The 57671-nt window shown below is 31.6% G+C and carries 58 protein-coding genes, 1 tRNA gene and 1 pseudogene (1 of these 60 only partly in view); 30 read left to right on the top strand and 30 right to left on the bottom strand.

Going from position 1 to position 57671, the window contains the following annotated elements; translation table 11 throughout:
- A pseudogene (locus HA152_RS00070) lies at positions 1-325 on the top strand (RNA recognition motif domain-containing protein); the annotation flags it as partial.
- On the opposite strand, the gene dusA reads toward HA152_RS00070, so the two are convergent.
- Positions 322-1326: a tRNA dihydrouridine(20/20a) synthase DusA gene (gene dusA / locus HA152_RS00075; protein WP_209132350.1), complete on the bottom strand. Its 1005-nt coding sequence runs from the start codon at positions 1324-1326 to the stop codon at positions 322-324. The pseudogene HA152_RS00070 and the gene dusA sit on opposite strands and share 4 nt — an antisense overlap.
- A gap of 22 nt (positions 1327-1348) precedes the next feature.
- Here dusA and msrB point away from each other — a divergent pair, with 22 nt between their 5' ends.
- The 5 genes from msrB to rsgA all read left to right on the top strand — a co-directional run bounded on the left by msrB (position 1349) and on the right by rsgA (position 4928).
- Complete coding sequence (gene msrB, locus HA152_RS00080; RefSeq protein ID WP_079342540.1) at positions 1349-1843, top strand: peptide-methionine (R)-S-oxide reductase MsrB; 495 nt, start codon at positions 1349-1351, stop codon at positions 1841-1843.
- A 74-nt stretch (positions 1844-1917) separates the two neighbouring features.
- A complete protein-coding gene (gene grpE, locus HA152_RS00085; RefSeq protein ID WP_209132351.1) occupies positions 1918-2637 on the top strand; it encodes a nucleotide exchange factor GrpE in 720 nt (239 codons plus the stop codon).
- A 29-nt stretch (positions 2638-2666) separates the two neighbouring features.
- Positions 2667-3794, top strand: coding sequence for a molecular chaperone DnaJ (dnaJ, locus tag HA152_RS00090; RefSeq protein ID WP_209132352.1), 1128 nt, complete (start codon positions 2667-2669; stop codon positions 3792-3794).
- Positions 3791-4021 carry a sulfurtransferase TusA family protein gene (locus HA152_RS00095; protein WP_209132353.1) on the top strand — a complete coding sequence of 77 codons (231 nt, stop codon included), beginning with the start codon at positions 3791-3793 and terminating at the stop codon, positions 4019-4021. The genes dnaJ and HA152_RS00095 overlap by 4 nt, the downstream gene beginning before the upstream one ends.
- Positions 4011-4928 carry a ribosome small subunit-dependent GTPase A gene (rsgA, locus tag HA152_RS00100; protein ID WP_209132354.1) on the top strand — a complete coding sequence of 306 codons (918 nt, stop codon included), beginning with the start codon at positions 4011-4013 and terminating at the stop codon, positions 4926-4928. The genes HA152_RS00095 and rsgA overlap by 11 nt, the downstream gene beginning before the upstream one ends.
- Here the strand turns inward: rsgA and HA152_RS00105 are convergent.
- From HA152_RS00105 to murC, 3 genes are read right to left on the bottom strand one after another with little or no spacing between them, the layout of a single operon-like run.
- Positions 4894-5244, bottom strand: coding sequence for a YbaB/EbfC family nucleoid-associated protein (locus tag HA152_RS00105; RefSeq protein ID WP_025931188.1), 351 nt, complete (start codon positions 5242-5244; stop codon positions 4894-4896). The genes rsgA and HA152_RS00105 overlap by 35 nt on opposite strands.
- A 17-nt stretch (positions 5245-5261) precedes the next feature.
- Entirely contained in the window at positions 5262-6155 is an 894-nt protein-coding gene (murB, locus tag HA152_RS00110) for a UDP-N-acetylmuramate dehydrogenase (RefSeq protein ID WP_209132355.1), read from the bottom strand.
- 16 nt (positions 6156-6171) lie between these two features.
- Positions 6172-7581 (bottom strand): UDP-N-acetylmuramate--L-alanine ligase, encoded by a 1410-nt coding sequence (murC, locus tag HA152_RS00115; protein ID WP_209132356.1) that lies wholly within the window; start codon positions 7579-7581, stop codon positions 6172-6174.
- A 193-nt stretch (positions 7582-7774) separates the two neighbouring features.
- On the opposite strand from murC, the gene gap reads away from it, so the two are divergent.
- Positions 7775-8797, top strand: a complete 1023-nt coding sequence (gene gap / locus HA152_RS00120; RefSeq protein ID WP_025941106.1) for a type I glyceraldehyde-3-phosphate dehydrogenase — start codon at positions 7775-7777, stop codon at positions 8795-8797.
- Here gap and thiL read toward each other — a convergent pair whose 3' ends face one another.
- Both thiL and HA152_RS00130 read right to left on the bottom strand, forming a co-directional pair.
- Entirely contained in the window at positions 8798-9784 is a 987-nt protein-coding gene (thiL, locus tag HA152_RS00125) for a thiamine-phosphate kinase (RefSeq protein WP_209132357.1), read from the bottom strand. It lies immediately after the preceding gene.
- Positions 9777-10868, bottom strand: a complete 1092-nt coding sequence (locus HA152_RS00130; RefSeq protein WP_209132358.1) for a peptidylprolyl isomerase — start codon at positions 10866-10868, stop codon at positions 9777-9779. The genes thiL and HA152_RS00130 overlap by 8 nt, the downstream gene beginning before the upstream one ends.
- A 43-nt stretch (positions 10869-10911) precedes the next feature.
- Here HA152_RS00130 and efp point away from each other — a divergent pair, with 43 nt between their 5' ends.
- Positions 10912-11472 (top strand): elongation factor P, encoded by a 561-nt coding sequence (gene efp, locus HA152_RS00135; RefSeq protein ID WP_209132359.1) that lies wholly within the window; start codon positions 10912-10914, stop codon positions 11470-11472.
- The gene (gene accB, locus HA152_RS00140) at positions 11472-11978 is read left to right on the top strand and encodes an acetyl-CoA carboxylase biotin carboxyl carrier protein (RefSeq protein WP_209132360.1); all 507 of its coding nucleotides are present in this window, start codon (positions 11472-11474) and stop codon (positions 11976-11978) included. The genes efp and accB overlap by 1 nt, the downstream gene beginning before the upstream one ends.
- On the opposite strand, the gene pdxA is transcribed toward accB, so the two are convergent.
- The 5 genes from pdxA to HA152_RS00165 form a co-directional block, all read right to left on the bottom strand.
- Positions 11955-12989, bottom strand: a complete 1035-nt coding sequence (gene pdxA, locus HA152_RS00145; protein ID WP_209132361.1) for a 4-hydroxythreonine-4-phosphate dehydrogenase PdxA — start codon at positions 12987-12989, stop codon at positions 11955-11957. The genes accB and pdxA overlap by 24 nt on opposite strands.
- A gap of 22 nt (positions 12990-13011) precedes the next feature.
- Positions 13012-13890: an SDR family NAD(P)-dependent oxidoreductase gene (locus HA152_RS00150; RefSeq protein ID WP_209132362.1), complete on the bottom strand. Its 879-nt coding sequence runs from the start codon at positions 13888-13890 to the stop codon at positions 13012-13014.
- A 263-nt stretch (positions 13891-14153) separates the two neighbouring features.
- Entirely contained in the window at positions 14154-14555 is a 402-nt protein-coding gene (locus tag HA152_RS00155; RefSeq protein ID WP_209132363.1) for an HNH endonuclease, read from the bottom strand.
- Between the two features lie 164 nt (positions 14556-14719).
- Entirely contained in the window at positions 14720-15184 is a 465-nt protein-coding gene (locus tag HA152_RS00160; protein ID WP_209132364.1) for a DUF6554 family protein, read from the bottom strand.
- 56 nt (positions 15185-15240) lie between these two features.
- Positions 15241-15753 (bottom strand): AbrB family transcriptional regulator, encoded by a 513-nt coding sequence (locus tag HA152_RS00165; protein ID WP_209132365.1) that lies wholly within the window; start codon positions 15751-15753, stop codon positions 15241-15243.
- A gap of 133 nt (positions 15754-15886) precedes the next feature.
- On the opposite strand from HA152_RS00165, the gene HA152_RS00170 reads away from it, so the two are divergent.
- Complete coding sequence (locus tag HA152_RS00170; RefSeq protein WP_209132366.1) at positions 15887-16084, top strand: hypothetical protein; 198 nt, start codon at positions 15887-15889, stop codon at positions 16082-16084.
- A 1-nt stretch (position 16085) separates the two neighbouring features.
- Here the strand turns inward: HA152_RS00170 and HA152_RS00175 are convergent, their stop codons facing one another.
- Entirely contained in the window at positions 16086-17222 is a 1137-nt protein-coding gene (locus HA152_RS00175) for a pyridoxal-phosphate-dependent aminotransferase family protein (protein ID WP_209133285.1), read from the bottom strand.
- An 87-nt stretch (positions 17223-17309) separates the two neighbouring features.
- Here HA152_RS00175 and cbiD point away from each other — a divergent pair, with 87 nt between their 5' ends.
- From cbiD to mrdA, 6 genes are all read left to right on the top strand, one after another.
- Positions 17310-18422 (top strand): cobalt-precorrin-5B (C(1))-methyltransferase CbiD, encoded by a 1113-nt coding sequence (gene cbiD, locus HA152_RS00180; protein WP_209132367.1) that lies wholly within the window; start codon positions 17310-17312, stop codon positions 18420-18422.
- 54 nt (positions 18423-18476) lie between these two features.
- Positions 18477-20063, top strand: coding sequence for a glutamine-hydrolyzing GMP synthase (guaA, locus tag HA152_RS00185; RefSeq protein ID WP_209132368.1), 1587 nt, complete (start codon positions 18477-18479; stop codon positions 20061-20063).
- Positions 20064-20135: 72 nt separating this feature from the next.
- Positions 20136-20849, top strand: a complete 714-nt coding sequence (locus tag HA152_RS00190; RefSeq protein WP_209132369.1) for a PD-(D/E)XK nuclease family protein — start codon at positions 20136-20138, stop codon at positions 20847-20849.
- Positions 20850-20925: 76 nt separating this feature from the next.
- Positions 20926-21534, top strand: coding sequence for a hypothetical protein (locus HA152_RS00195; protein ID WP_209132370.1), 609 nt, complete (start codon positions 20926-20928; stop codon positions 21532-21534).
- Positions 21535-21646: 112 nt separating this feature from the next.
- Positions 21647-21790 (top strand): hypothetical protein, encoded by a 144-nt coding sequence (locus HA152_RS00200; protein WP_209132371.1) that lies wholly within the window; start codon positions 21647-21649, stop codon positions 21788-21790.
- Between the two features lie 11 nt (positions 21791-21801).
- Entirely contained in the window at positions 21802-23592 is a 1791-nt protein-coding gene (gene mrdA, locus HA152_RS00205) for a penicillin-binding protein 2 (protein WP_209132372.1), read from the top strand.
- A gap of 7 nt (positions 23593-23599) precedes the next feature.
- On the opposite strand, the gene HA152_RS00210 is transcribed toward mrdA, so the two are convergent.
- Genes HA152_RS00210 through HA152_RS00220 form a run of 3 tightly spaced genes read right to left on the bottom strand, consistent with a single transcriptional unit; the run spans position 23600 to position 27736 of the window.
- Positions 23600-24124: an NAD(P)H-dependent oxidoreductase gene (locus HA152_RS00210; RefSeq protein WP_075448329.1), complete on the bottom strand. Its 525-nt coding sequence runs from the start codon at positions 24122-24124 to the stop codon at positions 23600-23602.
- Positions 24125-24141: 17 nt separating this feature from the next.
- Positions 24142-25944, bottom strand: a complete 1803-nt coding sequence (locus tag HA152_RS00215) for a diflavin flavoprotein (RefSeq protein WP_209132373.1) — start codon at positions 25942-25944, stop codon at positions 24142-24144.
- Between the two features lie 16 nt (positions 25945-25960).
- Positions 25961-27736, bottom strand: coding sequence for a diflavin flavoprotein (locus HA152_RS00220; protein WP_209132374.1), 1776 nt, complete (start codon positions 27734-27736; stop codon positions 25961-25963).
- A 120-nt stretch (positions 27737-27856) separates the two neighbouring features.
- On the opposite strand from HA152_RS00220, the gene alaS reads away from it, so the two are divergent.
- Positions 27857-30517, top strand: a complete 2661-nt coding sequence (alaS, locus tag HA152_RS00225; RefSeq protein ID WP_209132375.1) for an alanine--tRNA ligase — start codon at positions 27857-27859, stop codon at positions 30515-30517.
- On the opposite strand, the gene speA is transcribed toward alaS, so the two are convergent.
- Positions 30502-32448, bottom strand: a complete 1947-nt coding sequence (gene speA, locus HA152_RS00230) for a biosynthetic arginine decarboxylase (protein ID WP_209132376.1) — start codon at positions 32446-32448, stop codon at positions 30502-30504. The genes alaS and speA overlap by 16 nt on opposite strands.
- A gap of 122 nt (positions 32449-32570) precedes the next feature.
- Between speA and ndk the strand changes: the two genes are divergently transcribed.
- Positions 32571-33029, top strand: coding sequence for a nucleoside-diphosphate kinase (ndk, locus tag HA152_RS00235; protein WP_209132377.1), 459 nt, complete (start codon positions 32571-32573; stop codon positions 33027-33029).
- 3 nt (positions 33030-33032) lie between these two features.
- Here the strand turns inward: ndk and thiO are convergent, their stop codons facing one another.
- Positions 33033-34142, bottom strand: coding sequence for a glycine oxidase ThiO (gene thiO, locus HA152_RS00240; protein WP_209132378.1), 1110 nt, complete (start codon positions 34140-34142; stop codon positions 33033-33035).
- A 79-nt stretch (positions 34143-34221) separates the two neighbouring features.
- Here thiO and gatB point away from each other — a divergent pair, with 79 nt between their 5' ends.
- Positions 34222-35694: an Asp-tRNA(Asn)/Glu-tRNA(Gln) amidotransferase subunit GatB gene (gene gatB, locus HA152_RS00245; RefSeq protein ID WP_209132379.1), complete on the top strand. Its 1473-nt coding sequence runs from the start codon at positions 34222-34224 to the stop codon at positions 35692-35694.
- 3 nt (positions 35695-35697) lie between these two features.
- Here the strand turns inward: gatB and coaE are convergent, their stop codons facing one another.
- A complete protein-coding gene (gene coaE / locus HA152_RS00250) occupies positions 35698-36315 on the bottom strand; it encodes a dephospho-CoA kinase (RefSeq protein WP_209132380.1) in 618 nt (205 codons plus the stop codon).
- A gap of 76 nt (positions 36316-36391) precedes the next feature.
- Here coaE and argJ point away from each other — a divergent pair, with 76 nt between their 5' ends.
- The gene (argJ, locus tag HA152_RS00255; protein WP_209132381.1) at positions 36392-37630 is read left to right on the top strand and encodes a bifunctional glutamate N-acetyltransferase/amino-acid acetyltransferase ArgJ; all 1239 of its coding nucleotides are present in this window, start codon (positions 36392-36394) and stop codon (positions 37628-37630) included.
- Between the two features lie 168 nt (positions 37631-37798).
- Here the strand turns inward: argJ and HA152_RS00260 are convergent, their stop codons facing one another.
- Entirely contained in the window at positions 37799-38470 is a 672-nt protein-coding gene (locus tag HA152_RS00260) for an AAA family ATPase (protein ID WP_025880073.1), read from the bottom strand.
- A gap of 150 nt (positions 38471-38620) precedes the next feature.
- Here HA152_RS00260 and HA152_RS00265 point away from each other — a divergent pair, with 150 nt between their 5' ends.
- Positions 38621-39583 (top strand): aldo/keto reductase, encoded by a 963-nt coding sequence (locus HA152_RS00265; RefSeq protein ID WP_209132382.1) that lies wholly within the window; start codon positions 38621-38623, stop codon positions 39581-39583.
- 8 nt (positions 39584-39591) lie between these two features.
- On the opposite strand, the gene HA152_RS00270 is transcribed toward HA152_RS00265, so the two are convergent.
- Positions 39592-39729 (bottom strand): hypothetical protein, encoded by a 138-nt coding sequence (locus HA152_RS00270; RefSeq protein ID WP_209132383.1) that lies wholly within the window; start codon positions 39727-39729, stop codon positions 39592-39594.
- Between the two features lie 480 nt (positions 39730-40209).
- On the opposite strand from HA152_RS00270, the gene HA152_RS00280 reads away from it, so the two are divergent.
- Positions 40210-41334: a THUMP domain-containing class I SAM-dependent RNA methyltransferase gene (locus tag HA152_RS00280; protein WP_209132384.1), complete on the top strand. Its 1125-nt coding sequence runs from the start codon at positions 40210-40212 to the stop codon at positions 41332-41334.
- Between the two features lies 1 nt (position 41335).
- On the opposite strand, the gene HA152_RS00285 is transcribed toward HA152_RS00280, so the two are convergent.
- Together HA152_RS00285 and HA152_RS00290 are read right to left on the bottom strand one after the other, a co-directional pair.
- Complete coding sequence (locus HA152_RS00285; protein WP_025880084.1) at positions 41336-41722, bottom strand: phage holin family protein; 387 nt, start codon at positions 41720-41722, stop codon at positions 41336-41338.
- 1 nt (position 41723) lies between these two features.
- On the bottom strand, positions 41724-42185 hold the full coding sequence (locus HA152_RS00290) for a DUF883 C-terminal domain-containing protein (protein WP_209132385.1): 462 nt from the start codon (positions 42183-42185) through the stop codon (positions 41724-41726).
- A 169-nt stretch (positions 42186-42354) separates the two neighbouring features.
- Here HA152_RS00290 and HA152_RS00295 point away from each other — a divergent pair, with 169 nt between their 5' ends.
- From HA152_RS00295 to HA152_RS00310, 4 genes are all read left to right on the top strand, one after another.
- Positions 42355-42510 (top strand): hypothetical protein, encoded by a 156-nt coding sequence (locus HA152_RS00295; RefSeq protein ID WP_011817545.1) that lies wholly within the window; start codon positions 42355-42357, stop codon positions 42508-42510.
- A gap of 83 nt (positions 42511-42593) precedes the next feature.
- Positions 42594-42956, top strand: a complete 363-nt coding sequence (locus tag HA152_RS00300; protein WP_209132386.1) for a hypothetical protein — start codon at positions 42594-42596, stop codon at positions 42954-42956.
- Between the two features lie 76 nt (positions 42957-43032).
- Complete coding sequence (smc, locus tag HA152_RS00305; RefSeq protein WP_209132387.1) at positions 43033-46623, top strand: chromosome segregation protein SMC; 3591 nt, start codon at positions 43033-43035, stop codon at positions 46621-46623.
- A gap of 45 nt (positions 46624-46668) precedes the next feature.
- On the top strand, positions 46669-47736 hold the full coding sequence (locus HA152_RS00310; protein ID WP_209132388.1) for a PRC-barrel domain-containing protein: 1068 nt from the start codon (positions 46669-46671) through the stop codon (positions 47734-47736).
- A gap of 3 nt (positions 47737-47739) precedes the next feature.
- Here HA152_RS00310 and HA152_RS00315 read toward each other — a convergent pair whose 3' ends face one another.
- Positions 47740-49026, bottom strand: coding sequence for a glycosyl transferase (locus HA152_RS00315; protein WP_209132389.1), 1287 nt, complete (start codon positions 49024-49026; stop codon positions 47740-47742).
- Positions 49027-49030: 4 nt separating this feature from the next.
- Positions 49031-49112 (bottom strand) — tRNA-Leu (locus HA152_RS00320).
- A gap of 259 nt (positions 49113-49371) precedes the next feature.
- Between HA152_RS00320 and accC the strand changes: the two genes are divergently transcribed.
- A complete protein-coding gene (gene accC / locus HA152_RS00325; protein WP_209132390.1) occupies positions 49372-50721 on the top strand; it encodes an acetyl-CoA carboxylase biotin carboxylase subunit in 1350 nt (449 codons plus the stop codon).
- Positions 50722-50739: 18 nt separating this feature from the next.
- Here accC and HA152_RS00330 read toward each other — a convergent pair whose 3' ends face one another.
- The gene (locus tag HA152_RS00330) at positions 50740-51045 is read right to left on the bottom strand and encodes a YggT family protein (protein ID WP_209133287.1); all 306 of its coding nucleotides are present in this window, start codon (positions 51043-51045) and stop codon (positions 50740-50742) included.
- 90 nt (positions 51046-51135) lie between these two features.
- On the opposite strand from HA152_RS00330, the gene psbX reads away from it, so the two are divergent.
- The gene (gene psbX, locus HA152_RS00335; protein WP_025893891.1) at positions 51136-51321 is read left to right on the top strand and encodes a photosystem II reaction center X protein; all 186 of its coding nucleotides are present in this window, start codon (positions 51136-51138) and stop codon (positions 51319-51321) included.
- 80 nt (positions 51322-51401) lie between these two features.
- A complete protein-coding gene (locus tag HA152_RS00340; RefSeq protein ID WP_209132391.1) occupies positions 51402-52331 on the top strand; it encodes a Ycf66 family protein in 930 nt (309 codons plus the stop codon).
- Here HA152_RS00340 and HA152_RS00345 read toward each other — a convergent pair whose 3' ends face one another.
- The 5 genes from HA152_RS00345 to def are packed head-to-tail and all read right to left on the bottom strand — an operon-like array spanning position 52332 to position 55917.
- The gene (locus HA152_RS00345; protein ID WP_209132392.1) at positions 52332-52607 is read right to left on the bottom strand and encodes a chlorophyll a/b-binding protein; all 276 of its coding nucleotides are present in this window, start codon (positions 52605-52607) and stop codon (positions 52332-52334) included. It abuts the gene before it with no gap.
- A gap of 8 nt (positions 52608-52615) precedes the next feature.
- Positions 52616-54598, bottom strand: coding sequence for an ABC transporter ATP-binding protein/permease (locus tag HA152_RS00350; RefSeq protein WP_209132393.1), 1983 nt, complete (start codon positions 54596-54598; stop codon positions 52616-52618).
- A gap of 42 nt (positions 54599-54640) precedes the next feature.
- Entirely contained in the window at positions 54641-54919 is a 279-nt protein-coding gene (locus HA152_RS00355; protein WP_209132394.1) for a hypothetical protein, read from the bottom strand.
- Between the two features lie 46 nt (positions 54920-54965).
- Positions 54966-55307, bottom strand: a complete 342-nt coding sequence (locus tag HA152_RS00360; RefSeq protein WP_209132397.1) for a histidine triad nucleotide-binding protein — start codon at positions 55305-55307, stop codon at positions 54966-54968.
- 4 nt (positions 55308-55311) lie between these two features.
- Positions 55312-55917 (bottom strand): peptide deformylase, encoded by a 606-nt coding sequence (gene def / locus HA152_RS00365; RefSeq protein WP_209132398.1) that lies wholly within the window; start codon positions 55915-55917, stop codon positions 55312-55314.
- Positions 55918-55994: 77 nt separating this feature from the next.
- Here def and HA152_RS00370 point away from each other — a divergent pair, with 77 nt between their 5' ends.
- Positions 55995-57671, top strand: partial view of an alpha/beta hydrolase family protein gene (locus HA152_RS00370; protein WP_209132403.1) — the 5' portion only. It continues 249 nt past the right edge of the window; the window shows 1677 of its 1926 coding nt (coding positions 1-1677); the start codon lies at positions 55995-55997; the stop codon falls past the right edge of the window.

Below are 57671 nucleotides of genomic sequence, written 5' to 3' on the forward strand. Positions count from 1 at the left end.
TGGCGGCTACGGCGGTGGCAATAATGGTGGCGGCTACGGCGGTGGCGGCTACGGCGGTGGCAATAATGGTGGCGGCTACGGCGGTGGCGGCTACGGCGGTGGCAATAATGGTGGCGGCTACGGCGGTGGCGGCTACGGTGGTGGCGGCTACGGCGGTGGCAATAATGGATCTAATAGCTCTAACGCTAATAAATCTTCTGGAGCAGAAGGTTGGGAAGACAGAAGTTATGGAAATTCTTCTGATAACTCTGAATATGAAAATGGTAGAAGCAGAAGAAAAAGGGGAGTGTCAAATGGGAGCGATGCTTCAAGCGAGACAAATTAGTAACCCATTTCTTCAAGTGCTGTCGTTAATTTAAATAGATATTCAATATTTAATTCTTTTTTTATAGATTTATTTGAAATATGATTTCTCCAAATTTTAGCTTTTGGTATACCTTCGACTAGATTTATAAGATGTTTACAAATATCCCAAGATTTTCCTCCTTTACTTAAATGCGCTTCTATGTATGGAATTAAGGAGAATATAATATTTGAAGCAGATTTGGGTTTTTTATTAATTCCATAAATCTTTTGATCAATTTCAGACCATCTCAAGGGATGTTTATAAATTGACCGTCCAATCATGACCCCATCAAAATCATTCAAAGCCTTTAATGATTCATCGATATTTGTTAAACCTCCATTGATTTCTATTAATAATTCTGGATTTGATTTTTTCAATTTTTTTACTAAATCATAATTAAGTGGCGGTATTGTTCTATTTTGTTTTGGATTTAGACCTTTTAATATGGCTTTCCTTGCATGAACTGTAAATCTATCTGCACCAGCCTTTGCGACAATTCTTACGAAATTATTTAAATTAACGAAACTATCATCATTATCTACACCGATTCTGTGTTTGATCGTAACTGGTAAGTTGCAATTATTTTTTAAGGATTCTATACATTTTGCTACTTTTTCAGGTTCTTTCATAAGTGAAGCGCCAAAATTTCCAGAACAGACCCTTGGACTAGGACAACCAACATTAAAGTTTATTTCGTCATAACCCCAATCCTGTGCCATTTGGGCTGCCTCTTTAAGGATTTTAGGATCGTCTCCTCCAAACTGAACTGATATCGGGTGTTCTTCATCATTAAAATCTAGAAAATTTTCTTTTTTATTTGTAAAAACTAAACTCTGGGCCACAATCATTTCCGTATACAAAAGAGCTTTAGAACTTATTTTTCTCATTATCATTCTGAAGTGCTTATCAGTACAATCCATCATTGGAGCAATACTTAATTTATGAATATTTTTAATAGAATTAGACTTAGTGAAATCCATTATTTTTTTGTGATTTAAATATATGAATCAATTTCTATCAAGAAGAACTTTTATTCTAATTCCTACCATGTCAATCTTAAAAAAAATCTTTAATCCCATGCAAGTATTAGCATCTTCACTGCCTTCTAAAGAAGAGTGGAATTTATCAAAAGATGAATGGAAGGCTAGGCTTAGTCCAGAATCATATTATATTTTGAGAGAGGAAGGGACTGAAAGAGCTTTTAGCAGCCAATTAAATAATGAGAAGAGGAAAGGGATTTTTCACTGTGCAGGATGCGATTTGCCGCTTTTTTCCTCAGATAAAAAATTTGATAGTGGTACAGGATGGCCAAGTTTTTGGGACTCAATTCAAGGATCAGTAGAAACAAAAGTTGATTTCAAGTTAATTGTTCCTAGAACTGAATATCATTGCTCTAGGTGTGGAGGTCATCAGGGACATGTCTTCAATGATGGGCCACTTCCCACTGGCAAAAGATACTGCAACAATGGATTAGCATTAAGGTTTGTTCCTGAATAAATATTTGTGCGGCCTTCCGCAACTTGTTTTGTGCATCACTTTATTGGACAATAGTTCTATTAAATTTATGAAAAATGATTGAAAATCAATCAGACAATATTGATAATAAAAAAAATGATGATTCTAATCAGGATAATGCTCCTAAAGATAAATCATCTACCCAAAATTCAACTGCCGAAATTGATGAATTATCTTCTCCAAAAACAGAGGAAATAAATACTGAAGAATTAAAAAATACTATCTCAAATAATGATGCAAGATTAGAACAATTAGAAAAAGAACATGAAACACTAAAAAATCAATATGTAAGAATTTCTGCAGATTTTGATAATTTCAGAAAAAGGCAGTCTAGGGATCAGGACGATTTAAAAATCCAACTTGTTTCAAAGACTTTAACTGCAATACTGCCTATTGTTGATAATTTTGAGAGAGCAAGACAACAACTTAAACCAGAAAGTGAAGAAGCTCAAGCTCTACATAGAAGTTATCAAGGATTGTATAAACAACTAGTAGAAGTTTTAAAACAACAGGGAGTTTCACCCATGAGAGTTGTTGGTCAGCAATTTGATCCAAACTTGCATGAAGCTGTATTAAGAGAACCTAGTGAAGAGTTTGAAGAGGATTTTATTATTGAAGAATTACAGCGAGGATATCATCTAGAAGGTAAGGTTTTGAGACATGCATTGGTTAAGGTTTCTATGGGACCTGGCAAACAAAATTCACAACAGGAAGTAGAACAGGATACAGTTGAAGGGGATGTTAATTCAGAGGCAAATACTTCTGAAGATGTATAAATTCCAAATTCTTATTTGAGCATTATCTAATGGCTGATTTTTACCAAATACTTGGAGTTTCAAGAGATGCTGATGCGGATACCTTAAAAAGGGCTTATAGAAAATTAGCACGACAATACCATCCTGATGTTAATAAAGAACCTGGAGCGGAAGATAAATTTAAAGAAATTGGTAAGGCTTACGAAGCATTAGCTGATCCTGAAACTAGAGCAAGATATGACCAATTTGGAGAGGCTGGCCTTGGTGGTGCAGCTGGAATGCCTGATATGGGAGATATGGGTGGCTTTGCAGATTTATTTGAAACTTTTTTCAATGGCTTTGGGGGGCAAAATCCACAAGGAGGAAGAACACAAAGAAGAGGTCCTCAACAAGGAGATGATCTAAGGTATGACCTTAATGTTGACTTTAAAGATGCAATTTTTGGCCAACAAAGAGAAATTAAAATTCCTCATTTGGAGACATGTGAAGTCTGTAGGGGAACAGGTGCAAAACCAGGAACCGGCCCCAAAACTTGTTCAACATGTGGTGGAAGTGGACAAGTTAGAAGGGCTACAAGAACACCTTTTGGTAATTTCACACAAGTAGCTGAATGTCCTTCATGTAATGGTGTTGGCCAAATAATTGCAGATCCATGTGTAACTTGCGGTGGCAATGGCGTAAAGCAAGTCAGAAAAAAATTAAGAATTAATATTCCTGCAGGAGTTGATACTGGCACTAAATTAAGAGTTTCCGGCGAGGGAAATGTTGGTTTGAAAGGAGGCCCACCTGGAGATCTTTATGTTTTTATAAAGGTTAAGAATGATTCAAAACTTAAAAGAGATGGTGTAACTATTTACTCAGAAATATCAGTAAGTTATTTACAGGCTATTTTAGGTGACACTGTAAAAATCACTACAGTTGATGGAGATGTTAATTTAAAAATTCCAAGTGGTACGCAGCCAAATACAACTCTTTCTCTTGAGAATAAAGGAGTACCTAGACTTGGTAATCCGGTTGCGAGAGGAAATCATGAAGTCTTAGTAAAAGTAAAACTACCAACTCGTATAACCGATGCAGAACGAGAGCTTTTAGAGGGTTTAGCTTCTCAATATTCAGATAAAAATATTAATTCTAGTAGTGGACTTTTTAGCAAATTATTTGGTAAAGAATCTTCATGACTTCTTTAAAGCATTTGGATCTTAAATCTGTTCCATGTCCTTTAAATGTCGTCAAAATTAAATTGGCTTTGAAGAAGTTATCTAAAAATGAGCAACTTATTGTTGAACTAGATAAAGGTGAACCAGAAGAAATGGTATTAAATAATTTAAGAGAGATGGGATGGTTCTTTAAAAAAATTAAAGAAAATGAAAAATTTATAAAAATAAAAATATTGAATGAAAATTAATAGTAAATATTTAGGTTTAGTTACAAAAAAATTTAATGATTTTTTTTTAGTTGATTTAAAAAATCAAGAAAACTCTGGAAATAGCGAGAAATTTTTATGTAAGGTTAAGAAATCTATAAATTTCAAGGATCAATTAATTTATGTTGGAGACGAAGTAGCGATTGAAAAAATTGATTTTAAAAGTAAACGCGCAGTGATAACAAGTCTAAAAAAAAGAAAAAATCTTTTAGTTAGACCCTCAGTTGCAAATATTTCTAACATATATGTTACTTTTTCCGTTGAAGAACCAGAATTAAATTTATCTCAAGTTAATAGGTTTTTGATATCAGCAGAATTAATGGGAGTTGAAGTCTCATTAGTTTTGACAAAGTGTGATTTAATTTCTGATAAAAGAAAATCATATCTACTTGATAAATTTGAGAAATGGGGTTACCAAGTAATAACTTTAAATTTACAGAAATCTGATTGTTTTAAAAATTTATTAGCCGAGTTAAAGCAAAAAGAATGTTCAATTTTTATGGGCCCTTCAGGCGTTGGCAAAACTACTTTGCTAAATATGATTATTCCAGGTCTTCAAAATAGTACTTCTCCAGTTTCTAATAAAATTAAAAGAGGAAAAAATACTACTCGAAATGTTGAGTTATTTTCTATGTCGAATCAAAGTTACATTGTGGATACTCCTGGTTTTAATATGCAACCCCTAGAGGTTGATATTAAGTTGTTACCAAATCTTTATTCAGAAATATATAAACAGGTAATCGAAGAAGGAATTAAGTGTAAATTTCGTAACTGCTTACATTTAAATGATGAGGGATGTAATTTAAATAAATCCTTCGAAAGATATTCTTTTTATAAAGAAATGATTGAGTCGTCTAAGAGTCACTATTATCAAAACCAGGAAGATTAAGATTTAATCCACCAGTCAAATCATTCATCCTTTCTTTCATAGTTGTGGTTGATAATTCATGAGCTTTTTGAATAGCTTGTAGAATGTTTTGCTCTATTTTTTCTTTATCTGCATTTAAAATATTTTCTTGTACTTCTACCTTTAAAGGAAGTTGGTTGCCACTTATCCAAACTTTTATCATCTCATCATCACTTTTGCCTTCGATCTCCATATTTTCAAGTTCATCTTGTAATTTTTGAGCATCTTGCTGAATTTGTTTAGCTTTTTTAAAAGCTTCTGTAAGTTGTCCAAAGTTAGGAAGTCCAAAACCCGCCATTTTGTAAAAACGTTTCTTTAGTTAGGATAGTCAAAACCAATCATTCTTACTTCCGGTTGCAAATAAATCCCTTTGTTTTGTAGTACTTTTTGTTGAATTACTGTTATTAATTCATAAATATCTTTTGAACTTGCTGAAGAACTATTAATTATAAAATTTGAATGCATTGTAGAAATTTCAGCACCGCCAATTTTAAATCCTTTTAAACCCATATCATCAATTATTTTTGCAGCATAATTATTTTCAGGATTTTTAAAAACACTACCAAAACTCGGTTGATGATATGGTTGTGTTTCTGTTTTTAATTTAAGGTTATTTTTGGTTGTTTGAATTAATTTTTCTATATTTCCATTAGGTTCAAAATGTAATCTTGCACTAATAATTGATAAATCATTTCTTTGAAAAGAGCTAAATCTATACTCAAAATTGATAGCTTTTTTTTCAATTTCAAGTTTTTCAAGAGTTTTATTATTAATAACTTTTACGGAAATAAGATTTTTTGCTAGCGAAAAATTACCTGTGCCAGCATTCATATAAATTGCTCCTCCTAATGTTCCTGGAATTCCGACAGCCCATTCCCCTCCTTGTAATCCATTTTTAGCAAGAAAATTAGATAATGTTGGGAGCATTACACCTGCTTCCGCTTCAATAATTCCTGAATATGGATCTATCTTTAGTGATTTCAATTTTTTTGTACAAACAACTAAGCCTTTTATGAAAATATTATTTATTAAAAGATTTGAACCTGCGCCAATTATTTGACATCTTTGTTTATTTAAATTAGCCCATTTTATTAGATATGAAAGTTCTTCAACGCTTCTTGGCTCAGCAAAATATTCAGCCACTCCTCCCACTTTTATAGTTGTATAACTACTTAAATTACAGTTTTCAGAAAAAATTTTTTTATTCATAAATTAGTTATTAATTTTAATTATTTTTTTCATTTAAAATTGACCAGAAATTATGACAATCACCAGCTCCCATATTCAAAATTAAATCCCCTTTTTGAGTTAATTCGAAAAAATTCTTTGTAACTTCATAATAATTATTTACGTAACTAACATTTTTATTTTTTTTATAAATCAAATCTGTAATAATTTTCGAAGTAATTTTATCTTCGTTTTCTTCTCCTGCTCCATAAATACTTGTTACATAAATAACATCTGCTTTTGATAATTCTTCAGCGAATTCTTTATTAAATTGCTTTACTCGAGAATATCTATGAGGTTGAAATAAAGCAACTAATCTATTTTTTTGAAATTCATTATTATTTTTTTGCTTAATAAATAATCTTCCTAATTTAATCGTCTCTTTTATTTCGTTTGGGTGATGAGCATAATCATCATATAAACTTCTTTCATCTATTTGGCCTCTAAATTCAAATCTTTTTTTTGGCAGTTTCAAATATTTTAAATTTTTCTTAATTTCTATAAAATCTACTCCTATCATTCTGGAAGCTGCTATTGCTGCGGTGATATTGGATAGATTGTGAAGTCCTGGAATTGGAATATTTAAATTACTGATAAAATTTCCATTTTCATAATATTTTCCAATTGTATACTTTGAATTAATTTCAGTCGGGATTATTGCATATGCTACGTTTTTAGCCGTAGAGTTTGACCACTTACAATTAGAATGAAAATTTTTTCTTGAGGTTTCACAATCAAAATTAAGTAATAATTTTTTAGAGTTTTTAGCGAAACTTTTAAAAGAAGATATGACTTCACTTAAATTAGAAAAGTGATCGCAATGATCAAAATCAATGTTATTGATTATTCCAATATCAGATTTATATTTGTCAATAGTCCCATCAGATTCATCAACTTCAGCGACTAAGTATTTTGTATTTTCTAGATGACAATTAGAGTTGTAAATAGGAATTATTCCTCCAGTTATTGAAGAAGAATTACGCGTGCACAACTCAAGTATCGTAGAAAGAAATGTACTAGTTGATGTTTTTCCGTGGCTGCCTGCTATTGCTAATGCAGTATAAGTGCGCATTAGCATTGCAAGTATCTCTGAACGATGTTTTATTGATAAATTTTTTTCTTTGCAATACGAAAATTCTTCATTTTCTGGCTTGATCGCGGAGCTTACAACAAAATTAATCAATCTGTTGGTAAATTTTGAAGTAACAAATTCAATATTTTGTCGAACTTGAGAAGTAAAGATTACTGCACCTAGTTTCTCCAATTTATTAGTTTCATCGTTTTTAACTAAATCAGATCCTGAAACTGAACAACCTTTTTTAAGTAAACCCATTGCTAATGCTGACATGCCAATACCTCCGATCCCAATAAAATGAAAATGACTTTTCAAAAGTAATTTTTTATCCAATGTTTATCTTTTACTTAAATCAAAATAACTTCTAAGTAAAATTTTGCTATTTTTTCTTAAAAAAAATGTTTTTATTTTCTTGAATTAATACAAAACTAGACGTATTTGCTTAATAAATCAAAAAAACCTTACGTTATTGCACAAAATTCAGTATGATCAGCAACTTAGGTTAATCATTTAGAAATTATTAGTTATGACTTTGCGTGTTGCAATTAACGGCTTTGGCAGAATTGGTCGAAACTTTATGCGTTGTTGGCTTAGTAGAGGGGCTTACACCAATATTGAAGTTGTCGGAATTAACGTTACATCAGATCCTAAGACTAATGCTCATTTATTAAAATACGACTCAGTCCTTGGTCAACTTGATGGTGTTGATATTCAATATACTGATGATACTTTTGTAATTAATAACAAAACAATTAAATGTTTCTCAGATAGAAACCCAATGAATCTCCCTTGGAAAGACTGGGGTGTAGATTTGGTTATTGAATCTACTGGAGTATTTAATACAGACGTAGGAGCAAGTAAGCACTTAGAGGTAGGAGCAAAAAAAGTTATCTTAACTGCACCTGGTAAAGGGGATGGCGTTGGTACTTATGTAGTTGGAGTTAATGCTGATACATATAAACATAAAGATTACGATATTTTGAGTAATGCTAGTTGTACAACAAACTGTTTAGCTCCAGTAGTCAAAGTTTTAGATCAAACTTTTGGGATTAATAAAGGTTTGATGACTACAATTCATAGTTATACAGGTGATCAAAGAATTTTAGATAATAGTCATAGAGATCTAAGAAGGGCTAGAGCCGCTGCTACAAACATAGTTCCTACTTCTACAGGAGCTGCAAAAGCAGTCGCTCTTGTATACCCAGAAATGAAAGGCAAATTAACTGGAATTGCAATGAGAGTTCCAACTCCTAACGTTTCAGCAGTAGATTTTGTTTTTGAATCTTCTAAATCTGTCACAGCTGAAGAAGTCAATAATGCCCTCAAGGAAGCATCTCTAAGTTCAATGAAGGGCATTATTAAGTATGGAGATGAACCATTAGTGTCAAGCGATTATGCAGGTACAAATGAATCATCAATTGTAGATAGTGATCTTACTATGTGTATCGGAGATAACCTTGTAAAGGTGCTTGCATGGTACGACAATGAGTGGGGTTATAGTCAGAGAGTTGTAGATTTAGCAGAGATTGTTGCTAAAAATTGGGAGTAATTAAAAGTGTTTGAAAGGTGTGTTGTTAATTAATTTGTTTTTTTTATAATCTTTGAATTCTATTGATGGTTCACCATCAGTAAAAAAACCAATCTTATTAATATTTTTATCAAGTTTAGATAAATTTTCTGCCCATTCTTTGGGCAATGAGAAAACTAATTCATAATCTTCTCCTCCAAAAAAATAGTATTCGTCCCATTTATCTCCTTTAGGCCAATCCTTATCTTTAGGTATTTTTTCATAGTTTATGATCGCTTTGCAGTTGCTAGCTATTGCTAAATCTTGTAAGGCTTGAAATAGGCCATCACTGCTATCAGTACATCCTATTCTCGTTATATTTTTATTGGAGCGAGTTTTGAGGAGATTATTTAGAAAATTTGGGTAAACTCTAGGGCGACAAAAATGTTCAATAGACTTAATGATTAATCTTTCATTAAGAGAAAATTCATTATCGAAATTAATTTTATTTTGTATCAAAAATCCCAGTTTGCTAAGACCATGAATTCCTGTAGTTAAGATTATATCTCCTGGTTTACAAGCGTTTCTTCGTAATTCAAGTTCACCTTGAATACCAAAGGCCGTAATTGAAATTATTTTTTCATTTCCCTTTGAGCAATCTCCCCCTAGAATCAACCCGCCATATTCTTTTAGTGCTTTATTTATTCCTTTGTATAATTCTTCAACCCAAATCCACTCAGTTCTAGCAGGTAGAACTAGGCTAATTGTAATACCTATAGTTTGCTTGCTTCCACTTGATAATAAGTCAGAGATGTTGCTAACAACTGCTTTCCACCCAAGGTCCCTAGGACAAATAGTAATGTCATTGAAATGAACATTCTCCACCAAAGAATCAGTATTAACAAGTAAATTTTCATTTTTAGTTTTGATTAAAGCGCAATCATCTGAAATTTGGTTTTTAGGCATAAATTTCCCTAGCCTATTTATTAATTCTTTTTCTCCTATATCTTTTAATAGTTCTTTATGCATTTAATTTGAGGTTTTCAATCCCTTCAAAAACATCAATTGAAATTATTGTGTCATCTTTAGTTAGCTCTTCTAATACATCAAATCCATCTATAACATAACCAAAGGCAGCATTTCTCCCGTCAATTAAATTGCGACCTGCTGGATTTAATTCTGCTTCATATAAAAAGAAGAAAAATTGCGATGAGCCATCATCAACTGAGGTATTTGAATGGGACCATCCTAGAGTTCCAAGTGTTGCAAAAGGTAATGTTGGTGTCTCTGTGTAAAGACCTAAATCTTCAAAAGTTTGATTATAAAAAGTTTCTTTTTCATCAGGAATTCTAATTTCTAAGGGAACATGACGTTCTTCTTTTGTTTCAGGATCTACGTAACCAATATCTTCACCAATTGGATCACCTGTTTGCAGTACAAAAAATTCTTCTGCTCTGTTTATAGGTAAATCTTTGTAGAAGTTTTTTGAAGATAAATCTATAAATGCTCCTGCTGTAAGTGGGGCGTTAAATCCATCCACGATTGCTTGCATATCTCCTTTGGAGGTCTTTATATTGACTTTTGCTCTGCCCAGTAATCTTGGTAAATTATCAAATTCTTTGGGAATAGAGTATGGAAATTCATTTGGTAGAAAATATTCTTCTAATCCACCTATTTTGTCTAAAGAATCTCTTCGGGTCGCTATAAATGAGTATTTATCTTTTGATTTAGAGTAATCTTGAAGACTATCAAAATTTTCTTTGAGTTCTAAAAATGTTTTCTCAGCAATTTTCTTTTTATCGTTTGGTAATTCTTGAATAATTTTACTCTGGTATTTTTTTAGTAAAGATTGACATTTTGTAACAGTTTTCGTAAGAGCGGGCCATCTTCCTCCCCTGATAAGGTCACTAGTATCTTCCAGTTTATGTTGAAGTTCTTGTAACTCAACTTGCTTGATAGGGAGTGCGTTTCTGAGGATTGCACTAGGGTCTTTTACAGCATTTCCAGTAGGTAAATCAGCTAGTACTTGAATCGGTTTTAAGAAAAAAACCTGTAAAATTACAATCGATAAAATTAAAAAAAGTTTGTTCTGATTTGATAAGAATTTTTGCATAGCACTCTTGCAGGTTTATGATCCTTGGGGATGTAATACAGGAATGATTTCCAGTAACGATTTTCGCACAGGTACTACCATCGAATTGGATGGACAAGTTTGGCGTGTTGTAGAATTTCTACATGTCAAGCCTGGCAAGGGTTCTGCTTTCGTGCGAACAAAATTAAAATCAGTTCAAAGCGGCAACGTAGTTGAAAAAACTTTTCGAGCCGGAGAATCAGTACAGCAGGCTATCCTTGAGAAGTCTAACCTGCAGCATACTTATGTGGAGTCTGGTGATTATGTTTTTATGGATATGACAAGTTTTGAGGAGACAAGACTCACCTCTGAACAAATAGGTAAAGGTTCAAAGTATTTGAAAGAGGGAATGGAGGTTAATGTAATTTTTCATAATGGTAAAGTTTTAGAAGTAGAACTTCCAATATCTATTACTTTGAAAGTTACAGAGACTGATCCAGGAGTTAAAGGTGATACTGCTAGTGGGGGCACGAAACCAGCTATTCTAGAAACAGGTGCTCAAGTTATGGTTCCTTTATTTATTTCTGAGGGAGAGATGATTAAAGTTGATACTCGTAATGACAGTTATCTTGGACGTGAAAATTAATGGCTATGAAATTAGATCATGATGACTTAAATCGCTTAATAGAGAAAATCTCTAAAAGTGATATACAAGAGTTCTCACTAGAGGGAGAAGATTTTAAACTCGAAATAAAAAGGAATGTATTTGATCAGAACCAAGTTTTTAATAATTTAGTCTCAAATACTTCATTTGATAAGCAAACAATTGTTGATCAAAAAACTAATAATGGCAATATACCAATTGTCAGTGAATCCGAAGCACCTCAGGTGGCGCCCCCAGGGCGTTCTGATCTAACTGAAATTACTTCTCCTATGGTTGGGACATTCTATAGGGCTGCAGCGCCTGGTGAGGAGCCATTCGTCGAAGTGGGGAATAACGTTAAGGTCGGTCAAACTATTTGTATTTTGGAAGCAATGAAGTTAATGAATGAAATTGAATCTGAATTTAATGCTGAAATAGTAGAGATTCTCGTTGAAAATGGAACACCAGTAGAATTTGGTCAAGTTTTAATGCGTGTTAAGCAGTCTTGAATTGTTAGTCATTTCTACGGCAGTCTTAATAGCCTCAATCATGCTCTGAGATTGAGCAATTCCTTTGCCGGCAATATCAAATCCCGTTCCATGATCCGGAGATGTTCTTATAAAAGGTAACCCGATTGTGGTATTGACTGAGTAATTTAGAGCTATCAATTTCATTGGTATTAAACCTTGATCATGATACATAGCAAGAATGCCATTGTGCGTATCAGCATTATTGTCACTCCAAGCTTTTACGGAAGAATTCCAGCAACTATCTGGAGATAAAGGGCCTAATAATCTAATACCTCTATTTTTCTCATTCCATGTGATTAATGCATCATTGAGCCAATCTTTTTCTTCATTACCTAAAATACCCTCTTCGCCGGCATGAGGGTTTAATCCTGCTACTTTTAAAGTAGGTTTATCAGTATAGGTATTACAAAAATCTTTGAAAAGATCCAATTTAGAATGGATTAATTCTTTAGTTAATTTATTGGGAACCTCAGAAAGGGCAATGTGGGTTGTAGCTAGTAAAGTATTAAATCTCCAACCTGTTATTGGAGATTTTGCTGTAAATAACATTCCAACGTTTTTTACTCCACATGATTTTGCTAGTACTTCAGTTTGACCAGAGAAGTGATGACCTGCAAGAGACCATGATTTCTTGCAAATTGGTCCAGTTACAAGTGCCGAATTGGGAGATTGTTTTACAATATCTATTGCTTTTGTTAAATATTGGAAACTTGAATTACCATAACTTGATTTAGGGCCATTATCTGATGCAGCAATTTCTAGATCATGTATTTTGAAATTTTTAGGATTCGCAAGGTTTTCTAATCCTAATGACCTGAGATATTTATATGTATTTTGTAGATTTTTTTTTGATCCAACTAATATATATTCAATATTTTTGGGTATCTGACTAGAACAAAGTGCTTTTAAGATTGTTTCAGGTCCAATCCCTGACTCATCTCCCACGCTTAATACTACCTTTAATATTTCATTTGCATTTTGAAAATTCATAAAAAGCTTTTAATTTATTTTTTTAACTGTTCAGATAACAATTTTTTAAGCCTAATTTATAGTTTTTATAAATTAGTTTATATCCGAGTGTTTTGCATAAAAGTTTGTTTGAAACTCTTCTATTTTCCATCCAAAAAGATTGAGCGATAGGTGATAATGCATCTTTTACATCCTCAAATAATATGGGCTTTGGCATTGTTAAACCAAGTAAATCGTAGCAATATTGAATAACTTCTATCTGAGAACAGGGTTCATCATCTGCAATATTTATAATTTGATGAAACTTTAAACAATCTTTATTCTGTAATAAAAAAATAATCGCATGCGTAATATCAGCAACATGAACTCTTGAAAATACTTGAGATTTTTTTAAGATAACTCGAATTTTTTGATTTTTGATTGCATCAAACGTGGATCTTCCAGGTCCATAGATACCAGGTAATCTAAAAATTTGAACGGGCAAACTAGATTCAATCCATTTTTTTTCGCAATTTAATCTATTATGACTTCTTTTTTGAAAAGGATTAGGCTGATCTATCTCAGAAACCCAACCACCTTCAGTGTTTCCATATACTCCTGTGGTTGATAAATATCCAACCCATTCAAGGGGTAAATCTTGCAGTTTACTTTGTAGGCTTTCTAGTACGGGATCATTACCATTTTTGTCAGGAGGTATGCAACTAAGAATATGTGTTACTCCATCAAAAATTTCTTCGTCGGGAACTACGCCGTTTTCACTGTTGAAAATAAAACTATTTGGATCTTTGCTTGCAGATCTTGAGCTTGTTAAAACATTGCAACCGAATTTTCTAATTGTTTTTGCAAAAAAACTACCGCTGAAACCACATCCCAAAATTAAAAATTTATTTTTATTTCCGAGTAAACTTGCAGGTTTCTTCATGCTGGTTTAAAGTAGTACATATGTATTAAATAATGATGAAGACAGCTTTTGAGCCCTATTTAAAATCAAAAACTTTCCGTATTAGTAAAAGTTACCTCCTTCTTGTAGAGAAAGAAGTAAGTTTAGTTAGTTTTAAATTCTACCAAAAGTTATTAGTCTTTCTCATTGCATTTTCGACATTTTTAATATTCCCAGATTCTCCAAAAGAATTAGAAAATATATGTGAGAGTTATAACTCTAGAGAAATATGTAATGTTTTGTAATCAAGCTGCTTTATATTCTGATTCATCATTTATGTAATTTTTATTTTTTACCTTAAAATGAGGATTGGCCCATTGTAGTAATCTAATAGCTAATCTTAAATCTCCCTCTAACCAAGCTCTTATAGCCATTGCTCTTCGGGGATCATAAAATTTTTGCCTTCTATACCAATATAAAGCATTTTTATCTGATTTATCTCCATTACATGAAAGACATGCAGGGACGCAGTTTTCTGTTGTACTTAATCCTCCTTGGCTTCGTGGTATTACATGATCAATAGATTCAGATGGGTTTCCGCAATATATACAACTTTTTCCAGTAAAATTATGAATAGATTTTCGCCATTGTCTTAATCTGAACTTAGGACATAAATCCTCTAAAAACACCGCATCATTAATATGCATTCAGAATATTTAGTTAAATAAATAATCCCTTGAATATATTAAAAGTCAACATTTATTTATGCTTCTCAGCCTAAATTTCTTAGTAAAAATATGATTTAGTGTGTTTAGATACAAAATATTATTAAATTGATTTAGAAAAAATTATTATCTTTCTGAAATCTAAATTAATAACTATATCTATCAAGTGTTTCATCAGAAAAATTTTCAGAAATTTCCTCATTAGCTTCTTCTAATTCTTTTTCTAATTTTTTTCTTTTCTTTTCTCTATCTATTGCTTCTTTTTCTTTTCTTTCTTCTTCTTTTTCTAAATCTCGTATTAGTTTTCTATTTGGATGAAGATTATCTAAATATTCAATGCAATAACTAAATTTTTCTCTTTCTCTGATAACTGTTTCAGTAATTTGCGCTGCTGCATTTTTAGGTGAAACTTTGAAGAATCCTCCTTTTTGTTTTTTTATATATGTGTAAGCTGCATCCCAACTACTTTCATGGTCATTTCCGCCATCTCTCATAGTACAAAAAATTTCTGCTCCAAATGCACTTGCATTTACTCTTGGTGTAGTAAGGGTTAGAGGAGCAAAAATTCCTAACGCTAATGGTATTAGTTTTTTCTTTTTTAATCTTTGCATTTGGCTTTTATCTTCTATTTAAAAATATCTTTTATTGTCAATATGTCTATAGAAATTTAAGATTTAATCACTCCAAATATATTCAAGCATTTCACAACTAAAGGAAGAATTAAAAGTACAGTAATCAATCTTACAGCGTGTAAAGTTGCTACCGCAGGCCCCACTCCGTATTCAGACCCTACAAGACTCATTCCGCTAATTCCTCCTGGTGCAGCACCTAGAATTGTTGTAATGATATCTATATTAAGTAATCTGCTTGTCCATAATCCAATTGCTAATCCAGTAATAACTAAAGTAAAAGTTATTAATATAGCTGGCCTCCATAAATTTTGAATATCTACTAATGAGTCTTTTGTTAATGACGTACCAATGACTGTTCCAATTCCAATTTCTAAAATTGTTCTTGTTCCTATTGGCCACTCTGCGATGTCGACTTTGCCACTTATGCTAAGTATGCTTGCGCCTATTAAAGCACCCGCTAGGGGAGCCGCAGGAATACCTGTTTTTAGAGCTAAAGCTCCAAAAAGACAACCTGCAAAAAGATAATAGATTAGATTTATGTTAGGCATAAATTTCAAGGATGTTTGAACATAATATTAGAAAAATTTTTTTTTGTTTAAGTTTATAGTCAAATAATATTTTTAGTTTTCTCTCGTAATGTCCCATTTTGTTGGCATAATATTAACTAAAGCATGATTTATTATGTCTTCACAAATTTCTTACAAAGATAATAAAAGCCGCATAAAGAAAAAATTATCTTTTTTTGAGGGTGGCCACCAGCTCGAAAAATTAGAGTTTGCTCTTGCAATAGCTCAAACCAAAGGTGATGAAAAAAAATCAATCGTTCTTAGAAAAAAGATTGTTGAATTAGGTGGAAATGTTGAAGAGCCAGGTACTTAAGTCAATCTCTTTCTAGGTATTTTGATGCCATAACTAATGCTTCACCAGCTTGTTGGGCTGTAATTTTACCGAGGTTGAGAAGTGTATTACTCATAGCTGAAACTACCGTAATAATATCTCTATCATTTACATAACCTAAATGTCCCACTCTGAATATTTTCCCCTTTAGATGATCTTGACCACCGGCAAGTAAAATATCAAAATTATTTTTTATTGTTTTTCTAAATTCTTCTGCATCAATTCCTTCAGTTTTTATTGCAGTAATTGAAGGACTTAAATATTTTTCATCAGCAAATAATTTTAGATTTAAAGCCTTTACTGCATTGCTCATCGCTAATTTGTGTTTATTGTGTCTTTGGAAAATGTTATCTAAGCCTTCTTCTCTCATCATTTTTAAAGCTTCATCTAAAGCAAAAACTAAATTAACTGCTGGGGTGTATGGATTACTGTTAGTTAAAAGACTTTTTCTGTAGGATTTTAAATTTAAATAAAATTTTGGTAAATTAGATTTTTCTGTAGCTTCCCATGCTTTTTGGCTCATTGCTATAAAGCTAAGCCCTGGAGGTATCATATATCCTTTTTGTGATCCTGAAGCAACGATATCTAATTTCCATTCATCTACTGGTACATTGCAAGCTCCAAGACTTGTAACGCAGTCAATAATTGATAATGCTGTGTTGTGTGCACGAATATATGAACTAATAGTTTCTAAATCATTAATTACACCTGTTGAGGTTTCAGAATGAGTCAAAATAACCGCCTTTATTTCTTTTTGTTTATCTTCCTCTAATACCTTTTTGAATTCTTCTGGATCAAGTGGAGTTCCCCATTCGGAATAAATTTTTATTACTTCCAGACCAAATTCTTTAGCAACTTTTACCCATCTTTCACCAAATTTTCCATTTTCTCCACAAATTACTTTATCTCCTCTACTTAAGGTATTTATTATTCCAGCTTCCATTGCGGCAGTCCCACTACCAGTGATTGTTAGAACATCATTTTGAGTTTGATGAAGCCACTGTAAGTTTTTAGTTGTACTCTCTACGAGATCTTGAAATTCTTTACTGCGATGGCCTATTGGATGCTTACTTAATGCTTGTAAAACTTTTTCTGGAACTGGTGTGGGTCCAGGAATCATCAATGATAATTTTTGTTGTATGGCCACTTTTTATTAAATAGGTCATTCTTAGATTAGTTCTCATTATATATTTTTCAATTACTTGATTTGAAAAAAGGATTTTCTTTACCTTTGTGGGTTGCTGGAGCTGCTAGGTCAGCATTAAATAAACTAGTAGGATTACCATTTAAGAATTATGAACTAATAAAAATTCCTAATGAAAAAAAAGAAATAAAAATTGAGATTCATTCTGTTGGTTTACTTAAAAATGGCTCGCATGCATTAGGAATTACCTTTGCAAAGTCTGGCTTAGATCTTGATATTACACAAAACTTAGAGATATGGACAATAGCCTCTTTAGAAAAAATTTCTTTTAATAATCCTGTTCAAGAAATTCCAATAAATATTATTGCAGGATCTGGTGTAGGCATAAAAGAAGATACATCAGAGATATGCATTTCTAATTTTGCCAAAGAAGTTTTATATGAAAATTTATTAGATAGTGTTCCTGCCGGCTTTAATTTGAAATTAGAAATTATTTTCCCAAATGGCGAGTTTTTAGCAGAAAGAACTAGTAATAAGTCATTTGGTATTGTTAATGGATTATCTATTATTGGTACTTCTGCTGAGACTTATTCTAGTGCTTCACCTGATCAATTAGAAGAGGCTAAAAATAATCTAGCAAAGTTAATTCAAAATGATTTTAAAGGGGAAGTTATATTTGTTATTGGTGAAAATGGGTTAAATTTGGCCAAAAATTATAATGTTAATTTGCCAATTATCAAAATTGGAAATTGGATAGGACCCTTATTAGTTGATGCAGCAATAAAAAAAGTTAAAACTGTAATTCTTTTTGGTTATCACGGGAAATTAATTAAATTAGCAGGCGGTATTTTTCATACACATAATCATTTGGCTGATGCAAGAATTGAGATTCTTGTTTATTTAGCTGTTCAAGAAAAGTTACCGCCTGAAATAATAGTTGAATTATCTCATTTAGATAATCTTGAGAATGCATTACAACTTCTTGAGAGATTTAATAAATCTTTAGCTGATAAATTATTCATGAATTTATCAAATACAATCGAAAAGCGTACTTTTACTTATGTAAATAGGTATTTAAAAACTGATATGGAAATCGCATCAATCATTTTTGATAGAAAAAGGAAAATTAGGTGGGCTGGAACTAACGGCAATAATTATATTTCTTATTTTCAATGAGATTAATTTCTGATTCATTATGCTTTTGTAAATAAATTGAGTTAACTTTTATACATGAGTCAAATAATTTTAAAAAAAGAACGAGATCCTTCAATATTAATTTTGGATTTCGGATCTCAATATTCTGAATTGATTGCAAGAAGAATTAGAGAAACTAATGTTTTTTCTCTTGTAGTAAGTAATTACATTTCAATTGAGGAAATTAAAAATATTAATCCTAAAGGGATTATTTTGAGTGGTGGTCCAAATTCTGTATATGAACAAAATGCGCCTAAGTGTGATGAAAAAATTTTTAATTTAGGAATTCCTATTCTTGGCATATGCTATGGAATGCAATTAATGGTTAAAGAATTAGGAGGATCTGTTATTTCAGCAACCAAAAGAGCTGAATATGGTAGAGCACCAATAAACATAGACCAAGAATCTGACCTCCTTTCTGATGTAGAAGATAAATCTACTATGTGGATGAGTCATGGCGATTCTATTAATTGTTTGCCTGATGGATTTAATAAAATTGCTCATACCGAGAACACACTTCATGCAGCAATTTCAAATGATGTAAAGAAATTATTTGGCGTACAATTTCATCCTGAAGTTATTCATTCAGAGTTTGGGATGACGGTAATTAGAAATTTTGTTTATAAAATTTCTTGTTGTGCGGCTGATTGGACAACCGAAACCTATATAGAGGAAACTATCCCTAGGATAAGAGAGCAAGTTGGTAATAAAAAAGTTTTGCTTGCCTTATCTGGAGGAGTTGATTCCTCAACTCTTGCTTTTCTTCTCAATAAAGCTATTGGAAATCAGCTTACATGCATGTTTATAGACCAAGGGTTCATGAGAAAAGGAGAACCAGAATTTTTAATGAATTTTTTTGATAAGAAATTTCATATAAAAGTAGAATATATTAATGCAAGGGAAAGGTTTATTGCCAAATTAAAAGGTATTACTGATCCAGAACAAAAAAGAAAAATTATAGGTGAAGAATTTATTAGGGTATTCGAGGAAGAAAGTAATAGATTGGGACCTTTTCAGTATCTAGCCCAAGGTACTCTGTATCCTGATGTTATTGAAAGTGCTGGGACTAATATTGATCCTAAGACTGGTGAAAGAATAGCTGTAAAAATAAAGAGTCATCATAATGTGGGTGGATTGCCAAAAGATTTACAATTTAAATTAGTTGAGCCACTAAGAAAACTTTTTAAGGATGAAGTCCGAAAAGTCGGAGCTGCTTTAGGTTTGCCGGATGAAATTATAAAAAGGCATCCATTCCCAGGACCAGGATTAGCTATAAGAATTTTGGGAGAGGTGAATAATGAAAAACTTGATTGTTTAAGAGATGCAGACTGGATAGTAAGAGATGAAATTAAAAAAGCAGATCTTTACAATGATATTTGGCAAGCTTTTGCAGTATTGCTACCTGTAAAAACTGTAGGAGTTATGGGTGATAAAAGGACTTATGCATGGCCAATAGTTTTACGTTGTGTATCTAGTGAAGATGGTATGACAGCCGATTGGTCAAAAATTCCTTTTCAGATTTTGGAGAGGATTGCAAATAGAATCGTAAACGAAGTAAGTTCAGTTAATAGAGTTGTTTATGATATTACAAGCAAACCTCCTGGAACTATAGAGTGGGAGTAAGTCTTCAAATTTTTAAAAATTTTAAAGTTTTTTTATTTAAGCAAGAAATCTTTAAATGAGATTTAAAATGTAATGCCCGATATTGTTAAGTTAAGTCGATCTACAGTTGAGAAATATCTTAGTTGTCCAAGATGTTGTGTTCTGGACAAAAAATATCAAATAAAACCGCCATCATTACCATTTACCTTAAATATAGCTGTAGATAATTTATGTAAAAATGAATTTGATTACTATAGAAAAATACAGGAGCCACATCCTTTATTTATTAAATATGGAATAGATGCTGTGCCTTTTAAACACAAAGATTTAGAACGTTGGAGAAGTAATTTTCAAGGAATAAGATATAAGTCAATTGAACATAACTATGATTTTGGTGGAGCTGTAGATGATATTTGGCAGAAAAAAAATGGTCATCTTATTATCGTTGATGTAAAAGCAACATCTAGAAATAATTTTGATTGGGTTGCGACTTTTAATAAATACGAATATGCAAAAGCTTATAAAAGACAGTTAGAAATGTATCAGTGGTTGTTTAAAAAAAACGGTTTTCAAGTGGCTAAAGAAGCTTATCTTTTATATTTCAATGGCAAGAAAAATGAAGAGTTTTTTAATAATCAATTAAATTTTGACGTACATCTAATTAAATTAGATTGCTCTACTTCATGGGTAGAAAATAAGATAATTGATACGGTCAATTTATTACGTTCAGATAATTTCCCAAAACCTTCCTTAAATTGTGAATACTGTAATTATTTAAAGAAGCGTTGGCAGCTGTCGATAACTTAATTTTAATAGGATAATTTTATATCTGGAAAAATAGTGAATAAAAGATAATCTTTAATTAGATTATTAATTTAGACTTTTGATAAAATTGAAAAATTCTGAAAGGAAGATAACTAATCATCTGCAACAAGATGTAGTCAAAGTATCTGGCAAAACAATTTTTATTAATCCTTTTTTATATTGGCGGAGATTCGACGAAAATACTAATAGATGGCTTAGAGAACCTGGTCAAATGTCAGAGGATCAAATCTCACCAAACAGGAACCGTTTTTATCCAGAAATAGAGTGGGCTGATTTAAGTCATGAGCAAAAGCTCATAAAAGATGCAACTGTTGAGATGTTTTTAAAAACTCTTGAATTGATAAGTACATTTCATCCTTATCTTAGTTCCGGACAATTATTAGAAGTGGAGAGAAAAATGGCGATTATAAAAAAGATTCCTTTCGAAAAGTGGGTAACAAAATCTTTCGCCAAAAAAGCGAGATTGCTAGAAAATGAAAAAAGAAAATTTCAAAGACAAAGATTTTATAGTAGCTGGAGTGAATGGTTCAGTCTAGTAAATACTCAACAAGCCATTTTGCCGCTAATCGTCACAATATTTATTTCTTCATTTATTGGATGGTCTATAGGGATATCAAAGAATAGTTGTAATCCTTATTTTGAACAAAATATAGAACAATTAAACTAATTAATTTCTTTTTGATCTTTTTTAAGTATCTAAGTTAATTAAATTTTGAAAAATTAAATTTATTATTTAGAATTCTATTAATTGAAATCATTGCTTTAAAAGTATAAGTTTTATGAGTGAAAATTTAAATTCAAATAATATTGAATATGATGAGTCTAATCCTATCAATGCAGACAGTGATTATAAAGGTTTAATCACTAGACTTAATGAGATAAAATCAACTATTGCTTTATTAGAAAAAACAGTATTTAAATAAATTTTATATTTTTGATAAAAATAACTCCCAATAAAAAACTTATTTCATTAAAGAGACAACCTTTAGTCTTACTTATTTTTTCTTCCATATCATTTTTATTGATTCTGTGTAGGTTAATTTTTTTACAACTTTTAAATTATGAATCTTTTAAGAAGATGTCAGATGAGAATAGGATCAGACTTATTGCTGCACAGCCAATACGTGGAAGAATACTAGACAAAAATGGTTATGTATTAGCAGATAGTAGAGTTAAATATTCTTTAATAATAAAGCCTCAATCTGTTAATAAAAGCTATTGGGAAAAACATAAATCAAGCATTTCTAACTTGTTAAATATTGATAGTAATGTCATTCAAAAAAAATACTTTAATGGCCTAAAAAATCAAAAACTTTCAGTAATTATTCTTGATGATTTAAATGTAGATCAATTAATAAAATTTAATGAGAATGAAGGTAATTTAAGTAGTTTTGAAATAGCTACCAAATTAATTAGAAATTATCCTTATAAATCCCTTGCTGCCCATGTAATTGGTTATACTCAGCCAATTACTGAATTAGAATATAAATTCTTATCTAAGAATGGTTATAAATTAAATGACTTAATCGGTAGAACTGGAATCGAATATGTTTACGAAGATTTTATAAGAGGTGAATGGGGTGGAGAAATGGTTGAAGTAAATTCATTAGGAAAATTTCAAAGATCATTGGGTATAAGAGCTCCAGTAAAAGGTAATGATATTGAACTAACAATTGACCTTAATCTGCAATTAGTTGCTGAGGAAGTTCTTAAAGATAAAAAAGCTGGAGCCATAATAGTTATGGATCCAAGAGATGGGGCAATAAGAGCAATGTCAAGTAAACCTACATTTGATTTAAATTTTTTTTCAAAGGATTTCAAACCTGAGAAAGAATATAATAAACTTTTTAATTCTCCTGAAAAACCCTTATTTAATAGAGCATTAAATGCCTATGATCCAGGAAGCGTTTGGAAAATTGTAACGGCTTTAGCTGGCTTAGAAAGCGGAAAATTCCCTAGAGAAACTATGTTAGATACGAAACCATGTATAACTTATGGGAGCCAATGTTTTAGAGAGCATAATGATTTAGGCTTTGGGGTCATAGGTTATGAAGATGCTTTAAGAGTTTCAAGTAATACATTTTTTTATCAAGTAGGTTATGGAGTAGGAGTTGATGAAATTCATAAGGTCTCACAAAAGCTTGGTTTTAATTCTTTATCTGGAATTGAAATTTCTGAACAAGAAAATATAGGATTAGTAGCTAGTAGTGAATGGGCTAAAGAAGGCAGAGGATGGGGGCAACCCGGAAGAACCCCTTGGGTCCCAGAAGATATTGCGAGTATGTCTATTGGACAATTTGTTGTACAAGTTACCCCTATTCAAATAGCTAGAGCATATGCTGCAATTGCAAATGGAGGTTATCTAGTTACTCCATATTTAGTTAAAAAAGATGAAGAAAATCTTTCAGATAAAAAACTTATTAAAATCGATGTTGATTCAAATAATATTCAGTTGATAAAAAGTGGTCTCAGGAAAGTAGTAGAGTCTGGTACAGGAGTATCAATTAATTATGGAGTTTCAAATTTACCTCCAGTTTCAGGGAAAACTGGAACTGCCGAAGACGGTGAAGGTGGATTAGATCACGCTTGGTTCGTTTGCTTTACTCCCTCTGAAAAAAGCGAATTACTTGTAGTTGCTTTTGCACAAAATACTCCTGGTGGAGGATCTGTTCATGCACTACCTATGGCTAGAGAAATTTTGAAAGTTTGGAATGAAAAAAAATGAAATTTTATTAGGTTTTTAACTTTTTCATTTGTAAAAGTCTTTGAATAATATCTTCAATAGTTTTTGTATCTATAGGTTTACTATATGAGGACAAAAGTTGCCTCCCTAATACTTGACTTCCTAAATGAACTAATTGAATGCGTAAAGAGGTCAGCAGTTCTAAACCTATGCCACCAGAAAATGTTGCAATTGCAATCGGTTGACCATTAAATAAATTCCTAAAGTCATCTCCCGAAATAGAAAGCCATGCTATGAAGTTGGAGAGAATGGGAGGTATAGATCCATTATATTCAGGCGCACAAATAACCCACCTTTCAATCTTGAAAAGCTTTTTTTTTAATTCTTTTATTTCATTTGGAATATTTTCTTTGCTGTGAATTCTTGGATTAAATAATGGAATATCAAGAGTGGTAAGATCTAAAATTTCAGAACTTATTTTAAGTTCATTACTTTTTTCAAGAAATTTTTCAGAAAGTTCTAGATTTTTACCACAACTAGCCGTAATGATTATTAGATCTTTTGTTTCAGTCATAAATTAGATAAATAAATTTAATAGTTAGCACCTGTTTTGCGGTGATGAACTGCCGTTAGACTATCGGATTTTAGTATATTACCGTGTAGTACTTCGGCGTAAATTACCCAATGATCTCCACATTCCATTCTCTCTTTTACAGAAGCATCTAACCATGCGAGCGATTCAGGAATGATTATCTGTTCATTAGGAGTTAATTCAATATTTATTCCTTCAAATCTATCTTCTCCAGGTGCAAAAGGCTTTGTGAATCTTTTCAAAGGTTCTTTAAAATCTTTTTCACTAAGAATATTTAATGCAAATGAATCTCCTATTTGCAGAAGAGACTCTACCGATCTATCTTTTGCTACTGCAATACTTAACCCGGGCGGAGAAAAACTTGCTTGACTAACCCAAGATGCAAGCATAGCTCCTTTAATATTATTTTCATCTTTCCCTTTAGACGCTGTCAGGACACAAAGTGAACCAATTACTCTTCCGAGAGCTTGTAGTTTTGGATCCGTTTTGCTTGTAATCATTCCAGTATCTGATTTTCTGGGTTTTTTCTTTGCTTTTTTTATAATTTCTCTTCCGAAGTGAGTTCCTATTTCTTCTAACTCTTTAATCTTTGGTTTATTTGGACTGAATTTAATCCTTATAGGGTCAAAACTAAACTTAAAACCACCGTCTTTTAATTTTGTTTCAAGTAAATCTATAGCTTCGCCGCTCCAGCCAAAACTGCCAAAAATTCCCACTGGTTTATCTCTATTACCCTCTGCCAACAATGTTCCAAGTGCACTAACTATTGGAGTTGGAGCGTGACCACCCAATGTGGGCGAGCCTATTAAATATCCATCAGCATTTTGAATAGATTTTATAAGTACATCATTAGGTGTAAATTCACAATTAATACTTTCAACTTCTACAGAGGTTCTATTTATGCCTTTAGCTAATGCATCACCTATTGAGGCTGTATTTCCATATGCACTTGCATATATCAGAGCGATCTTAGGATTATTTGTTGAGAGATTCTCTCCCCATCTAATATAGTCATTTAAAAAGCTTTTTAAGCTGTATTCAATAGCGGGACCATGTAATGGTGCAATAGTCTTAATATCATAATTTGCAATTTTTTCAGTTATTGATATTACTTGATTAGACATTGGTGCCATCAAGCAATCGTAAAAATGTTTCCTATCAATTTCTGTACTAACTCGATTTGTTTCAGACCAACAATTAGATGCGATGTGTGCAGAGAAAATTTTTTCACTAAGAAGTATTTCTTGATTACGTTCATAAATTATCAGGCCACCAGGCCAACGCGCTGTTGGAATAGGAATTAACTCTAGTGAAATGTTATCTAATTCTAAACTAAGTTCTTTTTTGATTATTTTTATTTCAGGTAATTGAATTTCAATAAAGTTTTCTAAGGTAGGATTTTTTTGATTCCAAAGTTCGCTAATAAGTTTGTAACCTGGATTAGAACAAGTAATGGTTGTGTTTTGAAATTGGATACTTATATTTTTTATAGTTTCAATAATTTGTGGATTAATATGACCAGAAATGAAGTTGATTTTATCTAATTTAAATTTATCGCAAAACCTAGAAATTACTTTATTAAATGTATCTAGATATTGTTTTTCAGGTGGATGAATAATAAAAAGTTCCTCATTACTTCTAATGAAAAAAGTATTAAAAGAGGTTCCTTTTTCAAGGTTAAATTCAAGTTCAAATCTCTCTTTATTTTGGTCTAAGAATCTTACACAAGAAAAATTTTCGGTAATTTTAAATTCTGATAAGTTTTGCTTTTCTGGAAGTAAGTCTATATTAATATCTGACATTTTAAAGACTTATTTTCTAATAATGATTAGCAACTTTTCTGTGATGAACTGCTGTCTTGCATGATAAGTCAGAAACATTACCATTTTCAACAACTCCGTAAATTATCCAGTGGTCTGGAGTCTCCAGTCTGGAACTGACTTTACAATCTAAAAAGGCAAGTGAATCTGAGAGAACTGGTCCTCCTTCAGCGATGTTGCTAATTACATCTACATCAGCAAATCTATCAGCTCCGGGGGCAAATCTTTTTAAAAAATGTCTAAACATTTTTTGATAATTATCTTCTCTTAAGATATTCACAACAAAACCTTTCCCAACTTGCATATATGATTCAATAGCCCTATCTTTTGCTACTGCAACTGTAATACCTGGTGGAGAAAAGCTTGCTTGACTAACCCAACTTGCGACCATTGCACTTTGTCTAAACGTCGAACCTTCCCCTTGGCTCGCTGTAACTACATATAATCCTCCACTTAATCTACCTAATGCTTTATCTAAATTTGAATCAAGGCTCTTCATGGAGGCAATATTCTTCTTTTTATTGATCAATTGACCCAAGTCAGTTCCAGCTTCTTCGAATTGTTGATAAATAATGGGATCTGGAATATTTTTAACTCTTAAAGGGGAGAAAGCTTCTTTTTGACCAAGTTCTCTTAATTTATTTGCTAAGGAATCTATAGGTTCATCATTTCCACCAAATGCATCATAGACAGCAGTAAATTGTTTTGGTTTTAGTGCTGCAAATAAAGTACCGAGAGATTCTTTTAATTCATTATCTGAGTTTACTGGCCATGTAGGAAGGACTACTGCTTTTGATTCGGAAATTAAACTTGTTAATTCTTGTGGGTCAGAAGATCTTAAATCAATTAATTGAACCTGTGCATCTGCTTTACTTATTCCATGAGATATCGCTTGACTTAGTCGATCACAATAACCATAGTCGCTTATATAGCAGACTGACACAAACTCATTACCTTTGCTTTTATTGCTACTCCATTCTAGATATTTTCCTTTCCAAAAATTGACTTGGTTATGGAGCAAAGGCCCATGACCAACAGCTATTGTTTTTAATTCAGGAAGCTTATCTATTCTTTTAATTGCTTGGAGAACGCTTCTAGCGTTTGGACCCATAAGGCAATCGTAATAAAAACGAAAATCATCGTATATTTCTTTTTGATCAGTGTCAAAAAATTCGTTAGAACAATAATGGAGTCCAAATGCATCGCATGTATAGAGAACATGTGTGCCGTGATCATATGAAAAAATTGTATCTGGCCAATGTAAATTTGGTGCACTTATAAATTCAAGATTATGTTCTAAACCGCTATTAGGATTAGTTCCGAGATTTAAAAACTCACCACTCTTAACCTCTAGACGCTTAAAGGGAATATGTATTTGGTCTTCAATAAATTTAAGGGCTAATTTTGATCCAACTACTGTGATATTTTGGTTTAGTTCTAAAAGATTACCGATTAAACCAGAGTGATCAGGTTCTGTATGGCTTGTAATTAAATAATCAACTTCTTGCGGATTTACCTTTTTCAGTAATTCTTCAAACCATAATTCTTCGAACTTTGCGTGACTAGTATCAATAATTGCTAGTTTCTCGCCATTAATAATAAAACTATTGTAAGTAGTTCCATTTCTTAAACCAAATTCAATATCAAATCTACTACGATCCCAATCCAAAGATCTTATGGCACAAGAATCATTAGTAAAGTTTTGAGATTGAACCGTTAACTTGTTATTAGTTTGTGCCAATTTAGAATTACTTGTATGGGCAGAGGCTATCATAGAATAATTAGCTTTATAAATTAACTTTAGTTATATAGAATATAAATTCGCGTGATTATTTTTGCGAAATAACCGAAATTACGCTTTTCTTTAATTTTTATTCTTCAATATTCTGGATAAATGAAATCTCAAATAATAAAAAAAATAGTTACTGGAGAAGAGATAAGAAATGCTTTTTTAAAGTTTTACAGTGAAAAATTACATAAAATCATTCCTAGTGCATCTTTGATTCCAGATGATCCTACGGTTATGCTCACAATCGCTGGAATGCTACCTTTTAAACCAGTTTTTTTAGGTTTAAAAGAAAGACCATCAAAAAGGGCTACATCTAGCCAAAAGTGCATCAGAACAAATGATATAGAAAACGTTGGAGTTACAGCTAGACATCATACTTTTTTTGAAATGCTCGGAAATTTTTCTTTTGGTGATTATTTTAAACGAGAGGCTATTCAATGGGCTTGGGAATTAGTTACTAATATTTATCAACTTTCTGTTGAAAATATAATTGTGAGTGTTTTTCACGAAGATGAAGAGTCTGCAAAAATTTGGAGAGATGAAATTGGTATTCATCCAGATAGGATAGTGAAACTAGGCGAGGAAGATAATTTTTGGTCATCTGGCAAAACAGGTCCATGTGGACCTTGTTCAGAACTTTATTATGATTTTCATCCTGAAAAGGGTCTGCAGAATATTGATTTAGAAGATGGAGATCGTTTTATTGAATTTTATAATCTTGTTTTTATGCAATATAATCGTGATCCTAATGGAAAATTGACAGATTTAAAATTTAAAAATATTGATACAGGCATGGGTCTTGAAAGGATGGCTCAAATACTACAAAAAAAGCAAAATAATTATGAGACAGATTTAATTTTTCCTATCATTCAAAAAATTTGTGAGATTGCAAATATTGATTATTTTTCTTCAGATGATAAAAACAAAATTTCTTTAAAAATCATTGGTGATCATACAAGAGCTGTTATTCATTTAATTTCTGATGGAGTAGCAGCAAGTAATCTCGGCAGGGGGTATATATTAAGAAGGCTTATTAGAAGAATGGTCAGACATGGGAGATTATTAGGTATAACAAATGAATTTTTGCCTCATATTGCTACTGTCGGGATCAATTTAATGCAAAATAATTATCCTGATTTAAAAAATAATAATGATTTAATTTTGAATGAGATAAAAATTGAAGAAATAAGATTTAGGGAAACTCTTGAAAGAGGTGAGAAATTGCTAGATGAGATAATTTCTTCAGGCCAGAAATTAATTTCTGGTTTTAAAGCTTTTGAACTCTATGATACTTATGGATTTCCTTTAGAACTTACTGTAGAAATTGCAGAAGAAAATAGTATCAGTGTAGATGTAAAGGGTTTTGAAGAAGAAATGAATGCACAAAAAGAGAGAGCTAAAGCTGCTTCAAATAATATTGATTTGACATTAGAGGGATCATTAGAGCGAGAAATAGATCTTTTTAACAAAACTGTTTTTAATGGTTATGATTCACTTCTTTCCGAAGCTGAAATAAAGGGTATATTCTTGGATTCAACATTAGTTAAGCAAGCAAGTGAAGGTCAGAAAGTTTTAATTGTTCTTGATAAAACCACTTTTTATGGAGAATCTGGCGGGCAAGTTGGTGATATTGGAACGATATTTTCAAAAGATGTTGAGGTCTTGGTAAATAATGTTATGCGAAAGAAAAATGTTTTTTTACATTATGGAACTATCAAAAAAGGAATATTAACTATTGGACAAATAGTTAATACTAATGTTAGCTGCTCTAATAGAGCTAAGGCTGCTGCAAATCATACAGCTACTCATTTATTACAATCTGCACTTAAATCAGTTGTTGATGAAAGTGTTGGACAAAAAGGTTCATTAGTAGCCTTTAATAAATTACGATTTGACTTTAATTCCTCTAATCCTATTTCTAAAGATCAAATTTCTAAGATTGAGACTTTAGTTAACTCATGGATTATGGAAAATCATGCCCTAGAAATAAAAAATATGTCTAAGAGTGAGGCTCTTGAAAAGGGTGCAGTCGCCATGTTTGGAGAAAAATATGATGATGAGGTGCGCGTTGTTAATGTACCAGGAGTTTCAATGGAACTTTGCGGTGGCACACATGTTAAAAATACATCTGAATTAGGTTCTTTCAAAATAATTAGTGAAGAAGGAATCTCAGCCGGAGTAAGAAGAATCGAAGCATTATCAGGCCAATCAGCATTTGACTATTTCAGTGATAGAAATGCTTTAGTAAACAAACTAAGTGATTTGTTAAAAGCAAATCCTAATCAACTTTTTGAAAGGGTTAATAATTTGCAAGCAGAGCTTATTAATAAGAATAAAGAGATACAAAAAATGAAAGATGAAATTGCATATTTTAAATACTCTTCTATAAAATCATCCGCAGAAATAGTAAATTCTTTTTCAATTTTAGTAAATCAGATTGATGGCTTAGATGGAAATTCTTTGCAATCTGCAGCACTTAATTTAACTTCTCATTTGGGAAATAAAGCAATAGTGATTCTTGGAGGAATACCAAATCCAAAAAATAGAAAGTTGTTATTTGTAGTTTCTTTAGGTGATGATGCAGTAAAAATAGGATTGCATGCAGGTAAATTAATTAATGAGATTGCAAGAATTTGTTCGGGAGGTGGTGGAGGAAAGCCTAACTTTGCTCAAGCAGGTGCTAAAGATATTGATAAGTTAAGTGATGCTTTAGATTATGCTAAAAATTATTTGCAAAAAACATTAGCTAGTCATTCTGATAAATAACTACTTTTTCTGAGACTAATTTCGATTTGATCCATTAATTTCCTTGCTTCTTCAATAGTTAATTTTTTTTGATCAATTGCTGATTCAGTATTAATTCTTATAGATTCAACCAAAGAAGCTGAACTGTAATCTAATAATTGTAAAATTTCAGATTTACTGTCCTCTTTAATAATATTTTTGACCTTATATGAATTATCTTGATTTATGTCTATATGAACAACGTTGGTACTGCCAAATAAATTGTGCAAGTTTCCTAATGCTTCTTGATAGGCTCCAGTCATAAAAATTCCAATTAGGTAATCTTTATCTTCTTCTGGCTTATGCAAATTTAGTAGTGATTTAGTTTTTCCATTATCAATAAAATTATTTAGTTTCCCATCTGAATCACAAGTTAAATCTGCAAAGTTGCCTTTGCAGAACGGCTCCTCTAAGTGCCTATGTATTGGTACTATTGGAAAAATCTGATTTATTGCCCAGCTATCAGGAATAGATTTAAAGATAGATAAATTTGCATAATAAGTTGATGCAAGAGTTTCTGTAATTTCAGATAAATCAGGGTGATTGATTTCATCATTATTCAGGTTATTAGAAATTTCTTTTGCGCAAGCCCAAGTAAGTTCTTCTGCATAAGCTCTTTCTGCCAAACTTAAAAACCCTAATCTAAAAGCGACTAAGCAATCTTCTTTAAACTTTTTTGCATCATTCCATAGTTCAATTATTTGAGATAAATTTATTTTTTTATTTTTAAGTTTTTTTAATTCATAAAAAGTATCAAGTAAATTTGAAATTATTAATTGTTGATTTTTTTTATCAAAAATTTGTAGTTTGGAACTGACATGACTTGTTCCTAAGACATTAAAAATTAAAACTGAACAATGACTAATTATTGCTCTTCCACTTTCTGAGATTATGGTTGGATGCTTGATATTATTTAATTCACATGAATCCTTAATAGTTGCAATTACATCGTTAGCATAATTTTGGAGAGAATAATTAGTAGAAGTGTTGGAGGAGGTTTTAGTTCCATCAAAATCTATTCCTAATCCACCCCCAACGTCGATATATTGCATTGGGGCTCCTAGTTTGCATAGTTCAACATATATTTGACTCGCTTCTTGTAATGCGTCTTTGATCACAGCAATATCACTTATTTGACTGCCTATATGAAAATGGAGCAATTTCATTTCGTTTATAAGATTTGCTTCTTTTAGTTCTTTTATTGTCAACATAATTTCTGGGATTGATAATCCAAATTTGGAATTATCTCCAATAGATTTACCCCACCTACCACTACTTTTACTTGATAACTTTGCTCTAATTCCTATCAATGGAGTCGAGTTAAGTTCTTGAACTGCTTGAATAATTCTTTTTACCTCATCTCGTTGTTCAATAACTATTATTGGATTTTTGCCGAGTTTTCTGGCCAAAGTAGCAATCTCAATATATTTTTTATCTTTATATCCGTTGCATATTAATAATGAATTTTGGTTTTCAAGAAGTGCAAGGCCAATTAATAGTTCTGATTTACTTCCTACTTCTAAACCAAAATTCCATTGGCTACCAAACTCTATTATCTTTTCTAGGACATTTTTCTGTTGATTACATTTGACAGGAAAAACGCCTTGATAAATGTTCTTATATTTATAGGTTTTTATTGCTTTTAAAAAAGAGTCATGTAATGCATTTATTCGATCTTTCAAGATATCATTAAATCTTATGATTAATGGAGGATTTATTTCTCTACTCTTAAGTTCTTTGACAAGCTTAAAAAGATCGATCTTATTTTCAGATTTTATATCTTTAGTTACTGATATATTCCCTTTGGAATTTATAGAAAAATATTTATCTCCCCATTTGTCTATGTTATAAGTCGCAATACTATCTTTAATAGTCCAAATATTTTTTAATTTTTTCTGCTCAAAATTGGTCAATTTATGTCTTAGTAATTAATAAATGTTTTTGAAAATAACTCAAAACAATATCTTTTATTTTAATGATTACTTGCCAAGTTACCACCCAAAAGTTGAATATACATAGAGTGATTATTAACTAAATGACCCAAGAGAGAACCTTTATTGCAATTAAACCGGATGGAGTTCAAAGAGGATATGTTTCTGAGATTATTGGCAGATTTGAAAAAAAAGGATTTAAATTGGTTGGATTAAAGCAATTAATTCCTTCAAAAGAACTTGCTCAAAATCATTATGGAGTACATAGAGAAAGACCCTTTTTTGGTGATTTAGTAGACTTTATTTCAAGTGGTCCTGTTGTAGCAATGGTGTGGGAAGGCGAAGGAGTTATTTTGAGTGCTAGAAAACTAATAGGTGCAACAAAACCTCTGGAAGCAGAGCCTGGAACAATTAGAGGTGATTTAGCTATTGATATTGGGAGGAATATTATTCATGGTTCTGATGGAGAAGATACAGCAAAATTTGAAATTGATCTATGGTTTAACGAAGAGGAACTATGTGAGTGGGAAACTTCTGATTCGAAATGGCGATCTGAAAATTAAAATTTAAATCGCAAATCTATCTAAACTAAATTTTTCTAAAAAGCTTTTTTCTATTTCGTTGAGATTTTTATTTTGAACTATTTTCAAAAGAAGATCACTTGTTATTGCAGAAAATAAAACTCCATTTCTGTAATGTCCTGTAGCTATAAAAAGATTTTCAATTTTTGATTTTCCAATTATTGGTTTCAGATCTGGTGTGCAAGGTCTAAATCCCCACCAATGTTCCATTTGTGGCCAATTAATAGCTTCTGGTAATAAGGAGCGAATGCCTTCTTGCAGTTGCTTTATTCCATTAGGAGTATTACCCTGATTAAATTTTGAATCTTTTTCAACTGTCGCTCCAACTATGATAAGTCCATCATCACGGGGAACTAGATAAATTTTTGGGCCAAAAATAACTCTTTTCAAAAAATTTGTTGGACCTTGTATTGAAAGCATTTGTCCCTTTACAGGAAAGACTGGAATCTTATTAAAAATTTTTTTACTCCAAGCACCGCTGCAAATAATTGCTTTTTCGCAGTTAATTTTTTTTATTTCCCCAGTGGCACATAAAACTCTTACGCCTGTAATTTTGTTTTTCTCGAATGTCAAATCCTCTACTTCTGATCCTTCTTGAAACTCGACTCCATTCAAGGAGCATGCTCTCTCAAGAGCACGCATCAGTTTTCTTCGATTATCTATTTGACCATCTTGTTCAAAAAGTAAACCATGTTTCCAAATAGAATTCATTCCATTGATTTCTGTTTGAAGATCTTTGTGATTTAAATATTTTCCATATTCATAAGTGGGAAACTCTTCAAGATCTTCTTTGTTTTTAAAAGGAACTACTATGCCACATTTTTTTAAACCGCATTTAATATTACTATCTTGTTCAATACTTTGTATCCACTTTGGAATTAGATTTTGACTTTCTTGGCCAAATTTTAGTAATTCATCTTCGAGCCCTTCGGCATGAGTAGCTAACATTCCTGCAGCAACAAATCCAGCTGATTCATTTCTGTTTTTGCTTAAAACTAAAACTTTGAAGTTATTTCTAGAAAATTCATAAGCAATAGATAATCCTAAAAGTCCACCTCCAATGATTAATATTGAATTTTTGGTTTCTTGTGCCATTTAAAAATTAATATTTTTATTTGTGTTTTTGTCCTCTTTTCCTTTATATCCAATAATATTAATAAAGAGACTTTTAATAATGAACAATTTGGAATCTTGGGAAGCTGTGATTGGTTTGGAAACTCATGTACAGCTTAATACGAAAAGTAAAATATTCACATCTGCGTCAACAGCTTTTGGTGATGCACCTAATACCCATATAGATCCTGTAGTTTGTGGTTTACCAGGAACTCTTCCAGTTCTGAATGAGACTGTTCTTGAGTATGCTGTAAAAACTTCGTTAGCATTAAATTTAAACGTTGCAGAACATTGTAAATTTGATAGAAAACAATATTTTTATCCTGATCTTCCTAAAAATTATCAAATTTCACAATTTGATGAGCCACTAGCTGAAAATGGTTGGTTAGAGGTTGAAATAATTGAAAAGGACAAAGAACCTTATATCAAAAAAATTGGTATAGAAAGGCTACATATGGAAGAAGACGCCGGAAAACTAGTCCATTCAGGAAGTGATAGATTAGCTGGCTCTAAGTATTCTTTAGTTGATTACAATCGTGCCGGAATAGCACTTTGTGAGATTGTAAGTAAACCAGATATTAGATCAGGTAAAGAGGCATCTGAATATGCTTCAGAGATTAGAAGAACAGTTAGATATCTAGGGGTATCAGACGGAAATATGCAAGAGGGTTCATTACGCTGCGATGTCAATATTTCAGTTAGAAAAGGACCTAATTCTCCTTTTGGTACCAAAGTGGAAATAAAAAATATGAATTCATTTTCTGCAATTCAAAAGGCTTGTGATTATGAAATAGCCAGACAAATAGAAGTTTATGAAAATGGAGGAAAAATTTTCCAAGAAACAAGGTTATGGGATGAAGCTAAGCAATTAACGAAAAGTATGAGATTAAAAGAAGGTAGCAGTGATTATAGATATTTTCCTGATCCTGACTTAGGTCCAATTGAAATAACAAAAGCCCAACAAGAAATATGGTTTAAAGAACTACCAGAATTACCTTCAAAGAAAAGATATAAATACGTAAGTCAATTTGGGTTGTCTGCATATGATGCAAGGGTAATTTCTGATGAAATAAGCATGGCAAACTTTTTTGAACAAACAGTAGCAAATGGTGCTGAGGCTAAACTAGCTTCAAATTGGGTAACAAGTGATATTGTGGGCTATTTAAAATCAAACAAACTAAGTTTTAGTGAATTAAAGCTTAGTCCTGAAAATCTTGCTGAAATGATCAACATGATTTCAAAAAATATAATTAGTGGAAAAATTGCAAAAGAAATTTTACCTGAACTTATTCAAAAAAATATTTCCCCGAAAAAATTAGTTGAAGAAAAAGGATTGGCAATGATATCTGATTCTTCAAGTATTTCACCAATAATTGATGAACTTATAAATGAACATCCAAATGAAGTTCAAGCATTTAAAAATGGCAAAACTAAGTTACTTGGTTTTTTTGTTGGTCAACTTATGAAAAGAACAAAAGGTAAAGCTGACCCTAAACTTGCAAATAAACTTCTTATGGAAAAATTAAATAGCTAAAGCTTAAAGAAGCTCTTTTATCGTATTGATCCATTTATTTTGATCATTTGAATTCTCTAAAATAATATCTGAGAATTTTCTTTTTTCTTCAAAACTTAATTGAAAATTTATCAATTCAGATGCTTCTTTTTCGCTAATTTTATCTCTTGTGATAAGTCTGTTTTTTTGTATTTCTTCAGGACATTTAACTAACCATATTTCAGTGCAAATATCTTCAAATTTTGCTTCAAATAATAATGGAATAACCAATACTATAGTTTGATTATTTCTATATTGACTGCATTCTTCTATCATTCTTTCTTTAATTAAGGGGTGAAGTAGTTTTTCAATCCATTTCTTGCTTGCTGAATGTTTAAAAATAATGTTCCTTAAAAGTTTTCTGTTTATTTCCCTTTCTGAATTGCTTTTATTATCAATAATTTTATTTCCAAAATAATCTAAAATTTTCTTATATCCATATGTGTTTGGTTTGATTAATTCTCTTGAAAAATGATCTGCATCTAATATTGGTATGTTTTTATGTTTTCTTATGTAATTAGTTATGGTTGTCTTCCCACTTGCAATACCTCCTGTTAAACCAATCCTTCTTTGGTTGTTTTTTAATTTTTGAAGAATATCCATATAATTAATAATAATCTAATTACTTAGTTTCTTTAGTATTAAAGAGTAGTTAGTATGAATTAAAATACCAAAAAGTTTGAGCCAGTTAGATTCCAGTTGGTCGTTTGTTGATGACAGTAAGCTAACACCCAAGGGGTTTCTTTTTGCTGGGATATCTGCTGGTTTAAAAGCTTCTAATAAAAAAGATTTAGCACTAATACTCGCTCCAAAAGGAAGTATTTTTAGTGGGATGTTTACCCAATCAATAGTTCGAGCTTCTTGTGTGGATATTTGTGAGGAAAGGATTAAAACAACTTCAGGTTTTGTAAGAGCAATACTAATTAATTCTGGTCAAGCAAATGCATGTACAGGAAATCTTGGCATTCAACATTTTCAAATTGCTACAGGAAAGATTGCGGAACTTTTAGGAATAAAAGAAGAAGAAGTTTTAATGTGCTCAACTGGTGTCATTGGTGTTCCAATACAAATAAATGATTTAGTAAAAAATTTACCGAATTTAGTTAGTGATTTAAACGGTAATAATTTTAAAAATGCAGCAGAAGCAATTTTAACTACTGATTTGACTTTGAAAAAAGTGTCAATAGAGACGATTATTCAAGGTAGAAAAATAAAAATAGCAGGATTTGCAAAAGGTTCAGGAATGATTTACCCCAACATGGCTACAATGCTTGCTTTTCTAACCTGTGATGCGGGTATTCAAAAAGAAGAATGGGACAAAATGATTGCTATTGCGGTTCAAAAATCTTTTAATGCAATATCAGTTGATGGAGAGACAAGCACAAATGATTCTTTTGTTGGAATAAATGCAGGCGAGAAAATTGAAAAAAGGTTTTTTCCAATGATTCAACAAGGGATTGATATTGTATGTCAGAACTTGGCAAAAAATATTGCAAGGGATGGAGAGGGAGCAAATTGTTTATTAGAAGTTTTGGTTCAAGGAGCAAAAAATACAGATGATGCAATTATGCTCGCGAAATCTATTTGTAATTCTGCCTTGGTAAAAACTGCGATACATGGTTGTGATCCAAATTGGGGACGAATCATTTCTGCTGCAGGTAATTCTGGAGTTAAATTTAATTTAAATGACGTTGACTTATATATAGGAAACGCCCACATTTTGGAAAAAGGCCAGTTAAATAAATATGATCCACAAAAAGTTACAGACTATATTAAGTCCAGAATGAAAGGTAGATATTTGGTAGATGATATTGTAAAAATTATGATTAATCTAAATTCTGGCGAATCGAAAGGCACAGCTTGGGGGTGCGATCTTTCTAAAAAATATGTTGAAATAAATAGCGAATATACTACTTAAGTTTTAGTAAATCTAATGGTAGATATTCATTAATATTGAGAAACAGTATTGTTAAAGTTCCAATTACAGAGCCTATAAAAGCTCCAAAAAAATTAACTAATAATCCAGATTGTCTAATTATTGCTTCTTCTTTTTTTTCTTCTTCAAAATTAGGAGAATCAACTACTTTTAAGCGCTTATTGGTTGTTGGTTGTTTAAGTTGTTGGTGTCGGATGAGGGCTTCGAAATCAGGCATGGAATTTGTGAGGCAATTGAACAATAAGCAGACCAGCCCGTCATTCGACGAGGATCTGATCTGCCTAAATCGTCTACAGCTTCAAATACAGCATTGCCAGAGGCTTCTGCTTTATCAAATGCTGAGAGTAAGGGTATAAATGTATCAAAAACATATAAACCAAAATTTTCTAGAGCTGCTTTGGCTTGTTGCGCTGCTTTTTGCTGTCTAAAATCAACTTTTACTATAACTACAGCATGGTTAACTTTTAAGTTGCTTAATAAATTAGCTAGTTCAACAGTTAATTCTACTGATCTTGCTTTTGCAGTTGTAGGTAAGATAACTAAATCTGAACCATACGCTAAGTGTTTAAGTTCTTCTTGATCACTGCTAGCTTGGCCATCAGTTATTACAATTTCTGATGATCTTGATGCTTTAGCAGCTGAATTGACGGGGAAAACTGGAAATGGAAGATTGCCTCTTGATGCGTATGCTAAAGCAGATCTATTCTTGTCGGCATCGACTATGCAAACTTTTTTACCTTCAGAATGCCAAACACTTGCAAGGTGAATACTTGTACAGGTCTTGGCTACTCCCCCTTTTTGTCCGCAAACGGTAATGAACAATTTTTTATTTTTATTTCTCTTACTTTGGAGAATAATTTCTTAATGTCAAGAGAAATTGATTTTTAATGCTTTAAAACTTATTTTTTGAAATATTTTAAAGAAGTTAATATTTTTAGATAACCTTATAAAGTTCCTTATTTAAATTGGCTAGTGAAGAAAAGAATTGGATTAGGTACGTGGTCTTGGGGGAATAAGCTTTTCTGGAATTACCAATCTACAAATGACGATGATTTACGAGAGACATATGATGAAGCGTTACGAAGAGGTTTCGATCTAATTGATACTGCAGATTCTTACGGTACTGGGAATCTTCAGGGCAGAAGTGAATTGTTGATAGGAAAATTTTTACTAAATACTCCTTCAGCAAAGAAAAAAAGAATTCAAGTAGCAACCAAACTTGCACCTTATCCTTGGAGAATAGGTAACAGAGGCTTCAATAAACCTTTTTTGAAAAGTTTAGAGAGACTTAATAACAAATTAGATATAGTGCAATTACATTGGTCAACTGCAAAATACAATCCTTGGCAGGAATTAGGGCTGTTGAATAATCTTTGCGATTTAAAAGATGAAGGCTTTGATTTTCAAATAGGTTTATCAAATATAGGCCCTAAAAGATTGATGAAATTAATTAATTTCTTAGCAAAAAGAAATCAGCACCTAAAGAGTGTTCAAATACAGTTTTCTTTGCTTGCTCCCGATTTAGGAAAACAATACCAGGTAAAAAAAATTTGCGACGAAAATAATATTGATTTCTTTGCTTATAGCCCTTTGTCCTTTGGAATACTTTGTATTGATCCAGATAAAGAAGAAAATAAAGAAAAAAGTTTTATTCGTAATTCCTTATTTGAAAACTATAAAAAACCAACATATGAATTGCGGAGATGTCTAAAAAGAATTGCGCATCAAAGATCAGTTTCCCAAGCGCAAGTAGCAATTAATTGGTGTTGTTATCAAGGAACTATTCCACTAGTTGGAATGCGAAAAAAATCTCAAGTTATTGATGTATCTAATGTATTTAATTGGAATTTAAAAAAAAATGAATTTAAAGTACTTCAGGAAGTTTCAAAAAAATGTTTAAAAAAAATGCCGAAAAATCCTTTTTCGAGTAATTAGTTAAATTTTTAGCTAGATATTTTCTTATTTTTTTTGAGTTGACAACCACTATTCCATAGTTCATTGGGAAATTTTTCACCAGTGAATCTAATAACTTTTGGTTTGAGATTTATTATCAAGTCATTTAGTTTTTTATTAGATTCCATTTTGCAAGATTGGATTCCTTATAAGATAAATTAATTTAAAACTTATCTTCTCAGTATTTATACTTATAAAATTAAAAAAATTCTTTTTAATACAAGTAATTGCAGCAATATTTACACACTCATAAATTATCTACTACAACTTCTTAGTTATTTAAAAAAGTGGAGTCCTTCCAGACTCCTCGTATCATTTGGTTGATAAGGCTGATATAACCCCATCTCCTTTAGGATCAAGCAGCAACTGGTGCTGTTTGACGGGAGAAACTAACGATTTTGTTAGCATTTGTGTTTTTGCTCTAACCGAGCCGGCTTCAGTCACCTTCCTTATGCCCCGTCGAAACCATTACAACCCCAAAGAGTGGAGTTGAGCGGAATCGAACCGCTGTCCGAAACATCGGTTGAGATCACCTAGTCCAATTGGACATTTATATTCTGACAGGCAAAATGGTTATTGAATAGTTTTTTTACTAAGTTTTATCGTATATGAATGTAGTTGCATCATCTCCGGAGGGACTAGAGAAATCTTTAGCAGAAGAAATTTCAAATTTAGGCGCCTTTAATATTAATACTTATAAAAGATTTATTAATTTTGAATGTGATTTTGAAACTTTTTATAGAGTTCATTTCTATTCCAGATTAGCTTTTCGTTTTTATAGAGAAATTGCAAGTTTTAATTGCTATGACAAGCAATCTTTATATGCGGGGGTTAGAGATTCATTTGATTGGTTAAATTGGTTGCACTTTGATAAAACGTTTAATGTTCAAGTGACTGGGAGAACATCTTCTTTAAGTCATACTCATTTCACTGCTCTTGAAGTAAAAAATTCCATAACTGATTTGCAACAGGCAGTTTGGAATAAAAGATCAAATATTGCTCTAGCTAATCCTGATTTTATAGTTCATCTGCATTTAAATAATAATAAAGCAATTCTCAGTCTTCAAAGCAGCGTTGAAAGCTTACACAAAAGAGGCTATAGACCTGCAATTGGAAATGCTCCATTAAAAGAAAATTTAGCTTCTGGATTGATAAATATGACTCAATGGAATGGCAAAGTTCCATTAATAGATTTTATGTGCGGTTCGGGAACTTTTTTAATTGAGGCAGTCAACCAATACCTTGGAGTTCCCGTAAATATTGATCAAGTATATCTTTTTGAGAATTGGTTGGACTTTAGGAAAGATATTTATCTTAATGAAAAAAATAAGGCAAAAAATAAAATTATAAATTATGAAAAATTGCCAACAATAATAGGATGTGAAATTAATAAAAAGGTTTTTGAGCAGGCGAATATAAACATATCATTAGCTGGACTAGAAAATTATATTGAGCTTATAAATAATGATTTTTTAGCACTCCAATTAAGTTGCACACCTGGGATAATCATATGTAATCCTCCATACGGCAAAAAATTAGGCGATGAAAATGAATTGATTTATTTATATGAACAAATGGGAATCTTCCTAAAGAATAATTTTTCAGGTTGGGAATTTTGGCTGCTAAGTGGAAATCCAAAACTAACAAAATATTTGAAAATGAAATCTTCATTGAAAATTCCTGTTAGTAATGGGGGAATAGATTGTAGATGGATAAAGTATTTAATAAGGTAATTTATTTTTTGCCTAAAACGGCTTTTGTTGTCTTGCCTAAACCCTCTAATGTTTGAGGAAGATATGGTCCTTTGGCTAATTTTCCTCCAAGTTTTAAACTTAAGCCTGCAAGAACTAAATCGATAAATATTATTAGTAATAAATTATATTCAATATTCCAGTTATTATATTTTGTTAGAAAAAGGTAGAAAATAATATGGATGCAAATTAGTACTAGTAATAATAATGTGCTGCCAATTGCCAAAAATATTCCACCACTAATTAATCTTCTTTTTTCTCTATCTACTTCTTGAAGAGCTATTCTTACATGCAAATCCATAACTGAACTTGCAATCGCTGAAATTCTGGAGGCGGTATTTGCAAAGTTTTTATTTTTTGGTTTTTCCATATTATTTTCTACCACTGTTAAGGAGCGTTCCTATTAGTAAACCTATACCAGCCGCAATAGCAATAGATAATAATGGTTTTTTTCTTATAGGACTTTCTATTTTTGGTCTAAGTGTATCGTTAAGTTCTTCTAATAATTCTTCTAATTGACTTTCTATAGGCTCAATTTTTTCTGATATTTCCCAATTGTTTTCTCTTATTGAATCAATTATTTCAAATAGTTGGCTTTTTATTCTAATTGCTGAGGTTCCACTATGGCTTGCTATTACTTCAACTAAATCGTCAATACTCCCTTTTGTGGCTTCAAGGGTTTGTTGTGCAATGTTAGGCCATTTTTCTTTTATTAAAGGTATTAAACTGTCAATTTTTTCGAGTAACCATTTTTCCGAGAGAACCTCTCTATCAGGAAGATTAGAGTTATCTTCTTTATCTTCTACTTCTTTGGGAGGATGGTAAGTCTCCATTATTCAAACTTATTTATTTTAAGATTAGACCCATTTTCTTAATTTGGAACCCTTATCTAAATAATTGTGGGATTTATATAGAAAAAAAACATATAAAAGTTTATTTACATTTTATTTATCTACTCTGTTCTGCAAGAAGCTTTTGTTAAGCTATTACTGGAATTATTAAATGAGTTTAAATTTCATCATGGATATTACATTTGCATCATTAATTTTTGCATCTCGCACAATCCCTACAGATTTTGGATTAGTAGCTGCAGCTATTGCTGGAGCTGGAAGTTTGCTATTCATCGCTTTAAGATTTGTTCCTGATGCAGGTAATTAAATAAAAGGGACCATCTTTAAGAAAAAATATCTTTATCTAAACTTTGTTTTGCAAAAAGATTTTATTTATTTATCAACTAAATAATGGATAAATGGGTTTTGCTGGAACATGAAGTTTATAATGCTAAGTCAAAAGATATTCATTATGATTTTCTTGTTGAAAATGGAATAGATTGTTTAACTTGGAAATTTTTAAAACTACCTTTATTAAATCAAGCTTCTATAGAAATTTCTAAGCAGCCAAATCATAGACTTATATGGCTATCCAGGATAAAACATGAACTTTCTGATAATAGAGGTTTTGTAAAAAGAATTGATCATGGAATATTTAAAAACGTTTCTACAGACTTGGACTCTGAAAATTATCGATTCATTTTGGATGGTGAACTTCTTTCTGGTTTGTTTGAAATTTCGGCTAATTCTTGTAGATTGAGCAAAAATTATTAATATTCATTTATAAATAATCGTAATATTTCTATTGAGAATTTTTGCAAATTAGTTATTCTTATTTAGCTATTGAGACTTGAGATTGGTACATATCAATCAGGTCGAGTTTGAAAATTTTAAATCTTTTGGGGGAAATGTAAAAATTCCTCTTGAAGAAGGCTTCACAGTGGTTACGGGCCCTAACGGTTCTGGGAAAAGTAATATTTTAGATGGAATTTTATTCTGTTTAGGTTTAGCTAATAGTAGAGGGATGAGGGCTGAAAGATTACCAGATCTAATAAATAACTCCAAAGTTAAAGAGGGTAAGTCATCAGAAACATCTGTATCAGTAAAATTTAATATTCAAGATTGGTCTCCCAGAGAGGACCTTCCGCTTTTGGAACTAGAAGAAGAAGAAATTGCCCTTAATAAAGGTCAAAAAGAATGGGTAGTTTCTAGGAAATTAAGGCTTATGCCAGGTGGTTCTTATGCTTCTACTTATACTTCTGATGGCAAACAATGTACTTTGCAACAAATACAGAGAATATTAAGAGATATTAGTGTTGATCCTGAGGGCAGCAATGTTGTTATGCAGGGTGATGTAACAAGAATAGTATCAATGAATAATAAGGAGAGGAGAAATCTTATTGATGAATTAGCAGGAGTCGCACTTTTTGATACAAGAATAGAACAAACTAATGCAAAATTAAATGACGTTTTTGAAAGACAAGAAAGATGTGAAATTTTAGAAAATGAATTGCAATCTAGTAAAAATAAGCTTGAAAAAGAATGTGAAAAAGCAAAGCGATATAAAGAGTTAAAGGCAAAACTATTACAAATAATAGAATTAGAGAAAGTTCTTATTTTTGAAAAACAAGTTAAGCATGTTGAATCTATAGAAAAAAAAGAAAGTGAAATTGAAAAAAATAAAATCTTATTTAATAAAGAAAAAGAATCTATCAGTAAAGAAATATCAGTTTTAGAAGATGCTTTGAAAATACTTGTTGATGAGCTTAAGGAGAAAGGAGAGGATAAATTGATAAAAGTTAATTCTGATATTGGAAGTATTAATTCTAGCTTGAGAGAACTTGATAGGATATCAAGTCTGAATAAAGAAGAAGGTATTAAATTACAAAAACAGAGAGATGAAATTGCAATTTCTAAGAGGAATATCGAGTCAGAAAAGATGAGACAAGAAAATTTTGATGATAATTTTTTAAATCAATTGAACTTGCAAATTGACGATCTCACTTTAAAACACAAACTATCAAGAAAAAAACTTTCTGATGCTGCTGGAGAATCTGGAGAATTCTCAAAACAAAGTATCAAATTAAATGCTGAGCTTGAAAGTATAAAAAATCAAATTAATCCTTTGGAAATAAAAAAAAGGAAAATTGAAGAAGAAACTATTCAAAATAATATTCAAAAAGATGAGATATTGTCACAGATTGAATCTTTAGACTTAGAAAAGCAGAAACTTTTTCAGGGTAATCAAAGAAAAAAAGAGACATCCGATACAAAGAATAAAAACTTGGCAAGTAATAGCGCAGAAATTAATTCTTTAAAAAATGAAATCGATTTATTAATTAAAACTAAATCAAGGCTAAATAACGAGCAATTAAGGCTTGAAAAGGATTTATCTAGATTTGAAAGCAGGAAGGAAGCTTTAAACGAATCTAGAGGTTCATATGCTCTCAGAATTCTCTTAGAGGCAGGGTTAGAGGGTATACATGGTTATGTAGCTCAACTTGGAGAGGTCAGTGAGAAAAATAGATATGCATTAGAAATTGCTGCTGGAAATAGGTTAGGACAAATTGTTGTTGATAATGATCATATTGCTGCAAAAGCAATTGAAATTCTCAAAAAGAAGAAAGCGGGAAGATTAACTTTTTTACCTTTAAATAGAATTAAAAGTCAAAAAAAGAATTATGCGATTTCAAGATTTGAAAATAATAGGGAGAATGGATTTATTGATAAAGCTATTAATCTAATTACTTTTGATGAAGTTTATTCGGATGTTTTTCGATATGTTTTTGGAGATACTTTGGTTTTTTCAGACTTATCCTCAGCAAGGTTATCTACACAAAAAAATAGGTTGGTTACCTTAAGTGGTGAATTATTAGAAGCAAGTGGTGCTATTACAGGAGGCAGTAAGTTAAATAAAGATTTGGCTTATAAGTTTGGAATTAATAATGATATTGATGATTCCACTCCTATAAAAGAAAGATTATTAGTTATCGAAGAAGCTTTAAAAGAGTCAAATAATGATTTGATACTAAAAAATAATAGACTTAGTATATTAAATTCTAACCGCAGTCAAATAATTGAGGATTGCGCCTCATTTAATAAAGAAATTGAAGTAAATCAAGATTCTCTTAAAGCTGTCTCGCAAAGAATTGAGGATTGTAAATCGAGATTAAATACACTTGATACTGCTAATAATTTATTAGTTAACGAGTTAGGTCATTTAAAAAATCAATTGAAGCCTTATCACGATAAGTTTGATCAACTACAAATCATTCAAAAGGCAAATTATGAAAAAAATCAAAAATCATCATTAATAGCTTTTAATGACGATTTTAATAATCTTGATAAAAAACTTGAATTACTTATTAAAGAGAGAAATACATTACTAGATAAAAAGAATCAATTTGCTTTAAATAAAGAGCGTATCAATAATTCATTAAAAATTACTTTACTACAAGAAAAAAACTTGCAGGAATCTATTAAACAACTCGCAATTGCTCATAGTGAATGGATAGAAAAAAGGGATCAATTTAACAAAGAGCTTTCAGATCTCGATAAACAAAAAAATTCTCTAGAGAAGAATTTAGGTTTATTAAGAAGGAAAAGAGATGAATTAAACTCTTCAATTTCAAATAAAAGACAAGAACATAATAATTATCTGTTAAAGCTTGAATATCTTGAAAGGGATATGCATTCCCTTAAAGAAGAGATGAGGAGCGAGAAAATAAAATTAGAAAATTATAAAAAAGATCTACCTAATCCTTCCCCGGAGTTTGGAGAATATGCAGGGCAGAGTCTTGAATCTTTGCAATCAGAAATTTCGATTATAAATGCAAAACTAGAAAGCTTAGAACCTGTCAATATGTTAGCTCTTGATGAACTAGAAGAATTAATTGAGAGATTAAATAGTTTGCGAGAAAAATTAGAAATTCTATCCAATGAAAGATCTGAATTATTGCTGAGAATAGAAACTGTATCTACGATGCGTCAAGAAGCTTTTATGCAAGCATTTACAGAAGTTGATAGACATTTTAGAGAAATTTTTGCAAAGTTATCTGATGGAGATGGATTTCTTCAACTTGAAAATCCTAATTCTCCTTTAGAAGGAGGATTAACTTTAGTGGCTCATCCCAAGGGAAAAAATGTCAGAAGATTAGCGTCTATGTCAGGTGGTGAAAAATCGTTAACTGCTTTAAGTTTTTTATTTGCTTTGCAAAAGTATAAGCCTTCACCTTTTTATGCATTAGACGAGGTTGATAGTTTTTTAGATGGTATTAATGTTGAAAGGTTGTCAAAACTAATATCAAATCAGTCATCAAATGCTCAATTTATAGTCGTAAGTCATAGAAGGCCTATGATTAGTGCATCTGAACGAACAATTGGGGTTGCGCAAGCAAGAGGTGCTAATACTCAAGTTCTTGGGTTACCAAATGCTGCATAAACACACTTTTTTAAATTTATACGTCAGAATGATAAAAAGAAATTTATGAGCTTGTCTAACACATCTGCTAATAAGAATCTCCCTAACTCGGTTCCTAGTGAACGTTTATGGTTAAGGTCAGAATTAATGGGAACACAAGTGATAACTACTGATACTGGAAGACGGCTAGGCGTAGTTGGCGAAGTTGTTGTTGATATTGATAGAAGAGAGGTGGTCGCTTTGGGACTAAGAGATAATCCACTTACAAGATTTTTACCAGGTTTGCCAAAATGGATGCCTCTAGAAAGTATTAAGCAAGTTGGAGATGTCATATTAGTTGACTCCTTAGATTCTTTGAGTGAAAGTTTTTCTCCAGAAAGGTATGGGAAGGTAATTAATTGTCAAGTGATTACAGAATCTGGACAACTTCTGGGAAGAGTTCTTGGCTTTTCTTTTGATATTGAGACTGGGGATTTGATATCTCTTGTTATGGGTGCTGTTGGTGTTCCGCTTTTAGGTGAGGGAGTTTTAAGTACTTGGGAAGTTCCTGTTGAGGAAATTGTAAGTAGTGGTACTGATAGGATTATTGTTTATGAAGGTGCTGAAGAGAAATTGAAGCAACTAAATAGTGGACTACTTGAGAAACTTGGAGTCGGGGGCTCTTCATGGGATGAAAGGGAAGCAAATGGATACTCAGCAAATCTTGTACCTGTTGAGAATCAGTTACTTTCAGGTTCTGAATCAGAACAGCAAAATAATTTGGTCGAGGAATATAAAGAAGTTGATGAACAAGATGATTATGAAGATGATTATGAAGATGATTATGAAGATGATTATGAAGATGAACTTGAATATGTTGAAATAAAGGGTTCTAAAGAGGAAATAAAAAAAAGAAAAAAGCTATATATGGATAATGATTATTCTGATCAGATTGAGGATCAAAATAGTATTAATCAAAAAGATGAAAAAAACAATATTGATTTTAAGCAAAAGAAACAATCAACAACTAATTTAGCTTCGAAAAGACCAATTCAAAATGCAACTGAAACTTTAGATATTGAACCACTAGATGAACAAAATTTAGTTCAAGATAATAAAAAATCAGAAAAGTTTGAAATTGATGATCCTTGGTAATTGTTAAAGTTTTTTTATTGAATTAACAATCATAGATGCAAGTTTTTTTGCAGCACCTTTATCGCCTCTTTCTTTGTGTAGATTATCCCTAATATTTTTTAATTGATCTATATTCTTCAAAAGAAATAATACCTCTCTTGCAATTTCAATTGGTGAAATATTACCTATCCTCTCAGGGACAATAATTCTTTTAGCTTTAATATTTGGCCAAGCAAAAAACTTCTTTTTTTTAAAATAAAAATTTTTAATTATAAAAGTTAGAAATCTATTTATAAATGCAATCCTTCCAATTACCCCAAAAATACCATCCCAGGCATTCATCATATTCAAATGTTGAGTTGGCAGGACCACTAACATTGGAAGACTAATTGCTGATAATTCTGCAGTATTTGCTCCGACAGTTGTAATTGCAAGATCACATTCTTTTAATATCTCATAGCAAGGATGTTTCTTGATTAGATAAATCTTTGTATTTTTTGATGTTTCAATTACATAATCAAAATGAGAGTCTTTGAAGTTTTTAATTGTTTTGATTTTTGATGAGTAACATTTAGCAATTGGATTTTTGTTGCTTTGAAAAAATAAATATTCACTCTTATCAGTAGTTGGTGCAATTGGAATTATAAAATTTATATTTTGATTTTCTTTAGCGATATGATCTGCAACTTCTAAGAAGAAAGGAATTCCAACAGAAAGCTTTGCTTTCTTAGAACCAGGCAACAATGCAACGTAGTGTTTTTCTTGATTTCTTAATGATATTTCGCTGTTAAGTTTGATATCTGCCATCAAATCGCCAATGACTTTACATTTATATTTGTATCTTTTAGGTATTAACTCTTTTACTTTTACATTCATAGCAGCAATTTCGTTGCTCCATTTAGGCCATCGTGCAACCCATTCAGCATATGTGATATTTAAATAACCTAATCTTTTAGCTAATAAAATGCTCCAAAATTGATCCCCACCAAGGAAAACAACTACCCCATTTTTGGGCCAATTAGCAAAAGAATGTGGCCTTATTAATAATTTCCAAAAACTTTTGGATTTTGTAATTAATTCGAATTTATTCCATGAATTTGCAACTAAAAATTCTTTACCAGTGGCATTTGGGCAAGGAACAAGGACTAACCTTAGAGTGAAATCGTGTTTATCGTCATCACATAATGATTTATTTATTTCGTTAAGTTCATCTACTACGGGATTTACCCATGTAGTTAATTCACCAGGACCATTAGAAACTATAACTACTGCAACTGATTTTTTTTTCATTGCAGTTAAACCAAAATACATTAAATGCGGACGGCGAGACTTGAACTCGCAAGGCCGAAGCCACACGCTCCTTAGACGTGCGCGTCTACCAATTCCGCCACGTCCGCAAAGGGTTTCCAGTAACCAGGGGACACCTAAACCTTAAAAATATCATACATTATTGGCTGAAATAAGCATGCAGTTTTAAAAGAGTTTTTTTGAATATGATGGATAATTTTTCTATTGCATAAAACAAATATTTATACATATATAACGTTTTAGGTTGTATTGTAAAAAATGTCCTCTAATAACTAAAAAATTTTGTTGAATACTTTGGCAAATAATTTTTTATTTTAAGTCATTTCATTTCTTCAATTTTATTTCATAATGGTTGAAAAAGTTTTAATTGCTAATCGTGGAGAAATAGCTTTACGAATTGTCAGAAGTTGTAGAGAACTAGGTATTGCAACCGTTGCAGTTTTTAGTACTGTAGATAAAAAAGCATTACATGTTCAGCTTGCTGATGAGGCGGTTTGTGTCGGAGATTCATTAAGTAATAAGAGTTATTTAAATATTCCAAATATACTTGCTGCTGCTACATCGAGAGGAGTTGATGCTATTCATCCTGGTTATGGATTTCTTGCGGAAAATGATAAATTTGCTGAGATGTGTAATGATCACGGCATTATTTTTATTGGCCCATCTCCTAAAGCTATTAGATCTATGGGAGATAAATCTACAGCTAAAGAAACTATGGAAGCAGTAGGAGTTCCAACAGTACCTGGTAGTAAAGGCTTGTTATCAAATGTTGATGCGGCTTATAAATTGGCAGATGATATTGGCTATCCGGTAATTATTAAAGCGACTGCTGGAGGAGGTGGAAGAGGTATGAGGCTGGTTGAAAACTCTGATAATCTCGAAAAAATGTTTAAAGCAGCTCAAGGCGAAGCAGAAGCAGCATTTGGTAATGATGGTTTATATATGGAGAAATTTATAAAGAAGCCAAGACATGTAGAAATTCAAATTTTGGCCGACAGGTCGGGTAATGTTGTTCATTTAGGCGAGCGAGATTGTTCAGTTCAAAGAAGACATCAGAAGTTACTAGAGGAGTCTCCTAGTCCTGCAATTAATACTGAGCTAAGAAAAAAAATGGGGAACGCAGCTATTGCTGCTGCAAAAAGTATCGGCTACGAAGGGGCAGGGACAGTTGAATTTTTAGTTGATGATGATGATAATTTTTATTTTATGGAGATGAATACTAGGATTCAAGTTGAACATCCTGTTACGGAAATGGTTACAGGAGTTGATTTAATAGCTGAGCAAATTAAAATCGCAAGCGGAGCAAACTTGGAATTTAATCAGGATGATATCCATTTAAACGGTCATGCCATTGAATGTAGAATCAATGCTGAAGATCCTTCTCACAATTTCCGACCATCACCTGGGAAAATAACTGGGTGGCTTCCTCCTGGTGGCCCCGGTGTAAGGGTGGATAGTCATGTTTATACAGGCTATGAAATCCCCCCTTTCTATGACTCATTAATTGGTAAATTAATAGTCTGGGGAAAAGATCGTAATACTGCAATTAAAAGAATGAATAGGGCTTTAAATGAATGTGCAGTAACTGGTATTCCTACAACAATTAACTTTCATCTAACCTTACTGAATAAATCTAAATTTAAGCAGGGTAAGATACATACTAAATATGTAGAAGAAGAACTATTGCCAAATTACTGAGAAATAATTGAATGATTTCTATGAAATATTTGTATGCAATGCAAGTTTTATAAGCCCTTGCTGACCGACTAAAATTTCTCTTAAAAAGCTTATAACTCCGATCCAAATTACTGGTCCAACATCAACACCTCCAATAGGAGGAATTAGTTTTTTTGTTAAATTAAGAATAGAGCTTGATGGTATTGAAACTAATAACCATAAACCTTTACTTAAATCAATTTTTGGGTACCAAGTAAGTATTAATCTTATTAGAAAAACTATGGTTAGATATGAAAGAGAAATTCCTAAACTAATATCTAAAATTTGAAGAGAGTTTACAAGCAAGGAAATCACAATTGTTTAATTCATCTTAATAAATAACCCATTGAAACGTATTTAATTCGTATTATAAATTGAGAATTTAATATTTAAAAAGTGTTTCAAATCTCAAATTTACTACTAGCTGCAGATTTTTCTGCTGAAGTTGCAAATAATTCCGCAGTGGGAATGATAGGTAGTTTTATTGCCGCTGCCTTACTTATCGTTATTCCAGCCACTGCATTTTTGATTTTTGTCAGCCAGAAAGATTCCCTCGAACGTACTTCTACTGGAAGACGCTAGTTTTTGTAGAAGTTTTAAGTACACTATATATATAGGGGATATAAGTAACCCTTTAAAATATAAATTTTTGGAGAAAGAATGTGGTCAATGCTAGTCTCAATTGGGCCAGTATTGTTGGTATAGTTCTCGCGGTATGTGGGGGAGGCCTTTATTTTTTGAGGTCCTTCAAGCCTGCCTTGGCAAGGGATTATGATGTTTTCTTCGCAGCAATTGGACTTTTGTGCGGAGGAATATTATTTTTTCAAGGCTGGAGGTTAGATCCCATCCTTCAGTTTGGTCAGTTTTTATTAGCAGGAACTACAGTTTTTTTCGCATATGAAAGTGTGCGATTGAGGGGAGTTGCTACTGATCAAGCTAGAAGGTCATCTTATTTTGATGATGATCCTATTTCTGATGTCCCAAGAAATTCTAGAGGCCGATTTAATGACGATTATGATAGGTTTGACGAATCTGAAAGACCATCTAGAAGATTTAAACCTCAAGAAGATGAATTTGAAGAAGAGTATACGGAGGGGAGATCTCGTAGGAGGAATGTTTCTAGAGCTATTCCCTCTAATGCAGCAAGTAGAAGTAGGCCATCTACAAGGGAAATAAGTCAGTTTGAAAATGACGAACCCATAAGAAGGAGAAGACAGACTTCTGAAGATAGAAATAGGAAACAACAAGAAACAAATAACTTTGGTGAAAGAAGAAATTTATCTCGCGATGAAGTTAAAACGGGATCAAGACCCAGAATGAATCGTACAGTTTCTAGACAAGATAATATCTCTTCTCCTGCTGATTCTTCTCCATTAAGAAAGAAACCTACTAGATCCCCTATTAGGGAGCAAACTTCAAAAGTTCAAGTAGAAGATGCTTCATTTAAAGATTCTAATCAAGTTAAAAAATCACGTGAGACTCGTAGAGTAAGCTCTTCAGCTAGATCAAGTTCAAAAAATCAAAATAGTAGATATAACGTGGGAACAAACAAGAAAAAACCTAGAGATAACAGTTCTAGATTTGATGATTAATTATAGGATTCCTGCCCATTTTAAAAACGACTGTTTACTCAATAATTCAATCAATATTATTGAAATAAAGCCAATCATTGCAAATCTTCCATTAGTTAATTCAGAATAACTACTCCATCCAAATTTATATTCATCTTTAATTTCTATCGATTTTTCATTTAATTGATTGTCTCCAATTTGTTCATTGATGTAATTTTGATCTTTCTGCTGTTCTATAAAACTCTCATTGTCTAAATTAGTGACTTCTGAGTTAGTTTGTTCTTCTTTTGAATTCATTTTTTTTGTTAATCTTTAAAATTATACTTATCAGAAGTCAATAATTTCCAATCTCCCTGTCCATTTAATTCTAAAATATTCTCGTGAAAATCTTTTAAGCTAGGTCTATGTCCAACACTAATAAGAGAAAGTTCTCTTTCCTTTAGTAAACTATATAGTTTTTTTTCAGTATTAATATCTAAAGCACTTGTTGCTTCATCAAGTACTGCAAATCTTGGAGAATTTAGTAAAAGTCTTGCAAAAGCCAATCTTTGTTGCTCGCCTAGGGAAAGAATTCTCGGCCAATCTTGTTTGATATCAAGATTAGGATATCGATCCACTAAAGTTTTTAAATTTACTTCATGAAGTACAGAAGTAAGATGTTCATCACTAAATTTCTTAACTTCTGTGGGATAACATAATTGTTCCCTTAAAGAACCTAGTAACATATATGGTTTTTGAGGTATGAATAATAATTCCCCAATTTTTGGTTTTTTAATTACTCCTTGATCGGGTTCCCATAAACCACTAATCATTCTTAGTAAAGATGTTTTTCCACATCCAGATGGTCCTACAACCAAAAGTGATTGATTATTATCGATGCTTAAATTTAAATTTTTAATTATTGTTTTATTTGATCCTGGTGGGCAAAGGTCAGCATTATTAATAAGAATTGAGGGGTAATCTGAAATAACGTTTTGATTGTTTGTTGGCTTGGTTTGACTGATGGATTCAACTTTTGATTGGAATCCTTCTAATCTGCCAATACCTGCAGTAAATTTTGCAAGTTCTTCGATTTGATTAACAATGAAAAATAATGAACCTTCAACCATTCCAAATGCAAAGCTTGCCTGAATAAAGCGTCCATAATCAATATCACCTTTAAAATAAGGGATAGCCATTATTAAGTATGGAAAGAAATTTCCAGCATAATTAATGGATCTTCTCATGACGTCTATTATTACTCTCCATATAATCAATAAATTAAAGTTTTTTACCACTTCTCCTAAGCGTCTTTCAGTTTCACTTCTCTCAGGCTTCTCCCCAGAGTAAAAGGCTATTGATTCAGCATTATCTCTAATATGTACTAGGCCATATCGAAAATCTGCTTCATATCTGAGTTGATCAAAGTCAATCTTTACAAGATTTTTCCCAGCAATTAAAAGGATAGAGGTTGCAAATGCAGCGTAACCAAATAAAGAAAAAGTAAGAGTTGTACTAATACTCCATAAAATAAGAATATTAAGTGAAAATGTTAGTAGGGCATCAAAAATGCCTAACGTAAAAGATAGACTTTGCCCAGTAAAAGCTCGGGTATCATCTGTGATTCTTTGATCAGGATTATCTACATCGGTTTGTTCTTCATCATTGGGATTTAATTGGTAGTAAGCTTTATTAGTCATATAATCTTTGACTAAACTTTTTGAAAGCCATTCTCTCCAAATTATTCCTAACTTATATGTAAAAAATATTTGGGAAACACGTATTGGTAGAGCCACAGCGAAACAACAAGCGTAAATCCCCAATATCCGATAAAACCCATCTTCTTGTTTTTCAACTAAAGCATTTGTTAAATCTCTTGCAATGAATCCAATGCCTGCGTTTATTCCATTTACAGCTAAAAGCATTAATACAATTATCGCAAGGAATAACCAATGTAACCATCTACGGTTTTTTAATTGACGTCTTAAGCTAAAAAAGCTCCCTGATCCAATTAGAAATAAGGCAGAGAAAAGCAATCCCCAGCTACCAGCCCAAATTGAACTGATAGTACTTACTACACCTCCGAAATACTTTTCAAGAAAAATTGGTTGAAAGCTTTCAAAAAAACTAATTATTCCTGTAAGACCAACAAGTACTACGCCTCCAACACAAAATAAAAGAGAAATCAAAAGCCATATGAATTGGAATCCATTACATTGATCTATGGGAAGAAAAAAAGGCTGAGAAAGCTTCCTTAATTTTTGTAATTGGTACAATATTTTGGTTTTATTATTAATTGCTTTATTCATTACTCGACTAGTTTTATAAGGTAAATTATAACTTTTAGCAGTCTATTGACCAAAGCCAATAAATGAAAGTGCCCACTCAGGTAAATTTAAGTAATTCAAGATTGTCATATCAAATTTATGAATTTTTGGAAAAGATTTATCTAATAACCACCATAAAAGAAAAGGTAGATTAAATAAAATTTGTAATTGCCATTTATAAGTTAAAACCTTCCAAATTTTTATTAACTTAGTTTTGATTGAATCGTCTAGATCTTCCCAATTTTTTGAGATTAAATTGAAAAAATTTTTGGATTTTGTATTTAAGGAATCTGGTGTATTCATTATGTTTTTACTTATTTATAACCCATAAACTTTTCTTTCGAGAGTTTTAACCTGGGGGCCAATTCATTTTTCTTCCAGATAAAAAATGAATATGCAAATGAAAAACTGTTTGTCCAGATTCTGCTCCAGTATTAATTACTGTTCTCCAATTAGTTAAATGTTTTGATTTAGCTATTTTACCACCAACAAAAAGTAAATGCCCTAATAGATTTGCATCTTCTTCAATACAATCTAATAAACTAATAATTGGTTTTTTGGGAATCACTAAAAAGTGCACTGGTGCTTGCGCTTGGATATCATTAAACGCAATACAAAACTCATCTTCATAAAGCTTATCGCAGGGTATTTCTTTATTAATTATTTTTTGAAATATTGTAGTTTCAGTCATTAGATTAATTAATAGAAATTACGTCTTTTTCGTTGAACCCTTCCTTTATAAGTTCTTTGTTCAAATCATCTTTTGATGTAACTCTATCAACGAATAATATTCCGTTTAAGTGATCCATTTCGTGTTGAATACACCTCGCCAGAAGTCCATCTGCTTTCATTTTTCGTGGTCTCCCCATTTCATCTCTAAATTTTAATTTTATAGTTGATGGTCTTACTACATTTAAATATACGCCAGGTATACTTAAGCAGCCTTCTTCGTATGAATTAAGGGTTGTTCCAAAGTCTGTAATTTCTGGATTGATTAATATTAGAGGTTCTGCTGCTGAATCTTCAAAATTTACATCTATGACAAGAAGCTCTTTGTTGATTCCAATTTGAGGTGCTGCAAGTCCAATTCCTTTAGCTGCGTACATGCTTTGAAGCATTTCTTTAGCAAGTTCTCTAATGGATTCGTCAACCTTAGTTATTCTTTTGGAATTTTGTCTTAATACCTCATCACCAAGTTTATAAATATCTAGAGATGGCTTACCTGTTTGTTCTTTTGCAATTTTTTCTGAGCTTCCATTTGTTCTTGACTTTTTTGCAAGTTGTGAAAAATGGTTTGCCACGTTAAAAAAGTTTTTAATTAATAGTTTAGCTATAAAAATACTAGCACTTTAATTTACTTTCTTTATATATTTTTTAAATGAGTAATGATCATAAGTTAAAAGTTAGGCAAACTGAATCTAAAAAAAATGCTTTCAAGGAATTAACTATTATTAGGGATACCATTTTTTGGATTGATGTTGTTGGTGAAAGTCAAAATGAAAATGCCATTTTTGCAAGACCATTTGATGTCAAAGAAGCGTTTCCCCAGCAATTAACAAGTAAAAAATACTATATTAAAAATAATTTTCATGGATATGGTGGTAAATCTTATAAGTGTATATATTTTAAAAATAATTTTTATTTGATATGGATAGATCAGATAACTAAGGCAGTATGGTTTCAAATTTTTAAAGAGGCAGCTTCAACTTACAGAAGCCAAAATAAATATCTCGCTTCAGTTCAAGAACCTAATCAACTATCTAAATCAATTGATGGAAACTTTGATTCTTCATTTGTCATTTCTGAAAAAAATTTATTGTATGGAATTTGTGAAATAAATAATAGAGATTATTTATTTTCTTTAAATTTAAAAAAAACTAAACAGGATATTCATCGAATAAAAAAATTTAAAAATTTTGCTGGAGAATTATCTTCTAATACATCTGCTAACTTACTTTCTTGGATAGAGTGGGATTCTCCATATATGCCCTGGGAGAAAAATGAGCTGTTTTTTGCTCAAATAGATTTAGATGGCGAGATACAAAAAATAAAGAAATTCTCAAATAAGCTGATAAATTCCAAGAAAAAAGTGTCTTTTTTTCAACCCTATTGGATAAGTGAAACACATTTGGTATGTTCTGAAGATAGTTCTGGATGGTGGAACTTATTGTTTTTAGATGTTAGTGAAATTGAGAATATTTTTATTAAGAAAAGAGTAGAGAGAAATTTGATTGAATATGGAGCGCCACAATGGGTCACTGGAATAGCATTCTTTTCAGGGACTATAGAAAATTTATTTTGTATAGCAAAAAAAGAAAATAGTTTAATAGTGGAACAATATAAAGATCTTGAATTTGTTAAAGAATTTTCTACTCCTTTTACCTCAATAAGTGATTTCAGTGTTTTTCGGAAAAAAGTTCTTTTAAAAGGTTATGGATCTGATTTTTTGGGAATTGTATTTGAAATTGATTGTGCAAAAAAAGTTTTATCAAGTTTTTCTGAGCAGATATTTTTTGATCATATAAAAGATTGTTCAAAACCTGAAACATTTTGGTTTAAAGGTTTTGAGGCTCAATCTACTCATTCTTTTCTTTATAAGCCGCTTGTTGAAAATTTTAGAAAGCCACCGCTCCTTGTTAGAGCACATAGCGGACCAACTTCATGTTTTGATGGATCATATAATTCTGAAGTTCAATATTGGACGTCGAAGGGATTTTTTGTTGCTGAAGTAAATTATGGAGGATCATCAGGATTTGGCAAAGCATATAGAGAGAGGTTGAATTATAAATGGGGTATTGTTGATTCTTATGATTGCAAAGCACTAGCTCTTGAATTGATTAAATCAAATCAAGTTGATAGTGAAAAAGTGGTAATTTTTGGGAATAGTGCTGGTGGGTTAACTGCCCTGAATTGTTTATTATATGGGTCCATTTTTACAGCGGCAATTTGTAAATATCCTGTTATTGATTTGAAGGATATGCATTACAACACTCATAGGTTTGAAAAAGATTATTTAAATTCTTTGGTTGGAAATTATGCAAAAAACCATGATGAT

Origin of the sequence: Prochlorococcus marinus XMU1412 (genome assembly GCF_017696315.1) — a bacterium.
Lineage (GTDB): Bacteria > Cyanobacteriota > Cyanobacteriia > PCC-6307 > Cyanobiaceae > Prochlorococcus_A > Prochlorococcus_A marinus_AF.

What these genes read in the sequence shown, in the direction of transcription:
- dusA (WP_209132350.1), bottom strand. Translation starts at nt 1,326, where the DNA reads ATGGATTTCACTAAGTCTAATTCTATTAAAAATATTCATAAATTAAGT.
- msrB (WP_079342540.1), top strand. Translation starts at nt 1,349, where the DNA reads ATGAATCAATTTCTATCAAGAAGAACTTTTATTCTAATTCCTACCATG.
- grpE (WP_209132351.1), top strand. Translation starts at nt 1,918, where the DNA reads ATGATTGAAAATCAATCAGACAATATTGATAATAAAAAAAATGATGAT.
- dnaJ (WP_209132352.1), top strand. Translation starts at nt 2,667, where the DNA reads ATGGCTGATTTTTACCAAATACTTGGAGTTTCAAGAGATGCTGATGCG.
- HA152_RS00095 (WP_209132353.1), top strand. Translation starts at nt 3,791, where the DNA reads ATGACTTCTTTAAAGCATTTGGATCTTAAATCTGTTCCATGTCCTTTA.
- rsgA (WP_209132354.1), top strand. Translation starts at nt 4,011, where the DNA reads ATGAAAATTAATAGTAAATATTTAGGTTTAGTTACAAAAAAATTTAAT.
- HA152_RS00105 (WP_025931188.1), bottom strand. Translation starts at nt 5,244, where the DNA reads ATGGCGGGTTTTGGACTTCCTAACTTTGGACAACTTACAGAAGCTTTT.
- murB (WP_209132355.1), bottom strand. Translation starts at nt 6,155, where the DNA reads ATGAATAAAAAAATTTTTTCTGAAAACTGTAATTTAAGTAGTTATACA.
- gap (WP_025941106.1), top strand. Translation starts at nt 7,775, where the DNA reads ATGACTTTGCGTGTTGCAATTAACGGCTTTGGCAGAATTGGTCGAAAC.
- thiL (WP_209132357.1), bottom strand. Translation starts at nt 9,784, where the DNA reads ATGCATAAAGAACTATTAAAAGATATAGGAGAAAAAGAATTAATAAAT.
- HA152_RS00130 (WP_209132358.1), bottom strand. Translation starts at nt 10,868, where the DNA reads ATGCAAAAATTCTTATCAAATCAGAACAAACTTTTTTTAATTTTATCG.
- efp (WP_209132359.1), top strand. Translation starts at nt 10,912, where the DNA reads ATGATTTCCAGTAACGATTTTCGCACAGGTACTACCATCGAATTGGAT.
- accB (WP_209132360.1), top strand. Translation starts at nt 11,472, where the DNA reads ATGGCTATGAAATTAGATCATGATGACTTAAATCGCTTAATAGAGAAA.
- pdxA (WP_209132361.1), bottom strand. Translation starts at nt 12,989, where the DNA reads ATGAATTTTCAAAATGCAAATGAAATATTAAAGGTAGTATTAAGCGTG.
- HA152_RS00150 (WP_209132362.1), bottom strand. Translation starts at nt 13,890, where the DNA reads ATGAAGAAACCTGCAAGTTTACTCGGAAATAAAAATAAATTTTTAATT.
- HA152_RS00155 (WP_209132363.1), bottom strand. Translation starts at nt 14,555, where the DNA reads ATGCATATTAATGATGCGGTGTTTTTAGAGGATTTATGTCCTAAGTTC.
- HA152_RS00160 (WP_209132364.1), bottom strand. Translation starts at nt 15,184, where the DNA reads ATGCAAAGATTAAAAAAGAAAAAACTAATACCATTAGCGTTAGGAATT.
- HA152_RS00165 (WP_209132365.1), bottom strand. Translation starts at nt 15,753, where the DNA reads ATGCCTAACATAAATCTAATCTATTATCTTTTTGCAGGTTGTCTTTTT.
- HA152_RS00170 (WP_209132366.1), top strand. Translation starts at nt 15,887, where the DNA reads ATGTCTTCACAAATTTCTTACAAAGATAATAAAAGCCGCATAAAGAAA.
- HA152_RS00175 (WP_209133285.1), bottom strand. Translation starts at nt 17,222, where the DNA reads ATGATTCCTGGACCCACACCAGTTCCAGAAAAAGTTTTACAAGCATTA.
- guaA (WP_209132368.1), top strand. Translation starts at nt 18,477, where the DNA reads ATGAGTCAAATAATTTTAAAAAAAGAACGAGATCCTTCAATATTAATT.
- HA152_RS00190 (WP_209132369.1), top strand. Translation starts at nt 20,136, where the DNA reads ATGCCCGATATTGTTAAGTTAAGTCGATCTACAGTTGAGAAATATCTT.
- HA152_RS00200 (WP_209132371.1), top strand. Translation starts at nt 21,647, where the DNA reads ATGAGTGAAAATTTAAATTCAAATAATATTGAATATGATGAGTCTAAT.
- HA152_RS00210 (WP_075448329.1), bottom strand. Translation starts at nt 24,124, where the DNA reads ATGACTGAAACAAAAGATCTAATAATCATTACGGCTAGTTGTGGTAAA.
- HA152_RS00215 (WP_209132373.1), bottom strand. Translation starts at nt 25,944, where the DNA reads ATGTCAGATATTAATATAGACTTACTTCCAGAAAAGCAAAACTTATCA.
- HA152_RS00220 (WP_209132374.1), bottom strand. Translation starts at nt 27,736, where the DNA reads ATGATAGCCTCTGCCCATACAAGTAATTCTAAATTGGCACAAACTAAT.
- alaS (WP_209132375.1), top strand. Translation starts at nt 27,857, where the DNA reads ATGAAATCTCAAATAATAAAAAAAATAGTTACTGGAGAAGAGATAAGA.
- ndk (WP_209132377.1), top strand. Translation starts at nt 32,571, where the DNA reads ATGACCCAAGAGAGAACCTTTATTGCAATTAAACCGGATGGAGTTCAA.
- thiO (WP_209132378.1), bottom strand. Translation starts at nt 34,142, where the DNA reads ATGGCACAAGAAACCAAAAATTCAATATTAATCATTGGAGGTGGACTT.
- gatB (WP_209132379.1), top strand. Translation starts at nt 34,222, where the DNA reads ATGAACAATTTGGAATCTTGGGAAGCTGTGATTGGTTTGGAAACTCAT.
- coaE (WP_209132380.1), bottom strand. Translation starts at nt 36,315, where the DNA reads ATGGATATTCTTCAAAAATTAAAAAACAACCAAAGAAGGATTGGTTTA.
- HA152_RS00270 (WP_209132383.1), bottom strand. Translation starts at nt 39,729, where the DNA reads ATGGAATCTAATAAAAAACTAAATGACTTGATAATAAATCTCAAACCA.
- HA152_RS00280 (WP_209132384.1), top strand. Translation starts at nt 40,210, where the DNA reads ATGAATGTAGTTGCATCATCTCCGGAGGGACTAGAGAAATCTTTAGCA.
- HA152_RS00285 (WP_025880084.1), bottom strand. Translation starts at nt 41,722, where the DNA reads ATGGAAAAACCAAAAAATAAAAACTTTGCAAATACCGCCTCCAGAATT.
- HA152_RS00290 (WP_209132385.1), bottom strand. Translation starts at nt 42,185, where the DNA reads ATGGAGACTTACCATCCTCCCAAAGAAGTAGAAGATAAAGAAGATAAC.
- HA152_RS00295 (WP_011817545.1), top strand. Translation starts at nt 42,355, where the DNA reads ATGAGTTTAAATTTCATCATGGATATTACATTTGCATCATTAATTTTT.
- HA152_RS00300 (WP_209132386.1), top strand. Translation starts at nt 42,594, where the DNA reads ATGGATAAATGGGTTTTGCTGGAACATGAAGTTTATAATGCTAAGTCA.
- HA152_RS00310 (WP_209132388.1), top strand. Translation starts at nt 46,669, where the DNA reads ATGAGCTTGTCTAACACATCTGCTAATAAGAATCTCCCTAACTCGGTT.
- HA152_RS00315 (WP_209132389.1), bottom strand. Translation starts at nt 49,026, where the DNA reads ATGTATTTTGGTTTAACTGCAATGAAAAAAAAATCAGTTGCAGTAGTT.
- accC (WP_209132390.1), top strand. Translation starts at nt 49,372, where the DNA reads ATGGTTGAAAAAGTTTTAATTGCTAATCGTGGAGAAATAGCTTTACGA.
- HA152_RS00345 (WP_209132392.1), bottom strand. Translation starts at nt 52,607, where the DNA reads ATGAATTCAAAAGAAGAACAAACTAACTCAGAAGTCACTAATTTAGAC.
- HA152_RS00350 (WP_209132393.1), bottom strand. Translation starts at nt 54,598, where the DNA reads ATGAATAAAGCAATTAATAATAAAACCAAAATATTGTACCAATTACAA.
- HA152_RS00355 (WP_209132394.1), bottom strand. Translation starts at nt 54,919, where the DNA reads ATGAATACACCAGATTCCTTAAATACAAAATCCAAAAATTTTTTCAAT.
- HA152_RS00360 (WP_209132397.1), bottom strand. Translation starts at nt 55,307, where the DNA reads ATGACTGAAACTACAATATTTCAAAAAATAATTAATAAAGAAATACCC.